The organism is Pseudomonas sp. 43(2021), assembly GCF_017490805.1.
Classification (GTDB): Bacteria; Pseudomonadota; Gammaproteobacteria; order Pseudomonadales; family Pseudomonadaceae; genus Aquipseudomonas.
On sequence record NZ_JAFGYJ010000008.1, the window covers coordinates 56,505 to 114,175 of the forward strand.

General features: G+C 63.0%; 50 protein-coding genes and 1 pseudogene (1 of these 51 only partly in view). 20 read left to right on the forward strand and 31 right to left on the reverse strand.

Annotated features, from left to right (window positions below; genetic code table 11):
- Positions 1-518, reverse strand: the 5' portion of a protein-coding gene (gene miaE, locus J5M71_RS09160) for a tRNA isopentenyl-2-thiomethyl-A-37 hydroxylase MiaE (protein WP_063913938.1). Its footprint begins 100 nt before the window's first position; 518 of the gene's 618 nt are visible here — the first part of the coding sequence; its start codon is at positions 516-518; its stop codon lies off the left edge, out of view.
- Positions 519-673: 155 nt separating this feature from the next.
- Here miaE and J5M71_RS09165 point away from each other — a divergent pair, with 155 nt between their 5' ends.
- The gene (locus J5M71_RS09165; RefSeq protein ID WP_207831644.1) at positions 674-1,537 is read left to right on the forward strand and encodes a universal stress protein; all 864 of its coding nucleotides are present in this window, start codon (positions 674-676) and stop codon (positions 1,535-1,537) included.
- Positions 1,538-1,667: 130 nt separating this feature from the next.
- Here J5M71_RS09165 and J5M71_RS09170 read toward each other — a convergent pair whose 3' ends face one another.
- The 9 genes from J5M71_RS09170 to J5M71_RS09210 all read right to left on the reverse strand — a co-directional run bounded on the left by J5M71_RS09170 (position 1,668) and on the right by J5M71_RS09210 (position 9,843).
- Positions 1,668-1,871, reverse strand: coding sequence for a formate dehydrogenase subunit delta (locus J5M71_RS09170; RefSeq protein WP_063913936.1), 204 nt, complete (start codon positions 1,869-1,871; stop codon positions 1,668-1,670).
- On the reverse strand, positions 1,868-4,750 hold the full coding sequence (gene fdhF, locus J5M71_RS09175) for a formate dehydrogenase subunit alpha (RefSeq protein WP_207831646.1): 2,883 nt from the start codon (positions 4,748-4,750) through the stop codon (positions 1,868-1,870). Before fdhF ends, J5M71_RS09170 begins: the two co-directional genes overlap by 4 nt.
- Positions 4,747-6,315, reverse strand: coding sequence for a formate dehydrogenase beta subunit (locus tag J5M71_RS09180; RefSeq protein WP_207831647.1), 1,569 nt, complete (start codon positions 6,313-6,315; stop codon positions 4,747-4,749). The genes fdhF and J5M71_RS09180 overlap by 4 nt, the downstream gene beginning before the upstream one ends.
- Complete coding sequence (locus tag J5M71_RS09185) at positions 6,309-6,791, reverse strand: formate dehydrogenase subunit gamma (protein ID WP_015269625.1); 483 nt, start codon at positions 6,789-6,791, stop codon at positions 6,309-6,311. Before J5M71_RS09185 ends, J5M71_RS09180 begins: the two co-directional genes overlap by 7 nt.
- 464 nt (positions 6,792-7,255) lie before the next feature.
- Positions 7,256-7,831, reverse strand: coding sequence for a hypothetical protein (locus J5M71_RS09190; RefSeq protein ID WP_207831649.1), 576 nt, complete (start codon positions 7,829-7,831; stop codon positions 7,256-7,258).
- Between the two features lie 117 nt (positions 7,832-7,948).
- Positions 7,949-8,236 carry a DUF3077 domain-containing protein gene (locus tag J5M71_RS09195; RefSeq protein ID WP_207831651.1) on the reverse strand — a complete coding sequence of 96 codons (288 nt, stop codon included), beginning with the start codon at positions 8,234-8,236 and terminating at the stop codon, positions 7,949-7,951.
- A 103-nt stretch (positions 8,237-8,339) separates the two neighbouring features.
- Positions 8,340-8,495 (reverse strand): hypothetical protein, encoded by a 156-nt coding sequence (locus J5M71_RS09200; protein ID WP_207831653.1) that lies wholly within the window; start codon positions 8,493-8,495, stop codon positions 8,340-8,342.
- A 413-nt stretch (positions 8,496-8,908) separates the two neighbouring features.
- The gene (locus tag J5M71_RS09205; protein ID WP_063914083.1) at positions 8,909-9,541 is read right to left on the reverse strand and encodes a hypothetical protein; all 633 of its coding nucleotides are present in this window, start codon (positions 9,539-9,541) and stop codon (positions 8,909-8,911) included.
- A gap of 11 nt (positions 9,542-9,552) precedes the next feature.
- Positions 9,553-9,843, reverse strand: a complete 291-nt coding sequence (locus J5M71_RS09210) for a hypothetical protein (protein ID WP_063913930.1) — start codon at positions 9,841-9,843, stop codon at positions 9,553-9,555.
- A 682-nt stretch (positions 9,844-10,525) separates the two neighbouring features.
- On the opposite strand from J5M71_RS09210, the gene J5M71_RS09215 reads away from it, so the two are divergent.
- Positions 10,526-11,119, forward strand: a complete 594-nt coding sequence (locus tag J5M71_RS09215) for a GNAT family N-acetyltransferase (RefSeq protein WP_233694860.1) — start codon at positions 10,526-10,528, stop codon at positions 11,117-11,119.
- Entirely contained in the window at positions 11,116-11,475 is a 360-nt protein-coding gene (locus J5M71_RS09220) for a cupin domain-containing protein (RefSeq protein WP_063913927.1), read from the forward strand. The genes J5M71_RS09215 and J5M71_RS09220 overlap by 4 nt, the downstream gene beginning before the upstream one ends.
- Before the next feature lie 832 nt (positions 11,476-12,307).
- On the opposite strand, the gene J5M71_RS09225 is transcribed toward J5M71_RS09220, so the two are convergent.
- Both J5M71_RS09225 and J5M71_RS09230 read right to left on the reverse strand, forming a co-directional pair.
- Positions 12,308-13,855, reverse strand: a complete 1,548-nt coding sequence (locus J5M71_RS09225; protein ID WP_207831657.1) for an FAD-dependent oxidoreductase — start codon at positions 13,853-13,855, stop codon at positions 12,308-12,310.
- A 335-nt stretch (positions 13,856-14,190) separates the two neighbouring features.
- Positions 14,191-15,228: a sterol desaturase family protein gene (locus J5M71_RS09230; protein ID WP_207831659.1), complete on the reverse strand. Its 1,038-nt coding sequence runs from the start codon at positions 15,226-15,228 to the stop codon at positions 14,191-14,193.
- A 95-nt stretch (positions 15,229-15,323) separates the two neighbouring features.
- On the opposite strand from J5M71_RS09230, the pseudogene J5M71_RS09235 reads away from it, so the two are divergent.
- From J5M71_RS09235 to J5M71_RS09255, 5 genes and pseudogenes are all read left to right on the forward strand, one after another.
- Positions 15,324-16,142 (forward strand): annotated as a pseudogene (locus J5M71_RS09235) (TonB-dependent receptor); the annotation flags it as partial.
- Positions 16,143-16,452: 310 nt separating this feature from the next.
- A complete protein-coding gene (locus tag J5M71_RS09240) occupies positions 16,453-17,322 on the forward strand; it encodes an AraC family transcriptional regulator (RefSeq protein ID WP_207831661.1) in 870 nt (289 codons plus the stop codon).
- A gap of 235 nt (positions 17,323-17,557) precedes the next feature.
- A complete protein-coding gene (gene dusA, locus J5M71_RS09245) occupies positions 17,558-18,535 on the forward strand; it encodes a tRNA dihydrouridine(20/20a) synthase DusA (protein WP_207831663.1) in 978 nt (325 codons plus the stop codon).
- 346 nt (positions 18,536-18,881) lie between these two features.
- Positions 18,882-19,808 carry a transaldolase gene (gene tal, locus J5M71_RS09250; RefSeq protein WP_207831665.1) on the forward strand — a complete coding sequence of 309 codons (927 nt, stop codon included), beginning with the start codon at positions 18,882-18,884 and terminating at the stop codon, positions 19,806-19,808.
- 206 nt (positions 19,809-20,014) lie between these two features.
- Positions 20,015-21,865: an alkaline phosphatase D family protein gene (locus tag J5M71_RS09255; protein ID WP_207831668.1), complete on the forward strand. Its 1,851-nt coding sequence runs from the start codon at positions 20,015-20,017 to the stop codon at positions 21,863-21,865.
- Positions 21,866-22,004: 139 nt separating this feature from the next.
- Here J5M71_RS09255 and rssC read toward each other — a convergent pair whose 3' ends face one another.
- Positions 22,005-22,487 carry an anti-sigma factor antagonist RssC gene (rssC, locus tag J5M71_RS09260; RefSeq protein ID WP_051098867.1) on the reverse strand — a complete coding sequence of 161 codons (483 nt, stop codon included), beginning with the start codon at positions 22,485-22,487 and terminating at the stop codon, positions 22,005-22,007.
- A complete protein-coding gene (gene rssB / locus J5M71_RS09265) occupies positions 22,484-23,668 on the reverse strand; it encodes a two-component system response regulator RssB (RefSeq protein WP_063914082.1) in 1,185 nt (394 codons plus the stop codon). Before rssB ends, rssC begins: the two co-directional genes overlap by 4 nt.
- Positions 23,669-23,949: 281 nt before the next feature.
- On the opposite strand from rssB, the gene J5M71_RS09270 reads away from it, so the two are divergent.
- Complete coding sequence (locus J5M71_RS09270) at positions 23,950-24,249, forward strand: PilZ domain-containing protein (protein WP_207831670.1); 300 nt, start codon at positions 23,950-23,952, stop codon at positions 24,247-24,249.
- A gap of 153 nt (positions 24,250-24,402) precedes the next feature.
- Here J5M71_RS09270 and J5M71_RS09275 read toward each other — a convergent pair whose 3' ends face one another.
- Positions 24,403-25,110: a VacJ family lipoprotein gene (locus tag J5M71_RS09275; protein ID WP_137163349.1), complete on the reverse strand. Its 708-nt coding sequence runs from the start codon at positions 25,108-25,110 to the stop codon at positions 24,403-24,405.
- Positions 25,111-25,311: 201 nt separating this feature from the next.
- Between J5M71_RS09275 and J5M71_RS09280 the strand changes: the two genes are divergently transcribed.
- Positions 25,312-25,878 (forward strand): phosphonoacetaldehyde phosphonohydrolase-related protein, encoded by a 567-nt coding sequence (locus J5M71_RS09280; RefSeq protein ID WP_207831672.1) that lies wholly within the window; start codon positions 25,312-25,314, stop codon positions 25,876-25,878.
- Positions 25,879-26,000: 122 nt separating this feature from the next.
- A complete protein-coding gene (locus J5M71_RS09285) occupies positions 26,001-26,264 on the forward strand; it encodes a DUF4404 family protein (protein ID WP_207831674.1) in 264 nt (87 codons plus the stop codon).
- A gap of 143 nt (positions 26,265-26,407) precedes the next feature.
- Here J5M71_RS09285 and queF read toward each other — a convergent pair whose 3' ends face one another.
- The gene (gene queF, locus J5M71_RS09290; protein ID WP_207831677.1) at positions 26,408-27,238 is read right to left on the reverse strand and encodes an NADPH-dependent 7-cyano-7-deazaguanine reductase QueF; all 831 of its coding nucleotides are present in this window, start codon (positions 27,236-27,238) and stop codon (positions 26,408-26,410) included.
- A 264-nt stretch (positions 27,239-27,502) separates the two neighbouring features.
- Here queF and cinR point away from each other — a divergent pair, with 264 nt between their 5' ends.
- Complete coding sequence (gene cinR, locus J5M71_RS09295; protein ID WP_015269546.1) at positions 27,503-28,183, forward strand: two-component system response regulator CinR; 681 nt, start codon at positions 27,503-27,505, stop codon at positions 28,181-28,183.
- Entirely contained in the window at positions 28,180-29,532 is a 1,353-nt protein-coding gene (locus tag J5M71_RS09300; RefSeq protein ID WP_207831679.1) for a heavy metal sensor histidine kinase, read from the forward strand. The genes cinR and J5M71_RS09300 overlap by 4 nt, the downstream gene beginning before the upstream one ends.
- Positions 29,533-29,666: 134 nt before the next feature.
- On the opposite strand, the gene J5M71_RS09305 is transcribed toward J5M71_RS09300, so the two are convergent.
- From J5M71_RS09305 to J5M71_RS09315, 3 genes are all read right to left on the reverse strand, one after another.
- Positions 29,667-30,908, reverse strand: a complete 1,242-nt coding sequence (locus J5M71_RS09305; RefSeq protein ID WP_207831681.1) for a lipoprotein-releasing ABC transporter permease subunit — start codon at positions 30,906-30,908, stop codon at positions 29,667-29,669.
- Between the two features lie 61 nt (positions 30,909-30,969).
- Positions 30,970-31,653, reverse strand: a complete 684-nt coding sequence (lolD, locus tag J5M71_RS09310) for a lipoprotein-releasing ABC transporter ATP-binding protein LolD (protein WP_169774647.1) — start codon at positions 31,651-31,653, stop codon at positions 30,970-30,972.
- A 7-nt stretch (positions 31,654-31,660) separates the two neighbouring features.
- On the reverse strand, positions 31,661-32,911 hold the full coding sequence (locus J5M71_RS09315) for a lipoprotein-releasing ABC transporter permease subunit (protein ID WP_015269543.1): 1,251 nt from the start codon (positions 32,909-32,911) through the stop codon (positions 31,661-31,663).
- A 93-nt stretch (positions 32,912-33,004) separates the two neighbouring features.
- Here J5M71_RS09315 and J5M71_RS09320 point away from each other — a divergent pair, with 93 nt between their 5' ends.
- The gene (locus J5M71_RS09320) at positions 33,005-33,589 is read left to right on the forward strand and encodes a PilZ domain-containing protein (protein WP_063913908.1); all 585 of its coding nucleotides are present in this window, start codon (positions 33,005-33,007) and stop codon (positions 33,587-33,589) included.
- A gap of 31 nt (positions 33,590-33,620) precedes the next feature.
- The gene (locus tag J5M71_RS09325; RefSeq protein WP_063913907.1) at positions 33,621-34,337 is read left to right on the forward strand and encodes a glycerophosphodiester phosphodiesterase; all 717 of its coding nucleotides are present in this window, start codon (positions 33,621-33,623) and stop codon (positions 34,335-34,337) included.
- A 48-nt stretch (positions 34,338-34,385) separates the two neighbouring features.
- Here the strand turns inward: J5M71_RS09325 and sthA are convergent, their stop codons facing one another.
- The 3 genes from sthA to J5M71_RS09340 form a co-directional block, all read right to left on the reverse strand.
- Positions 34,386-35,780 (reverse strand): Si-specific NAD(P)(+) transhydrogenase, encoded by a 1,395-nt coding sequence (gene sthA, locus J5M71_RS09330; protein WP_063913906.1) that lies wholly within the window; start codon positions 35,778-35,780, stop codon positions 34,386-34,388.
- A 202-nt stretch (positions 35,781-35,982) separates the two neighbouring features.
- Positions 35,983-36,981 carry an FAD:protein FMN transferase gene (locus J5M71_RS09335; RefSeq protein ID WP_207831683.1) on the reverse strand — a complete coding sequence of 333 codons (999 nt, stop codon included), beginning with the start codon at positions 36,979-36,981 and terminating at the stop codon, positions 35,983-35,985.
- 186 nt (positions 36,982-37,167) lie between these two features.
- Positions 37,168-38,631 carry a glyceraldehyde-3-phosphate dehydrogenase gene (locus tag J5M71_RS09340; RefSeq protein WP_207831686.1) on the reverse strand — a complete coding sequence of 488 codons (1,464 nt, stop codon included), beginning with the start codon at positions 38,629-38,631 and terminating at the stop codon, positions 37,168-37,170.
- A gap of 167 nt (positions 38,632-38,798) precedes the next feature.
- Here J5M71_RS09340 and mfd point away from each other — a divergent pair, with 167 nt between their 5' ends.
- From mfd to J5M71_RS09355, 3 genes are read left to right on the forward strand one after another with little or no spacing between them, the layout of a single operon-like run.
- Entirely contained in the window at positions 38,799-42,248 is a 3,450-nt protein-coding gene (mfd, locus tag J5M71_RS09345) for a transcription-repair coupling factor (protein ID WP_207831688.1), read from the forward strand.
- A 9-nt stretch (positions 42,249-42,257) separates the two neighbouring features.
- The gene (locus tag J5M71_RS09350; protein WP_207831690.1) at positions 42,258-42,830 is read left to right on the forward strand and encodes a CsiV family protein; all 573 of its coding nucleotides are present in this window, start codon (positions 42,258-42,260) and stop codon (positions 42,828-42,830) included.
- Between the two features lie 4 nt (positions 42,831-42,834).
- Positions 42,835-46,143, forward strand: a complete 3,309-nt coding sequence (locus tag J5M71_RS09355) for a DEAD/DEAH box helicase (protein ID WP_207831692.1) — start codon at positions 42,835-42,837, stop codon at positions 46,141-46,143.
- A 195-nt stretch (positions 46,144-46,338) separates the two neighbouring features.
- On the opposite strand, the gene nagZ is transcribed toward J5M71_RS09355, so the two are convergent.
- From nagZ to J5M71_RS09370, 3 genes are read right to left on the reverse strand one after another with little or no spacing between them, the layout of a single operon-like run.
- On the reverse strand, positions 46,339-47,337 hold the full coding sequence (gene nagZ / locus J5M71_RS09360; RefSeq protein WP_207831813.1) for a beta-N-acetylhexosaminidase: 999 nt from the start codon (positions 47,335-47,337) through the stop codon (positions 46,339-46,341).
- Positions 47,338-47,359: 22 nt separating this feature from the next.
- On the reverse strand, positions 47,360-47,884 hold the full coding sequence (locus J5M71_RS09365; RefSeq protein WP_207831694.1) for a L,D-transpeptidase: 525 nt from the start codon (positions 47,882-47,884) through the stop codon (positions 47,360-47,362).
- 40 nt (positions 47,885-47,924) lie between these two features.
- A complete protein-coding gene (locus J5M71_RS09370; RefSeq protein ID WP_207831696.1) occupies positions 47,925-48,638 on the reverse strand; it encodes a TetR/AcrR family transcriptional regulator in 714 nt (237 codons plus the stop codon).
- Between the two features lie 215 nt (positions 48,639-48,853).
- Here J5M71_RS09370 and lexA point away from each other — a divergent pair, with 215 nt between their 5' ends.
- Positions 48,854-49,462, forward strand: coding sequence for a transcriptional repressor LexA (gene lexA, locus J5M71_RS09375; RefSeq protein WP_004376420.1), 609 nt, complete (start codon positions 48,854-48,856; stop codon positions 49,460-49,462).
- A 13-nt stretch (positions 49,463-49,475) separates the two neighbouring features.
- Entirely contained in the window at positions 49,476-49,952 is a 477-nt protein-coding gene (gene sulA / locus J5M71_RS09380; protein WP_207831698.1) for an SOS-induced cell division inhibitor SulA, read from the forward strand.
- 50 nt (positions 49,953-50,002) lie between these two features.
- On the opposite strand, the gene J5M71_RS09385 is transcribed toward sulA, so the two are convergent.
- The 6 genes from J5M71_RS09385 to fadB all read right to left on the reverse strand — a co-directional run bounded on the left by J5M71_RS09385 (position 50,003) and on the right by fadB (position 57,384).
- Positions 50,003-50,236 carry a hypothetical protein gene (locus J5M71_RS09385; RefSeq protein WP_085625656.1) on the reverse strand — a complete coding sequence of 78 codons (234 nt, stop codon included), beginning with the start codon at positions 50,234-50,236 and terminating at the stop codon, positions 50,003-50,005.
- A 50-nt stretch (positions 50,237-50,286) separates the two neighbouring features.
- A complete protein-coding gene (locus J5M71_RS09390) occupies positions 50,287-50,802 on the reverse strand; it encodes a DUF6586 family protein (protein ID WP_063913897.1) in 516 nt (171 codons plus the stop codon).
- Positions 50,803-50,990: 188 nt separating this feature from the next.
- On the reverse strand, positions 50,991-53,600 hold the full coding sequence (gene topA, locus J5M71_RS09395) for a type I DNA topoisomerase (protein WP_063913896.1): 2,610 nt from the start codon (positions 53,598-53,600) through the stop codon (positions 50,991-50,993).
- 100 nt (positions 53,601-53,700) lie between these two features.
- Positions 53,701-53,952, reverse strand: a complete 252-nt coding sequence (locus J5M71_RS09400) for a DUF1653 domain-containing protein (RefSeq protein ID WP_023661154.1) — start codon at positions 53,950-53,952, stop codon at positions 53,701-53,703.
- A gap of 77 nt (positions 53,953-54,029) precedes the next feature.
- Positions 54,030-55,205: an acetyl-CoA C-acyltransferase FadA gene (fadA, locus tag J5M71_RS09405; protein ID WP_013971712.1), complete on the reverse strand. Its 1,176-nt coding sequence runs from the start codon at positions 55,203-55,205 to the stop codon at positions 54,030-54,032.
- Positions 55,206-55,236: 31 nt separating this feature from the next.
- A complete protein-coding gene (gene fadB, locus J5M71_RS09410) occupies positions 55,237-57,384 on the reverse strand; it encodes a fatty acid oxidation complex subunit alpha FadB (protein WP_207831700.1) in 2,148 nt (715 codons plus the stop codon).
- Between the last annotated feature and the right edge of the window lie 287 nt (positions 57,385-57,671).

Here is a 57,671-nt window from a genome sequence, read left to right on the forward strand (position 1 = left end):
CGGGCAATGTCTGCCTCATCGCCGTAGTTGTGCGCCAATTTCAGGTAACCCTGGTAATGGCGCGCTTCGCTCTTCAGCAGGCCGTGGTAGAAGCGGCCCAGTTCCTCATCCAGGTGCGGCACCAACGCGGCAAAGCGCTCGCAGCTGCGCGCCTCGATAAATGCCCCCACCACCAGCGTATCCACCAGCTTGACCGGCTCGTGGGCGCGCACCAGGCGCCGCAGCCCCGACGCATAACGCCCCGCCGACACCGGGCGCAGCGGCACGCCACGGCGCTTCATCAGGCGCAGCACCTGCTCGTGGTGCACCAGCTCCTCGCGGGCCAGGCGCGACATCATGTTGATCAGATCAAGGTGGGTGTTGTACTTGGCGATCAGGCTCAGGGCGGTGCTGGCAGCCTTGAATTCGCAGTTCTTGTGGTCGATCAGCAGGGTTTCCTGGTCGGCGAGCGCCGCTTCGATCCAGGCATCTGGCGTCGGGCAACCAAGAAAGGCGTCGATTTCGGGGATCAGGGACATGAGCGTGCAACCACATTGAACCAGGCAGGGCCGGCGATTATACCGGCGGCGGCGGGCGGCGCCAGTGACTATGCTTGATGTACATCAAGCGCCAGCGGGGGAAGCGCCGACTATAGTCAGGCATTGGTCGCCACCTTTGAAGGGAGCTAACGCCCATGCAAGCCGTCCGCAGCATCCTCGTCGTTCTCGACCCCGAGCACGCCCACAGCCGGGCACTGACCCGGGCCAAGCTGATCGCCGGCCTCACCGGCGCGCGCCTGCACCTGCTGATGTGCGACAGAAGGCATGACCACAGCGCGCTGCTGAGCCTGCTGAGCAGCCAGTTGCATGATGACGGGTACGACAACGTCACCCATGAAGAGGCCTGGCGCGACAACCTGCACGACACCATCATCTACGTGCAGCAGGCCGAGGGCTGCGAGCTGGTGATCAAGGAGCACCGCCCGGACAACCCGCTGAAAAAGGCCCTGCTCACCCCAAGCGACTGGAAGCTGCTGCGCCAGTGCCCGTGTGCCGTGCTGATGGTCAAGAGCGAGCGGCCGTGGACCGGCGGCAAGGTCCTGGCTGCGGTGGACGTAGGCAACCAGGACGAGGACCACCGCCGCCTGCATGCCAGCATCATCGACCATGGTTTCGAGATTGCCAAACTGGCCAAGGGCGAGCTGCACGTCATCAGCGCCCATCCCTCGCCGATGCTGTCGGCGTCGGACCCGGTGTACCAGTTGACCGAAACCATCGAGAAGCGTTACCGCGAGGCGTGCAAGGCATTCCAGGCCGAGTACGGCATCAGCGACGAGTGCCTGCATGTGGCCGAAGGGCCGGCTGATGTACTGATCCCGTATACCGAGCAGAAGCTCGATGCGGTGGTGACGGTGATCGGCACCGTGTGCCGCACGGGGATTTCCGGGGCGTTGATTGGCAATACCTCGGAAGTGGTGCTGGATTCGCTGGAAGGGGATGTGCTGGTGCTCAAGAGCGAGGAGGCAATTGCCCACCAGGCGGAATTGGCCCGCGGCTGAATTTGCGGACACAGGATTCCTTGAAATTGCAGGGCCTTGTGGGAGCGGGTTTACCCGCGAAGGCGGCGGTAAGTCCAACGACGCATTCGCGGGTAAACCCGCTCCCACAGGGATTTCTTACAAGAAACCTCTAGGCCAACGCCTCCCGCACCTTCGGGTCCAGGCCCTCCCCTGCATTGGCCTCGGCCCATTGCGCCAGCTGCTGGCGCATTGCCGGCGTCCAGAAACTCTGCAGATGCTGCCGTACCCCTTGCACCGCCAGCGCCCGGTCTGGCTCGCTGTCAAAGTAATGGGCAATCTGGTTGGCCATCTTGACCAGGTTCTCACTACTCATCGGCGCACCTCGGTTTTCTCCGCAATACGGCGTTCCTTCAGCAAGCGCCGCTGCTCGTCACTGAAGTCCTGGTAGCGCTTCTGCCACTGCGAAGGCTGGAACACCTTCACTACCTCCACCGCCGTCACCTTGTACTCAGGGCAGTTGGTGGCCCAGTCGGAGTTGTCGGTGGTAATCACGTTCGCCCCCGATTCAGGGAAGTGGAACGTGGTGTACACCACCCCCGGCGCCACCCGCGTGCTGACTTTGGCGCGCAGCACGGTCTGCCCGGCACGGCTGCCGATGCCGACCCAGTCGCCATCCTGGATGCCACGGCTTTCGGCGTCGGTCGGGTGAATTTCCAGGCGGTCGGCGTCATGCCAGGCGACATTGGCGGTGCGCCGGGTCTGGGCGCCGACGTTGTACTGGCTGAGGATGCGCCCGGTGGTCAGCAGCAGCGGGTAGCGGGTGTTGACCTTCTCGTCGGTGGGCACGTAGCCGGTGAGCATGAAGCGCCCCTTGCCGCGCACGAACTGGTCGATGTGCATGGTCGGCGTGCCATCGGGCGCGGCGTCGTTGCACGGCCACTGCAGGCTGCCGTGGCGGTCGATCTCGGCGTAGCTGACGCGGTGGAAGGTAGGCGTCAGGCGGGCGATCTCGTCCATGATCTCGGACGGGTGGCGGTAGTTCATCGGGTAGCCCAGGGCATTGGCCAGGGCCACGGTCGCCTCCCAGTCGGCCTTGCCGGCCAGCGGTTCCATGACCTTGCGCACCCGCGAAATGCGCCGCTCGGCATTGGTGAAAGTGCCGTCCTTCTCCAGGAACGAGCTGCCCGGCAGGAACACATGGGCGAACTTGGCCGTTTCGTTGAGGAAGATGTCCTGCACCACCACGCACTCCATGGCCAGCAGGGCCGCGGTGACGTGCTGGGTGTTGGGGTCGCTCTGGGCAATGTCCTCGCCTTGGCAGTACAAGGCCTTGAAGCTGCCGTCCAGCGCCGCCTCGAACATGTTGGGGATGCGCAAGCCGGGGTCGGGCTGCAGGGTCACGCCCCAGGCACGCTCGAACTCGGCGCGCACACCCTCGTTGGAAATGTGCCGGTAGCCGGGCAGTTCGTGGGGGAACGAGCCCATGTCGCACGAGCCCTGCACGTTGTTCTGCCCGCGCAGCGGGTTCACCCCTACCCCTTCACGGCCGATGTTGCCGGTAGCCATGGCCAGGTTGGCGATGCCCATCACCGCGGTACTGCCCTGGCTATGCTCGGTGACGCCCAGGCCGTAGTAGATGGCCGCGTTGCCGCCGGTTGCATACAGGCGGGCGGCGGCACGGATCTGCTCAGCAGGCACGCCGCAGACCGGGCCAAGCACTTCGGGGGCGTTTTCCGCCAGGCTGACGAAGTCGCGCCAGCGGGCGAAATCCTCGGTTTCGCAGCGGGCATCGATGAAACGCTGGGCCAGCAGGCCTTCAGTGACGATCACGTGGGCCAACGCATTGAGCATGGCCACGTTGGTGCCCGGGCGCAGTTGCAGGTGCAGCTCGGCGCGGGCATGCGGCGAATCGACCAGGTCGATGCGCCGGGGGTCGATCACGATCAGTCGCGCGCCCTGGCGCAGGCGGCGCTTGAGCTGCGAGCCGAATACCGGGTGGGCGTCAGTAGGGTTGGCGCCGATCACCAGCACCACGTCGGCCTGCATCACCGAGTCGAAGCTTTGCGTACCGGCCGACTCGCCCAGGGTCTGCTTCAGGCCATAGCCGGTAGGCGAATGGCATACCCGTGCGCAGGTGTCGACGTTGTTGTTACCGAACGCCGTGCGCACCAGTTTCTGCACCAGGTAGGCTTCTTCGTTGGTGCAGCGGCTGGAGGTGATGCCGCCGATGGAGTCGCGGCCGTACTTGAGCTGGATGCGGCGGAACTCGCTGGCGGCGTAGGTCACCGCCTCGTCCCAGCTGACTTCCTGCCACGGGTCTTCCAGGCGCTTGCGGATCATCGGCTTGGTGATGCGGTCCGGGTGGGTGGCGTAGCCCCAGGCAAAACGGCCCTTGACGCAGGCGTGGCCGTGGTTGGCACCGCCGTTCTTGTCCGGGACCATGCGCACCAGCTGGTCGCCCTTCATTTCGGCGCGGAACGAGCAGCCGACGCCGCAATAGGCGCAGGTAGTGATGACCGCACGCTCGGGTTGGCCCAGCTGCACCAGGCTCTTTTCCGTCAGGGTCGCGGTCGGGCAGGCCTGCACGCAGGCGCCACACGACACGCACTCGGAAGCGAGGAAGTTTTCCCCCCCCGCCGCTGCCACCCGCGATTCGAAGCCGCGCCCGGTGATGGTCAGGGCGAAGGTGCCCTGGATGTCCTCGCAGGCACGCACGCAGCGGCTGCAGACGATGCACTTGCTCGGCTCGTAGTCGAAATACGGGTTGGATACGTCCTTTTTCTCGGCCAGGTGGTTGGCGCCGTCGTAGCCGTAGCGCACCTCGCGCAGGCCCACCTGGCCGGCCACGGTCTGCAGCTCGCAGTTGCCGTTGGCCGAACAGGTCAGGCAGTCCAGCGGGTGGTCGGAGATGTACAGTTCCATCACGTTGCGGCGCAGGCCGGCCAGGCGCGGCGTTTCGGTGTGCACCACCATGCCTTCGCTGACCGGGGTGGTGCAGGAGGCCGGGTAGCCGCGCATGCCTTCGATTTCCACCATGCACATGCGGCACGAGCCGAAAGCTTCGAGGCTGTCGGTGGCGCACAGTTTGGGGATGCTGGTGCCGAGCATGGCCGCGGCACGCATCACCGAGGTACCGGCGGGCACAGTGATGGCACGGCCATCGATGCTCAGGCTGACCTGTACCTCGCTGTCACGGGCCGGGGTGCCGAGGTCGCTGCTTTTATCAGAAGCGGGGTCGAAGAAATTGATCACTGTGCGGCCTCCGTGTGGGTCAGCCCGAAATCGGCAGGGAAGTACTTGAGGGCGCTGGCCACCGGGTAAGCGGTCATGCCGCCCATGGCACACAGCGAGCCGTATTGCATGGTGTCGCACAGGTCACGCAGCAACAGGGCCTGGTCATGCCGCTCGGTCATGTCGCTGGTGGCGATCAGCCGGTCGACCACTTCCATGCCCCGGGTCGAGCCGATGCGGCACGGGGTGCACTTGCCACAGGACTCTTCGGCACAGAACTGCAAGGCGAAGCGCGCCATGCTGGCCATGTTCAGGGTGTCATCAGCCACCACCACACCACCATGGCCGAGCATCGCGCCCATGGCGGCGAAGGCCTCATAGTCCAGCGGCGTGTCGAAGTGGCTGGGCGGCACCCAGGCACCGAGCGGGCCACCGACCTGCGCGGCCTTCAACGGCCGGCCACTGGCCGTGCCGCCGCCATAGCCTTCCACCAGTTCGCGCAGGGTCAGGCCAAAGGCGCGTTCCACCAGGCCGCCCTGGCGGATGTTGCCGGCCAGCTGGAACGGCATGGTGCCCAGCGAGCGGCCCATGCCGAAGTCGCGATAGAACGCCGCGCCCTTGGCCATGATGATGGGGACCGAGGCCAGGGTAAGCACGTTGTGCACCAGCGTCGGCAGGCCGAACAGGCCCTGCAGCGCCGGTAGCGGAGGCTTGGCGCGGACGATGCCGCGCTTGCCTTCGATGGATTCGAGCAGTGCGGTTTCTTCGCCGCAGATATAGGCGCCGGCGCCGACCCGCACTTCCAGGTCGAAGGCCAGGCCGCTGCCGGCCACGTCGCTGCCGAGGTAGCCGGCGTCGCGGGCGATGGCGAAGGCCTGGTCGAGCGCGCGGATGGCGTCGGGGTATTCCGAGCGCACATAGATGTAGCCCTTGTCGGCCCCCACGGCGAGGCCGGCAATGATCATGCCCTCGATCAGCAGGAACGGGTCGCCTTCCATCAGCATGCGGTCGGCGAAGGTACCGGAGTCGCCCTCGTCGGCGTTGCACACCACGTACTTCTGCCCGGCCCCGGCGTCACGCACGGTGCGCCACTTGATGCCGGCCGGGAATGCGGCACCGCCGCGGCCGCGCAAGCCGGAATCGAGCACGGCGGCGACCACTTCGGCACCGTCCAGGGCCACGGCCGCTTCAAGGCCGGCAAAACCGCCATGGGCGCGGTAGTCGTCCAGCGACAATGGGCGGGTGATGCCGGCACGGGCGAACAGCAGGCGTTGCTGGGTCTTGAGGTAAGGGATGTCTTCGACCGGCCCCAGCGCCAGCGAGTGGCCTCCGGGTTCGCCGGGCTCACCGGTCAAGGCGTCGAGCAAGGACGGCACGTCTTCCGGGGTGAGCGGGCCGAAACCCAGGCGCCCTTGCGTGCTGTCGCACTCCAGCAACGGCTCCAGCCAGTACAGCCCGCGGGAGCTGGTGCGCTGGATGTCCAGCGGCAGCTGGCGGCGCTCGGCCTCGCGCTGCAAGGCATCGGCGACCTGATCGGCACCCACGGCACGGGCTACCGAATCGCAGGGGATATACAGCTTCAGCATGCTGCGTCCTCCCGGCAAGCGTTGACCAGTGCGCGCAGGCGCTCAGGGGTAAGGCGCGCATGCACCTGGCCGTCCAGTTCCAGCGCTGGCGAGCAGGCACAGGCGCCCAGGCAGTACACCGGGCGCAGACTGATGGCGCCGTCGGCGCTGGTGCCATGGTCGTCCAGCGCCAGCTGTTCGCGCAGCTGTGCGGCCAGTGCCTCGGCGCCCCGGCTCTGGCACGACTCGGCGCGGCACAGGCGCAAGGTGTGGCGCGCCGGTGGCGTGGTGCGGAAATCGTGGTAGAAGCTGATCACCCCGCGCACCTCGGCCAGGCTGAGGTTCAAGGCATGGGCAATTTCGGCGACAGCGGCATCGGGGATGTAGCCGATGTCGTGCTGGATGGCATGCAGGATCGGCAACAGGGCGCCGGGGGTATCCTTGTCACGGGCCAGAATGCGGTGGATCACAGGCAGGTGGAGCAATTCATCAGGCATACAGCGGACCTCGGCATCACGGACCCTGCCTGAATTGTTGTGAGGGCAGGTATCCGGCGTGTTCTGCTGCGGCGCGCCGGCCACGTCACGGTTGCGTGGTGCCAGCGGCCTCCTTGCCTACGACCGCACGTCTGCGCGCGCTGGTCCGAAGGCATCCTGCAAGCATGGCACTTGTGGCGTCGAGGGGTTGCGTGCGAACGACCAGGCGCATCCTGAAACCGACGCGGGCTGTTTCTGGCCTTATTCTGCTGCGCTGTCGCTTAGAGAACTGAATTCGCAAGCGGCCCGCGTAACCTGTGGGAGCGGCTTTAGCCGCGAAGAATCCAACGCGGTGCGTGGCACCGGCTGCGCCGGTGTTCGCGGCTAAAGCCGCTCCCACAGGGTCCCTGCCAAATCAATGAGTTATGTGCAGTCCCATGAATGCATGGTATGCGCAAGGCTTCAAGGCTGCACGGCTTTGTCGATCAGTGCTTGCCTTCCACTGCCTTGGCCGTCTCGATCAGCTTGTCGAACTTGCGGTTCAGTTGAGCAGAGCGCTTGTCACTCTCGGCTCGCGCCTTGATGTTCTTCTCCGAACTGGCCTTGTCGGCGATGGTCACCACCGTCCAGTCCCGGTCCTTGGATACCCAATACACCAGTTCGCCGTCCGCGGAAAACGCCTCGAGCCGGCCGCCGCTATTCGGCACAGGCTTGGCCTGCCTGGTCATCGGCAACAGTTGCTGGACCCGCGCCTCGTCGGTGCTGGCCAGCCGCACCTCCACCTGGCGAAGCTGGTCGGCCTCGTTGAACGATGCCTTCACTTGCGTGATGGCAATACCGCCCAGGTTGTAATTGCCCTTCGGGTCATTCCCCTGAAAGAACTCGGTAGGCACCTGGTAGTGATAGCCGGTGAAATGCTCAACCTCATCGAACTGCTGCTGCAGAATGGCAATGGCCTGGGGCTTGGGCATGCCCAGGGTGAACTGGCCGACTTCCAGCGCCGACCAGGCTTGCAGGGGGAAAAGCGCGCAGGCGAATGCCAGAGGTAGGGTCCGTTTCATCGGTCATCTTCCTTGAAATGAGCCTTGCAACCTAACCCCTGCATGCCAATCAGACAATACTGGCAGGGTGCCAAGCCCACCCTGCCAACACCAGGGGGCCAACATCGCCGCCCATGGCTATCGGTTCTTGCGCATACCCATGTGGGCGTCATCCATCAGCGCCTTGGCCATGTCGCAGAGAAAGTGCGAAGCCCAGACCAGCACCGGTTCGTTGTCCATCACCCCGATGAACGACGCTCGCCGAGAGCAGTCCATCAATACCGACGCTTGTTCGATGGCATGGTCGCAGCAGTTTCCCGGTTCTACGCGGAACAGTTTCTTGCCATCCAGCACACCATCCAGGAACGTGGCCGAACCTACGGTCAGGCCCAGTGTGCCGGTGTCGTCATCCATTTCCTTGTCCATCTGAAACCCTCTTGTGAATCTGCCGGCCAGTGCGATTTCCCGGTTGCAATCGCTGGTAGGAAAACCGCACCGCCCAGGCTCGCCAAATTTGAAAGTCAGCCCATCAATGCAATGTATGCACCGGCTGCCTGCCCCTGAGCTGCATCTGCGCAATCGCCGATTCCAGCAGCGTGCGCACAGCCTCCATTTCATGCACGACCGCCAGGGTCATGATCGATGGGTCGGTGGAGAAAGGTGGATCGGAAACGAGTTTCAGCATGACAGCCTCCCGACAATAACAAGTCGGACCGTCGCCAGATCACTTGCAGATGATAGGGTGGCGGCTACATGCGGGCCTGCAAGACCGGGCTTGGAGGTCGATTCCCGGCTGGCCCGAAGACCACCCGCACGCAGCCACCGTTGAACGAAGCCAACAGCAAACTGAGACCAAACCAAGCATCGGGCTTGCAGACCCGGTCGTTGAATTTGCAACGACAAGGCGAGACTAGGGGGCTCAGGTTTCCATCGCAATGGTGAAACGGCTTGAAAAGGATGATTCAGAAATGGACTACGAGGAAGGGGAAAAATCTGATTAGTTCTTGTAGGAACCGATATGAGTTTCTCTAAAAAGACTCAAGATCCGTGTGTGAAGCACAGCGCTTGGCGGTACGCTGTGCTTCTTTCAAATGCTCACTACAACGCCAACCGCGCCAGCCGCTGCAAAGCTCGAATCACCTCCTGATCCTGATTCTCCAGCACATCCGCCTGAATACGCGCGATCACAGCCTTCAGCAATTCGGTCTGGTTCATCGCTGTATGCTGCTGAAGCGCAAGCATGTCCTCCGCCATGTACGGATTGACCTTCATCGACAAGCGCCGAGTAGCATTGGAACGCGCAAGCCCGCGCTGCTCTCGCTGTTCATCCAGCGCCTGCAGGAACGTTTGATGCGCCGCATGCAACTGCCCACACTGCTGCGCCTGCACCAACTGTTGGAAATAGTGGGCAAGAAACAACTTGCGCAAATTTGCCCCCGCCTCATTACTGACCGCATGCATGGCCGCATCGAGCACATCCAGATAGACCGCCGGCAAACGCGCCTCGATCGACTTGAGCTGCTGCTTGCGCGCCTCGCGGATGGCCGGTGTGGATTGCGATGGAATGGCGACCACGCCATCACAACGGGCGCACACACCCACCAGAATGTCCTTGGCCACCCCTTGGCCATCGCTAAACGGCACATCCCGGCGAGCATAGTGCGTGGGCACCACTGCCTGGCAATGCTCGCAAAGCGCTTTTCCTCTGTCGCCTTCGAAAAAGATCTTCATGATCTGGGTACTCACTGGTGAACGCTGATGAACCAGGTGTCTGGCTCGATGAAAAAGAACTTTATGTACCAACCATCCCGCTTGAGCACATGCACCTCGATGGCTGCGACGGCATGGTGAGGGGTGCTGACGTGATGAATACCCCTGCATGAGCGAACGACTTCGGCAACCTCGCCAGCTGACACTTCCCCTGTAGCCAACAGGTTCTTTACGTCGATATCCCTGCGTGAAACGTGTTGATACTCCCCTGACTCAAGCGCCGCTATCACCGCTTGCTGAGCCTCCCTGAAGCCGAATTTCATAGCTCATCCCTGTCAATACGAAAATCATCGTACAAAACCCGAATCAAATCTACCGTTTGCCGAGCCTGGGCGACCAGTGGCACCCCGGCCAGCTCAAGACAGCGATCCGGAACACGCATGAACTATGGTCCCATCGAACACAGGGCGGCATAGAGCAATGTAACCAACGCTTTCATGGCCTTTTCCGAGTGCTCGTTCACTCCCACCTCGATTTCGTTGGCCTCAAGCCAGGTGCAGCACCTGTGGGAGCCTGGCTTGCCCGCGATAAGGCCAGAACAGCGATCCCCATACCCTGTGGGGCTTTAGCCGCGAGGAATCCAACGCGGTGCATGGCACCGGCTGCGCCGGTGTTCGCGGCTAAAGCCGCTCCCACAGCGTCCCTGCTAATTCAATGAGTTATGTGCAGTTCTAAGAGAGCTGACTAGCTCTGGTTCCAGCTATTGCGCCATGGAAGTAGACGTCGCGCCGCCTCTTGCCTCACCACCTACGGCAACTGAACGATCGATTCCCCAGACATGAGCCCTGGACGGCCACGTGCCTTTGAGCATGGAGCAGCGTCGCACGCCGTACTGACGGTGTTCGCCCAGAGCATGATGGGAACCGTTGAACCCACCTACCCTGCCACCCTGCCAAAGGCGTAATCCTTGAAAACCAACCACCCGATGCCATGGGAGCACTGTACATGCCTATCGACTTCAGACCCGCTCAAGCCTCGGACGCGCACGATATTGCGCGCTTCTTTCAACTGACATCGGAGGGCATGGCCGATTACATATGGAGCAAGCTTGCCGCACCTGGAGAAGCATTGCTGAGTGTCGGTGCGTCTCGCTATGCCAGGGAACAGGGCGACTTTTCCTACAAGAACTGCCTGATGGCCACTTTCGAAGGGCGCGTCATCGGCATGATGCATAGCTATGCCTTGCGCGAGACCCCTGACAGGCCTGTCGAGACAGACCCGGTCCTCGCGCCTTATTCCGACATGGAAATACCCGACACCTTGTACATATCCAGCCTGGCCCTGGATGAGGCCTGGCGCAGCCAGGGGCTGGGCGCCCAGTTTCTTCGCCACGCCCAGCAGCGCGCTGAGGACTCTGGCCTGGATGGGCTATGCCTGATCGATTATGCAGAAAACCACGGTGCACGCCGCTTCTACGAACGTCACGGTTTTCAGATTGTTAAAACCTGCCAGATCGTTCCACACCCGATGCTGGGCGTAACCGGTGAAGCCTATTTGATGTATCGCCCTACCCACAACGTGCTCGAGAAACAACCATGAACAAGAAACTGACCGTGTTCCGCGAACTGGATATCCAACCGGTGCGCGACCTTCCCTTTTTTGAAGAGGTCGTGGAAGGCAACCCTCATACGCTGACGTCCAAGTACTATCACGACGAACAGCAAGGTCGCATTTCCGGAGAATGGGAAGCCAGCACCGGAGCTTGGCGCATCGACTACAAAGTCTGGGAGTTCTGCCATGTCCTGAGTGGGTGCTGCGTCATCGAGCTTGAAGGTTGCGCCCCCATCACACTGGCCGCTGGCGACACGTTCATTATCGAACCGGGCGCCAAGGGCAAATGGACCGTGCTGGAAGACATGAAAAAGAACTTCGTGATCCTCTTGCCCGCGAACTAGGTACGGGGTCGCGCTTCATCGAGTGCAGCGCAAGGACAGTTTGCATGCTTGCCGGCTGGCGGCCTATACCTGTTCAGTGTCTGCTTCGGGGTCGAAAGCGGTCACTATCGAGTAATGGATTTGGCCATTTCCGACGCTCCAGTCCAACCGGTCTGCTCATAGACCGAGTTCGCGTAACCGGCGGAGACGATTCATGTGATAGGCCCTGAAGTGGCATTCACTGAATGCCACGTGGTTCGTACGGGTTGCCGAGCGTGACTGCAGCGGCAGTGCTGTACGTCTCGGCATTTGCCGTGGCTCGACCTGTCGCGAGGCGCCTGATGGCAAGGTGCTAACTCAGACTATCCGTGCTGCCTTGTTCTACCGCTTTAGAGCGACGCTTCTCGACTCGGATATCAAATTGGTCTTGTACCATTCTCAAGCCTTTGAATACACCTAGGCTGCCGAATTTATACATAGAATTTAGAATCCGGTAACCCAAATCGGAGGACGGTTTGAAAATGTCAAAAATTAAAAAAAGTATAAGTCCCAGGGCGAAAAAAAACATTCCGACGGTGAGTGACCAAATCAGCCGGATTAATGCGGTGATAATAAACAAGGTTTGACTTCCTATCGCGTATATGTGTATGCATCAGAATCTAGTGTTTGGTAAATCACCTTAGCCCGGCGTGCTGCCCAACCCATCATTTGGCATCGGGAGCATCTCGTGCCTGATTAGGTGGGATGCGAAACCTGCGGTGAGTTGCAAGGAGCTATTTTTAGACTCGGTGGCCATCCTTGAGGGGAACATGCGCTAGATTCTCCGCAGAGATTCATTAATGTCAATATGCCTTTATGGGCGATTTTCTGGCTTCGCAGGCAGCATAACGCCGCGCTCCTCGAAATATCGGTTCAACGTGGATGCTTCCCCCTCGGGATCAGCCAGCGCGACATAGGTATCCGGCCGCAACAGATAAGTAGCATTTCTGGCAATGCCGGCTTTCTCGTACGCATGCTCCCAAGCGAAAACATGCAGTGCAATGCCGTGCTTTGTGCACCATTGGGCCAGGTCTGCCTTGGCCTCACCGTAAACCTGAACCTGCCACTGAATGGCTGTCAGTGGATCGTAGTTGTCTGCAATGGCCCCTGGTAGCCAAGGCAAACGATCGCCCCCCTGGACCTCACCTGCCTTACCTTGACTCAGCGGACTGTGGCGGTAATCAAGGGACGTTTGCGAAACCACCCGGAACAGGAACTCACGCACGCTCCCGCTCTTGTACGCAACGCTGGCGAAGATCGGCGCGATGCGCGTGCGCACAAAGTCCGCGAACCCGCCCTGAGCGGTAACGAACGTGAACAGTTTGTCGGTTGTTTCCACCAGCTTGCGGGCAAATGCCTGGCGTTCGGTCTGGTAGCTGTCGAGTAACGTATCGGGCGCCTTGCCTTTGACCACCGCTGCCAACTTCCAGGCCAGGTTGTTCGCGTCCAGAATGCCGGTGTTCATGCCCTGCCCGCCTGCCGGGCTGTGGACATGCGCAGCATCGCCGAGCAAAAAAGCTCTGCCACGGCGGAAGTGATCCGTGACACGATGATGAACCCGGTAGGTGGAAAACCAGTTCACCTCGGTAATCTTGAGGTTCAAGCCGTTGATGGCATCGTGGGCAACGTCCGCGAACGTCAGGTGCTCAGGATGCTCGGCACGCTCGTCTCGCACGGTGCCGATCAGGCGGTATTGGTCCTTTTCGCCATAGCACAGCAGCAGCACAAAGTCGGACTTGTCAAAAGCGATGTGTGCCTCACCCGCAGGCTCGATGCCCGTTACCCTGACATCCGCGACATAGAACAGGTGTTTATAGGTGCCGCCCTCGAAACCGCTGCCGATCTGATGCCGAACGATCGACCGAGCGCCATCACATCCTGCCAGGTAAGCCGCAGTCAAGGCCTCTTCCCGCCCATCCGCCTGTTTCAGGAGGGCAGTGATGTGGCTTTCACCCTCTTCGAACGACAGCAGTTCAGTCTGCCATTCCACGTCCACGCCGAGTGAATGGAGCTGCTGCACCAGTAATCGCTCATGGCGGTCCTGGGGATAGATCAACACGAAGGGATATGCCGATATCTCTGCACCTGCATCCTTCAAGGGGATGCGCGCTCTGTGGCTGCCTCGGGCCCACATGTTCATGGCAGGTGTTTTATAGCCGGCATCTATCACTGCCTCGGCCATATCGAGCTGGCGATAGAGCTCCAGCGTGCGGGCTTGAACAGCCATGGCGCGAGAGGCTTCGCCTGGACCATGGCTCTTGTCGACGATCCTTACGGCGACGCCTTGCCTGTTGAGCCAAAGCGCCAGAGCCAGCCCGGTAGGGCCAGCTCCAACAATGAGAACGTCGGTTTGCGCCGCCATGATCTCACCTCAAAAACAAATGACTACAGAGCCATAAATGTTCTTGAGCGCATGCAAAGTCAACCAGTCATAGGTCGTTCGCAATCAGTGCCTGGGCTGGCCTCATCGCGGGCACGCCCGCTCCCACAGAACCGCACATAACTTATTGAATCAGCAGGCCCCCTGTGGGAGCGGCTTTAGCCGCGAACACCGGCGCAGCCGGTGCCATGCACCGCGCTGGATTCTTCGCGGCTAAAGCCGCTCCCACTGGCTACGCGGAGCGCTTGCGAAATAAGTTCTTTTGGAGAGCCGCTACGGGACTTCCTTGGCGAAGAATTTGCCAACAGCGGAATCAGCTAACCGCCCGCCCTGCCGGACGCGCCGAGCGCAGCCTTGCGCTGGCGTTTCGCCAGGACCTTACGCCCTGTGTCGACAAAGGGCGTGACGATCAGGCTATAGACCGTCAGGTAACGCTGGTGGTCTCGCTCGCCGGTGCCGAAGCGGATGCTTTCAGGCGTTGACGTGGTGACATAGAGCGTGCCGAACATCCAGTCCCAGAGGGACAGGTTGGTACCGAAGTTCCGGTTGAAATGGCGCGGGGCGTCACTGTGATGGATCTGGTGCTGGGCCGGGCTGTTCAACACATGTTCCAGCTGCGGGCCGAACGACAACCAGACATGGCTATGCCGCAGGTTGGCCGCCAGGCTGTTGAAGATGAACACCAGGTAGGTCACGCCGAACAGGGTGTAGCGGCTGACTTCACCGCCGCAAACGTACCAGAAACAGCCGGCGTAAAGGCCGATGCCAATGCCGGTGCTCAGCTTCTCGACGATCTTTTCCACGAAATGCACCCGGCTCGCCGTCGCCGGCACCAGCACGGGCGCCGAATGGTGGACCTTGTGAAAGGCCCAGAGCCAGCGGGAGTGAAAGGCCCGGTGCGCCCAGTAATGGATGAAGTCCTTGATCAGGAACACCCCTAACCCGTAGAGCAGGGACAGTGCCAGGTTCTCGCCCAAGTGCGGGCGCGCGCCCCAGAGGTTGCTGAAAAAGGCCAGGTAATCGCCGGAGCGCAGGATGTAGGGGTCAACCAGATGGACGATGGGCAGCACCAGCGCGACCTTGAGAATGGCGCGCACGAAGTAGTAGCGGTAATCCAGTAGCGCCGAGGCATGCAGGTGTACCCGGGCGCCGCCGATGAATTGCCAGAACGAATGGGCGTCGCTCAGGCCGCGTTGCTTCCTGAAGCGGAACAGGCCATAGGCGACGCCATAGGAAATGCAAAGGAACAAGACCCCGAAACGGCCGTTCAGATTGAAAATGCCGAGGAACTGGTCGGTAACAGGCGTGATCACCCACTCGGTCAGGTGCTCATAGACAAGCGACAGGGCATCCACGAAACGACAGCCTCGGCAAAAGGGACGCAATTGTAAATCAGATTTATTTACTCAAGTGATTTTATCCATGCCCTGTCGCTTCAAGCACGTGGCACCTGTCGCTGATTACCGGCGCACGGGTGATCGACTGGCAACGTGACGAAACCCACGAGAAGCTGGCGAGCGGTAAAACCGAACGCACCTCGCAAAAAGAAACAGGGGTCGTCACCCCTTACGTCGGGCTGGTTTACGACATCGACGACAACTGGTCGGCCTATGCCAGCTACACCACCATCTTCAACCCGCAAGACAAACAGACAGCAACGGGCAGCTACCTCGACCCGTTGGAGGGCGTTAACTATGAGCTGGGCCTGAAGAGCGAGTTCTGGGACAAGCGCCTGACTGCTGCGCTCAGCGTGTTCGAAGTGCACCAGGACAACCTGCCCGTGCAGGACGGCGACAACAAGGCGCCGAACGGCAACCAGGCCTACCGTGCCGAGTCCAACACCAAGACCCGCGGTTTCGAGATGGAAGTGGCGGGCGAGATCCTGCCTGACTGGCAAATGTCGGCCAGCTACACCTATGCCGTAAGCAAGAATGCGGATGGCGACCGCCTGCTCACCGAAGTGCCGCGCGACACCCTCAAACTGTTCACCAGCTACCGCCTGCAGTCACTGCCACAGGTGAAAGTGGGCGGTGGTGTGCGCTGGCAGGGCGCGGAGTACAAAAAATACGCAGGCCCCCACCGCGAGACCTTCACCCAGGACGCCTACAGCATGGTCAACCTCATGGCGCAATATGCCTTCACGCCACAAACCAGCGTCTCACTGAACCTCGACAACGTGTTTGACAAGACCTACTACACGGCAATTGGCTCGCGTGGCTGGTATGGCAGCCCGCGTAGCGCCACGGCCACGTTGGTGTACGCGTTCTGACCCAGGCGGCCTTCAGCGATTCTGACGAAAGCATTGCGGTGGCCAGCGCGCATCATTGATCGGGGTGAACCACCCGCTGCGCCCAGTCGACTGATCATGCGAGGGCAGTTACGCTGGCGCTTTCCACCTGCACGGAAGCGCCAGTGATCGTACTGTACTCACCCTCCTGCCCTCCCCTGCGAACACCGGTAACGCCGGTGCCATCCACAGCATGGTCAAGACAATCCCCGATAGAGCAATCACGGCTAGGCACCTCCACGCCTGAACAACGGATGCTAGCGCTCACCGCACCTTCCGGAGATTCCGTTCGTTGACTGACTCACAGCACAACCCAACCTACGCAAAACGGTTCGAAGCCGTGCTTGCCTACATCGACAGCCACCTCGAAGGCGACCTGTCGGTAAATGCCCTGAGCCGCATCGCCAATTTCTCGGCCTTTCACTTTCATCGGCAGTTCACGGCATACATCGGCATTCCGGTATCACGGTATGTGCAACTGATGAGGCTGCGACGCGCGGCGCATCAACTGGTCGCCTCGCCGGCCATCTCCGTACTGGAAGCAGCTTTCGGCGCCGGCTTCGAAAGCCCCGAAGCCTTTTCCAGGGCTTTCAAGCGTGCGTTTGGCATGGCGCCGAGCGTATTCGCCAAGGCCCCGAACTGGCAGGCCTGGAGTGCGGTTTTCGTTGTTCCTCATCTTTCAAGGAGTATCACCATGCAGATCCGTATCGTGGATTTCGCCGAAACCCATGTGGCCGCGCTCGAACACCAAGGGGCGCCCGGCCTGGTCAGTGAAAGCGTCGCGCGTTTTCGCCAATGGCGCATTAAAAGCGGCCAGTCACCGGTGGCCAGCAGCCGAACCTTCGGCATTCCCTACGACAACCCCGACACCACCCCGGCGCACGCCTTTCGCTTCGCCGTGTGTGGCGAGATAGACGAAGCCGTGCAGCCCAATGATTTCGGCGTACACGAACGCGTCATCCCGGCAGGCCGCTGCGCCGTGATCCGGCATACCGGGTCGCCTGACTACATTGGCGAAACCATCTATCCGCTTTATCGGGACTGGTTGCCTTCGAGCAACGAGGAACTGCGGGATCATCCGTTGTTCTTTCACTACTTGAGCGTGTATCCGGAAACGCCGCTGGAGCAATGGCAAACGGACATCTACGTGCCGCTCAAGTAGGTTGGCTGGTGGCTAATCTGGGTAGAAGGCTGAAGGGCTGCGCATAGATCGAGTCCAGACGGATACCCGGCTCTCTTGGTAAACTAGCCGCCTGCCTTGGCAATCACCGATCTCCCGCCGCCGACTTTTGCTACGTCGCGCCCTCGGTTTGCTGCAAACACCCTCGAAACTGCTGAATTTGGTACAAGACACGTTGAACGATATGACCACAAACCCAGGCTCTAACCCAGCAACCATGCGCTCTGAGCCTTCCCGTCGCTTCAGCGTTGCACCGATGATGGACTGGACAGACCGCCACTGCCGGTTCTTCCTGCGTCTGCTTTCCAAAAACACCCTGCTCTACACCGAAATGGTCACCACCGGTGCCCTGCTGCACAACGACGCCCACCGTTTCCTGCGCCACGACGTCTCCGAGCACCCGCTGGCGCTGCAACTGGGCGGCAGCGTGCCGGCCGACCTGGCCGCCTGTGCCCGTCTGGCCGAGGAGGCCGGCTACGACGAGGTCAACCTCAACGTCGGCTGCCCGAGTGACCGGGTGCAGAACAACATGATCGGTGCCTGCCTGATGGCCCACCCGGCGCTGGTGGCCGATTGCGTGAAAGCCATGCGTGATGCGGTATCGACCCCGGTGACGGTGAAGCACCGCATCGGTATCAATGGCCGCGACAGCTACGCCGAGCTGTGCGACTTCGTCGGCCAGGTACGCGAGGCAGGCTGCCGGAGTTTTACCGTGCACGCGCGCATCGCGATCCTGGAAGGGCTGTCGCCGAAGGAGAACCGTGAGATTCCGCCCTTGCGCTATGACGTGGCGGCGCAGTTGAAGGCGGACTTCCCGGATCTGGAGATCGTGCTCAACGGCGGGATCAAGACCCTGGCCGAGTGCCAGGCACACCTTGAAACCTTCGATGGGGTGATGCTGGGGCGTGAGGCGTACCACAACCCCTACCTGCTGGCCGAGGTGGACCAGCAGCTGTTCGGCAGCGAGGCGGCGGTGGTCAGCCGCAGCGAGGCGCTGGCGCAGTTGCGGCCTTATATTGTCGCGCACATGGAAAGTGGTGGCGCGATGCACCACGTTACCCGGCATATTCTGGGGCTGGCCCAAGGGTTCAAGGGGGCGCGGCGCTTCCGTCAGTTGCTGTCGGCGGACATCCACAAGGCGGCGGAGCCGTTGGCGGTGTTCGACCAGGCGGTGGAGTTGTTACAGGGGCGGTGATTCAGCAGGCGGGCGTACTCGCCGGCAAGCCAGCCCTCCCGCAGAATGCTGCCGGAGTTCAGACATATGCAGATTCTGTGGGAGCGGGTTTACCCGCGAAGAAGGCAACGCGGTGCATGGCACCGGCTTCGCCGGTGTTCGCGGGTAAACCCGCTCCCACCGGGATCGCGCAAACTTCCGGATTTGTGTAAGCCGGTAGTATCCACAGTGGCCCTTGCAATCAGATACGGAACCTCAGGGCCGCTTGCGACTCGAAGGTTCACCTTTCGCACCGCGCTTCGCGGGCCCTTGAGTGGCCGCCGGGGCTCGGGTAATGTCGAGTCATTGCACAGGACAGAGCACGCCCATGACCTCCAAGCTGGAACAACTCAAGCAGTTCACCACCGTGGTCGCCGACACCGGGGACCTGGACGCCATCACCCGCCTGAAACCGGTCGATGCCACCACCAACCCGTCACTGCTGCTCAAGGCTGCGGCCATCCCGGGCTATGCCGAGCTGCTCAAGCAGGTCAAGGCCGATGCCAAGGGTAATGTCGACCTGGCTTGCGACAAGTTCGCGGTGGCCGTGGGCTCGGGCATTCTCAAGGTCATTCCGGGGCGTATCTCCACCGAGGTGGATGCCCGCCTGTCGTTCGATGAACCCGCCCTGCTGGCCAAGGCGCGCAAGCTGATCGAGTTGTACGAAGCCGCCGGTGTTGGCCGCGACCGCGTGCTGATCAAGCTGGCCTCCACCTGGGAAGGCATCCGCGCCGCCGAAAAGCTGGAGAAGGAAGGCATCCAGACCAACCTCACCCTGCTGTTTTCCTTCGCCCAGGCCCAGGCCTGCGCCGATGCCGGGGTGTTCCTGATTTCGCCGTTCGTGGGCCGTATCTACGACTGGTACAAGAAGAGCACCGGCAAGGAATACGTAGGCGCAGAAGACCCGGGCGTGCAGTCGGTCACTCGCATCTACAACTACTACAAGGCCAACGGCTACAACACTGTGGTCATGGGCGCCAGCTTCCGCAATATCGGCCAGATCGAGCAGCTGGCCGGCTGCGACCGCCTGACCATCAGCCCAGAGCTGCTGCAGCAGCTCAGCGATGACCAGGGCGACCTGCCACAGGTGCTGAAGCCGGGCAATGCCGGCGAGCCCAAGCAGCAGCTGAACGAAAGCCAGTTCCGCTGGGCCATGAACGAAGATGCCATGGGTACCGAGAAACTGGCCGAGGGTATTCGCCAGTTCGCGCGGGACCAGGAGAAGCTGGAGAAGTTGATGGCTGACAAGGCCTGATACATTTCGGGTTTGCCTGACGGGCGGGAGGTGTTCAGCATTTTCCGCCCGCTTTGTTTTACCTGGCCTTAGATGTGTATTGAATTCCAGGGCCTCTTCGCGGGTAAACCCGCTCCCACAGGGATCCCCACACGCCAGAAGTTGGCGCTGTACCTGTGGGAGCGGGTTTACCCGCGAAGAGGCCCGAGAAGCCACCCGAGCTGTCGATGACCTCCCCTACCCCCTTGCCCCTCGTACTCGCCGGCCCGGTACTGCGCCGCCTGGAACCCCAGCGCCTGGCCATCTGGCTGGTCGCCACGCAACCGCTGCAACCCGAATTCATCTTTCCGGCAAGCGAGGCCCAGGTCGATTGCCAGGTGGTCGCGGTGGGCCAGCACGCCTTCATCCACCTGCTGGACATCCACTTCACCCACCCCCTGCCCTGCAACCAGTTGCTCGATTATGACCTGCTCATCAACGGCCAGGGCATCGCCGGCTGGGCGCCGCACCTGCTCTACACCGGCGCCGATCGCCCAAGCCTGGTGCTGCGCGATCGGCTCGACCACCTGCTGCACGGCTCCTGCCGCAAGCCGCATTACCCGGCCGCCGACGGCCTGCTGTGCGCCGACCGCCTGCTGCAGGCCTGCAAAAAACCCGCAGACCGCCCCGCCGTGCTGCTGATGACCGGCGACCAGGTCTATGCCGACGACGTCGCCGGCCCGATGCTGCGCGCCATCCACAGCCTGATTGCACGCCTGGGCCTGTTCGACGAGCAACTGGAGGGCGCGGTGGTGCCCGACAGCCAGGCGCTGTACCAGCACCCGGCCTGCTATTACCACCGCGCCGACCTGCTGCCGGCGCAGGAACGCAACGAAACCCTGCGCGAGCGTTTTTTTGCCGGCAAGCGCAAGCCGATCTTCTCGTCCAGCAACGCCGACAACCACCTGGTGACCTTCGCCGAGGTCATGGCCATGTACCTGCTGGTGTGGTCACCAGTGCCCTGGCAACTGGTGAACCTGGACATGCCCAACGGGCTCACCACCCCGCGCCAGGCCCGCTACCGGCGGGAGCTGCCGCTGATCCAGGCGTTTGCCGACGGCCTCGGCCAGGTAGCGCGGGTGATGGCCCACCTGCCGTGCCTGATGATCTTCGACGACCACGACATCACCGACGACTGGAACCTCTCGGCGCAGTGGGAAGAAACCGCCTACGGTCACCCCTTCTCGCGGCGGATCATCGGCAATGCCCTGCTCGGCTACCTGCTGTGCCAGGCCTGGGGTAACGACCCGCAGGGCTGCAAGCCCCTGGTCGGGCAATGCCAGACATTGAACAGTCAGACCCAGGATGAGTTGATCGGCGCGCTGCTGCGCTTCCAGGGCTGGCAGTTCAGCCTGCCCACCAACCCGCCCTTGCTGGTGCTGGACACCCGCACCCGCCGCTGGCGCAGCGAAAGCAGCCTGGCCAAGCCCTCCGGCCTGCTCGACTGGGAGGCGCTGAGCGAGTTGCAGCAAGCATTGCTGGACCACCCGTCGGCAATCATCGTGTCGCCTGCGCCGATTTTTGGCGTGAAGCTGATCGAGACGGTGCAGAAGCTGTTCAGCTGGCTGGGCTACCCGCTGCTGGTGGATGCCGAGAACTGGATGGCCCACCGCGGTGCAGCGCAGGTCATCCTCAACATCTTCCGCCACTCGCGCACGCCGGGGCACTACGTGGTGCTGTCCGGCGATGTGCATTACTCGTTCGTCTATGAAGTGCTGATTCGCCACCGACAGCGCAGCCCGCACTTGTGGCAGGTAACCAGCAGCGGGATCAAGAACGAATTCCCGCGGCGCTTGCTGGATGTGCTCGACCGGCTCAACCGCTGGCTGTATGCGCCGCGCTCGCCGCTCAACTGGTTTACCAAGCGGCGGGAAATGCAGGTGGTGCCCCGTACGCCCAGCCATAGCAAGGCTGGCGAGCGGTTGTGGAATGGCGCGGGGTTGGGGCAGGTGTTTTTCGATGAACAGGGGCGACCGGCGCGGGTGTATCAACTGGATGCGGGTGGGGGTGAGGCGACCGAGTTTACGCGGCGGGAGTGATCAGGCAGGTAATGCTTGGCTAGCCTTGCCGGCCTATTCGCGGGCACGCCCGCTCCCACAGGTTATGCACCAACCTTGAGTCATGCACTGTACCTGTGGGAGCGGGCGTGCCCGCGAATAGGCCGGTACAGGCTGAAGATCAGGTCCGCTCCAGCGCACTGACCAGGTCATGGAAAGCTTCGCGGTTGGAGTCGTTCAGGCCCATGAGAATCTTGTGCGCCTCCAGCACCTTGGAACGCACCACGTCTTCGTTCTGGTCCTGGGACGGCAGGTCGGTCAGGCATTCCGGGCACGGAATCGGGCGATCGACGATGTTGAACACCTGATCGAAGCCCATCGACTGCAGCAACCGGGAAATGTCCGGGTTGGTGGTGACCACGGTCGGCAGCAGGCCCACCTTCTGGCGCGACAGGATCGACAGCTTGGCCAGCAGGCCCAGGGTGGTGCTGTCGATACTCTCGGTTTCGGTCAGGTCGATGACAATCGCCGAGAAGTTCAACGCGGTGAAAATCTTCTCGATCGTCGCATCCAGCGCCGAACACAGGGTCAGGCGCACTTCACCGACAAATTTCAGGACGAAGGTACCACTCTGCTCGGCGAACTGGATTCTACCGGTACTCATTGAAGGTTCCTGCTCAACACCAATAGGGCGATATCATCCGGCATCTCCCCAAGCGTAGCCAATCCAAATCGTTGACGCAGCCCATCCAGGCTGCCACCTGCGGCCCTGACGATTTCCGGCAGGGCGGCTTCTTTATCTTTGAGCGTGTCACCCGGCAAAAGGTCCAGAATGCCATCGGACATCAGGCTGAGGCTGAACTGCGGCGGCAGCTCCACCACCAGGTCCTGGTAGGTAGCCTCGTCGAACAGCCCCACCGGCAGGCCACGGCCTTCCAGGTAGCGGGTGTGCTCGGGGGTGTGCAGCACCGGCAGCGGCAGATGGCCGCCAACGGCGTAGGTCAGCAGGCCGGTGTCTTCGTCGATCACCCCGCCAACCATGGTCACGTGCTTGCCCAGCTTGCAGTTGATCAGCCCGCGGTTGATGTGGCTGAGCACCTGCGAGGGTTTGAACTCGCGCATTTTGCTGCCGCGCTTGAATTCGAACAACAGCCGTGTGGTCATGAACTTCAGCAGCACGGTGACGAACGCTGACGACGCGCCATGCCCGGAGACATCGGCAAGATAGAAAGCGATGCGCCGTTCGTCCACACGGAAGTAATCGGCAAAATCACCCGACAGGTACAGCGACGGGATGATCTGGTGCTCGAAGGCGAACTCGCCGGCCACCCAAGGGCTTTCCGGCAGCATGTTCATCTGCACCTGGCGACCGGCGGTCTGGTCCTCCTGCAGCAGGTGCAGGCTGGCCTCCAGTTCGCGGTTGGCGGCTTCGAGCTTGTCGCGATAACGCTGGTTTTCCAGCACCAGGCGCGAGCGGTCGAGGGCTCGGCGCACCGAATGCTCGAGCACGGCCAGGTCTTCCAGCGGCTTGATCAGGTAGTCGGCGGCGCCCAGGCGCAACGCTTCCACCGCATCACTCATGACGCCGGCACCGGACACCACGATCACCGGCAACTGCGGGGCGCGCTCGCTGACCTGACGGATCAGTTCGAGGCCGCCCATCTGCGGCATGCGCAGATCGCAGATCACGAGGTCGGGCTGGTGTTCTTCGAAGACCTGAAGCCCCTGCTGGCCATTGCCGGCCTGGAGGACGCTGAAGCCACTGTCTTCAAGATAGGCGGCGAGGCTTGCACGGACCACGTCGTCGTCATCGATGATCAGCAGCGTTGCACTGGTTTTCTGCATGTGGGCGAACGGCGCCGATTTGGGTTGGTGCAGCGGTGTCGGCAAGGCAGACGGCCAGCTACGGGAATTCTTTATGGTCACACTCTACTTGAGTTGTAGGACAAGAACACCTGCCCGGCAACTGTCCGGCAACTGTGAGAGCTACCTTGTAAGGCGCAGACGGTACTCCCATCCGCCAAGCGTTTCAAGCATGCAAGGGTCGACCTCGCCGCACTTTACAGGGCAAATCACCGGGAGTTATAAGAAAGTCGACCAGTGCAACCCGATGAGAAGGATGCAGCATGCCCCACACGCCCTCCAGCCATGGCGAGAAACGCGATTTCATCCGCATGCGCATCGACACCGAAGTCAGCCTTTTGCACGAAGGCCAGGTGATCGCGGCCGTGTGCCTGGACCTGTCCAGCAGCGGCATGCAGGTGCAGGCACCGCAGCGCTTCCGGGTAGGGGACCCTATCGAGGTGCGGATCGAATCCGAACACCCGGCGCTGAAGGGGCTGCATGCCAGCACCGAAGTGGTGTGGATTGCCGACCAGCCGGGCGGGCAGCAGAAGTTCGGGTTGCGGATCCTGGCGATGCATTGATCGGCCCTGTGGGAGCAACTGTCTTGCTCAAAATTTAAAAGCACATGCGCTCACTGTGGGAACGGGCTTGCCCGCGAACACGGGCGAAGCCCGTGCCATCCACTGCGTCGCTTGCTTCGCGGGCAAGCCCGCTCCCACACGGACCGCGCAGGATCAGAAGTCGTCTTCGACTTCGCCATCCTTGACCTTGAACTCGCGGTTCTGCAGGTAGGCATTGCGAATGAAGATGTACTTGTCACCCTGGATCAGCTTCTCGGCCGACAGCAGGTCGGCGCGGGTGTCGATGATGTCCAGGGCGAAGATCGAGTTGCGCGTCGGCACATGGTCGATGTAGCGGTAGGGTTCGGTGTAGGTGTCCGGGTACTTGGCCACGCCGTCACGCACGGTGCTCGGCCCCAGCAGCGGGATGACCACGTACGGGCCGCTCGGCACGCCCCAGTAGCCGAGGGTCTGGCCGAAGTCCTCGTCGTTGCGCTGCAGGCCCATCTTGGTGCCCACGTCGAAGAAGCCGCCCAGGCCGAAGGTGGTGTTGACGATCAGCCGCGCCGTGTCCACGCCCGCCGCATGGGGCTTGAACTGCAGCAGGTCGTTGGCCAGGTTGGTCACGTCACCCAGGTTGCGGAAGATGTTGTGGATGCCATCTTCGAGGAACTGCGGGGTGACCGCCTGGTAGCCCTTGGCCAATGGCTTGAGGGCATAGGTGTCGAGGGTATCGTTGAACCGGAAGATCGGGCGGTTGACCGCTTCCCAGGGATCTTCCTCGGTGGCGGCCTGGGTGGCTGCCACGGGCGCCAGCAGCATGCTGGCGCAGACACAGGCCTGGGTGACTCGTTCGATCACACTGGCACCGATCCTACGCATAGGTGTTTCTCCATCGAATTTCTCGGCCGCAAGCGCAAACGGGTCGCGCTGCTGTACGGCGGCAGTATAGAGGCTTGCGGGCTGATAAACAGCTTTACACATCTCTGCTCAATATTTTGTGAACAACTGTTGCACGGCGCCCGCTGTCACAGGGTGGTAACAATCGCCGAATAGCCTGCGGACTATTTGAGGGAAGTTGCCATGGACGCTGCACCCGCCTTCACCGCTGTGCTGTTCGGCTTGCGCGGCTGCCTTGTGCAAGCCGCCAATGGTGGCGCCCCCTCCCCCGCACCCGGCGCCCTGGCCACCCTCGCCAGCCTGCGCCAGCGCCAGGTGCCGTGCATCTGGCTGGATGACCTCGACGCCAGCCAAAGCAGGCGCCTGGCCCACGTTTTGCCTGCCTGGCTGCCGGGGCATTCGGTGAACGGCGTGCGCTGGCCGGCGCCGCACGCCTGCTGGCAGGCCCTGATGACGCTGGACAGCGAACGCCTGGACGGCTGTGTGCTGGTCAGCGGCGACCCACGCCTGCTGCAATCTGGCCTCAATGCGGGGTTGTGGACGGTAGGGCTGGCCGCCTGCAGCCCGTTCTGCGACCGCAGCTCGCGGCAATGGCAAGCCATGACCCCGCAGGAACAGGACCTGGCCCGTGGCAAGGCGACGCTGGAACTGTTCAGCCTGGGCGTGCACTCGGTGATCGACCACCTCGAAGCGCTGGACACCTGTCTGCAGGACATCGCCCAGCGCCGGCGCAAGGGTGAAAAACCCTGATACAGCACCTTTGACACGGATCATGCAAAGCAACGGCAGGTGGATTACGCTGAAGACAGGCCAGAACCTTTGCCGCTTCGCTGAGGTCCATGGCTTGCCAAGCCATTGATGGAGAACTGCCAATGCCTGCCCGCGAATTGCAAGAGCGCCTGAACAGCTTGCGCGAGCAACTGGAACGCAACGTGCCGCTTTCGGACGAGGAGATGGCCGCGCTGCACGAAGAAGCGCGCCAGATCGAGGCGCAACTGAAGCTTGAGGAAGCCACGCCAGACCATAACCTGGTGGACGGCGTTAACCTGGCGATCGAACGCTTCGAGGCCGACCACCCCGACCTCACCGCCACCCTGCGCAGCATTGCCAACTCGCTGCACAGCATGGGGATCTAGAAGTACCGGGGCCGCTTTGCGGCCCTATCGCGACACAAGGCCGCTCCCACAGGTACAGCGCAAGCCTCGGATCTTGCGCTGTACCTGTGGGAGCGGCCTTGTGTCGCGATAGGGGCGCGAAGCGCCCCCAGCGTACTTGAACCTTACTGGCGAACCAGGCGCTGGTTATCCGGGCTGATCGCCCCAGTGCTGCGATACGGGTTGATATCCAGCCCACCCCGGCGCACATAGCGCGCATACACTGTCAAATGCTCCGGCTGCAGCAGGTTCTTCAGGTCCAGGTAGATCCGCTCCACACACTGCTCATGGAAGTCGGCATGCTGGCGGAAGCTGATCAGGTAGGTCAGCAGGCTGGCATGGTCCAGCGCCCTGCCCTTGTACTCGACCACCACGCTACCCCAGTCCGGCTGGCCGGTGACCGGGCAGTTGGACTTCAGCAGGTGGCTGTGCAGGGTTTCTTCCACCTGCCGCTGCGGGTTGCAGTGCAGCAGCTCTGGCTGCGGCTGTTCGTAGTTGCTGATGGCAACGTCCAGCACATCGATGCACTGCCCTGGCAAGGCCACCACGCCTTGGGCCTCGACCTCACCCAGGGTGCGCACCTTCACGCCAACCGGCTTGCCAGCGGCGGCGGACAGGTCTTTTTCCAGGCACGCCTGCAGCTCGCCAGGCGAGGCGAACACCGTCTGGTTCAGCGAGTTCAGGTACAGCTTGAACGACTTGGACTCGATGATGTTCGGCGAATCGGCGGGGATGGCGAACTCGCCGATCGCCACCACCGGCTTGCCCGATGGCAACAACCAGCTCAGCTCGAAGCAGTTCCAGTAATCCACACCCTGCCAGGGCAAGGTCTGGGCGGTAACGCCCAGCTCGGCCCACTTGGCGGCACGCGGAATAGGGAACAGCAGCTCCGGGGAGTAAGTGGCAATGTATTCGCTGGACTTGCCCAGCGGGGAATGTTCGGCAGCGGGATGCATGGAAACTGACCTGAAGGTTCGAAATTGCCCCTAGTCTACCGGTTTTGCCCCCTGCCTTGCAGCGCAAGTCAGCGGGATTACAACTTCGTCAGTTTGGGGCGAGCAGGTGCATCGTCACGTATCATCTCAGCATCACCCGGTCCCTGTGGGAGCGGGTTCACCCGCGAACACCGGCAAAGCCGGTGCCATGCACCGTGTTGAATTCTTCGCGGGTAAACCCGCTCCCACAGGGCTTTGCGCCGCTTGCTGGAGTCAATTCACCCAATGAAACTGCTGATCGTCGAAGACCAGGCCCGTACCGGCCAGTACCTGAGCCAGGGCCTGAACGAGGCCGGCTTCGCCACCGAACTGGCCACAGATGGCGAGACCGGCCAGTTCCTCGCCCTGACCGGCGACCACGACCTGCTGATTCTCGATGTGATGCTGCCCGGCCGTGACGGCTGGCAGATCCTCCAGGCCGTGCGCCAGGCCGGCCTGGACACCCCGGTGCTGTTCCTCACCGCCCGCGATGCCGTGGAAGACCGGGTACACGGCCTGGAGCTGGGCGCCGATGATTACCTGGTCAAGCCGTTCGCCTTCTCCGAACTGCTGGCCCGGGTGCGCAGCCTGCTGCGCCGGGGCACCAGCCCCAGCCAGGACACCACCCTGGGCCTGGCCGACCTGCGCCTGGACCTGATCCGCCGCCGCGCCGAGCGCGCCGGCCAGCGCATCGACCTGACCGCCAAGGAGTTCGCCCTGCTTGAACTGCTGCTGCGCCGCCAGGGCGAGGTACTGCCCAAATCGCTGATCGCCTCGCAGGTGTGGGACATGAATTTCGACAGCGACACCAATGTGATCGAAGTGGCAATCCGCCGCCTGCGTCTGAAGATCGACGACCCGCACCCCAACAAGCTGATCCACACCGTACGCGGCATGGGCTACGTACTCGAAGAGCGCGCGGAGTGATGCGCCGGGTCTCCCTCGGCAACCGCCTGGCCCTGCTGTTCGCCGCCTGCACCGCCGCTGTCTCGCTCGGCGCCGGCCTGATATTCAGCCGGGCCAGCGAGCAGCACTTCGTCGAACTGGACCAGCAACTGCTGGACTCGCGCCTGTCGCTGTTCCGCACCCAGCTGGCCGGTATCACCACCCCGGCCGAACTGCAGGCGCGCCTGCCTGAACTGCGCGATGAACTGGGCCACCAGGCCGACCTGGCCCTGCGCATCAACGGCAGCGACGGCGCCACCTGGTTCGAAAGCCGCACAGGCCTGCCCCTGGCACCGCTGCCCGACGGACTGGCAACCCTGCACGCGCAAGGCACCGACTACCGCAGCCTGGCCGTGCACCTGGCGCAAGGCGCCCCGCAGTCGCCACAGCTGACCCTGTACCTCGACATCACCCACCACCAGCATTTCCTGCAGGGCATGCAACGGTTGATCTGGCTGACGGTAGGGCTGTCGGCGCTGGCCACCGCGCTGCTCGGTGCCTGGGCTGCACGCCGCGGGCTGCGCCCGTTGCGGCAGATGGGCCAGGTGGCCGCCAGCGTATCGGCGCGCTCGCTCACCACCCGCCTGCCGGTGGCACAGATGCCCGAAGAGCTGGCCGAGCTGGCCGGCAGCATGAACGCGATGCTGCAGCGCCTGGACGATGCCTTCCAGCGCCTCTCGGCATTCTCCGCCGACATCGCCCACGAACTGCGCACGCCGCTGTCCAACCTGCTGACCCACACCCAGGTCACCCTCACCCGCCCGCGCAGCCTCGAAGAGTACCGCGAGGCCCTGCACGGCAACCTCGAGGAGTTGCAATGGATGGCGCAGATGATCAACGACATGCTGTTCCTGGCCAAGGCCGACCACGGCCTGCTGGTGCCGGGGCAAACACCGCTGGTGCTGCATGACGAGGTGGATGCGCTGATGGAGTACTACGCACCGCTGGCAGAGGACAGCGGTGTGCAGATGCTGCGCGAGGGTCAGGCGCTGCTGCAGGGCGACCGGCATATGCTGCGCCGGGCGCTGTCCAACTTGCTGGACAATGCCTTGCGCTTTACCCCGGCGGGAGGGCAGATACGAGTGACCTTGGGACCAGGGCTGAGGATTAGCGTGGCCAATACCGGAGCGGCTATCGAACCGGCTGCGTTACCGCGGTTGTTCGACCGCTTCTACCGGGTGGACCCGGCACGGCGGGAAGGCAGTAGCGAGCATGCCGGGTTGGGGTTGGCGATTACCCGGTCGATCGTGCAGGCCCATGGCGGACACATCAGGGCGGAGTGTGCGGACGGATGGACGCGATTCGTGATCGACTTCACTGAAGATCGGTGACATCAGGGCTGGCACGCCACCCTGTGGGAGCGGGTTTACCCGCGAACACCGGCGCAGCCGGTGCCATGCACCGTGCTGGAATCTTCACGGGTAAACCCGCTCCCACAGAGCCGCTCGATAAGCTGAAGTAGACATTAAACCGCCAGGCCAATCGCCGGCTGCACCTGCGATGCCCGATAAGCCGGGTAAATGGTCGCCAGGAAGCTCATCACCAACCCGGCCGTGCAGATGATCGCCACATCGCCCCACTGCAACTGCGACGGCAAGCTGCTGACGAAGTACACATCCGAAGTAAAGATGTGCTGCCCGCTCACCCGCTCCAGCCAACCGACGATCTGGCTGACGTTGAACGCCGCGATCACCCCCAGCACGCCACCGATCAGCGTACCGACAATGCCGATCAGGCTGCCCTGGACCATGAACGTGCCCATGATCTGCGCCGGCGTGGCGCCCAGGGTGCGCAGGATGGCGATGTCCGGCCCCTTGTCGTTCACCACCATCACCAGGGTGGCGATGATGTTGAACGCGGCCACCGCAATGATCATCATCAGCAGCAGGCCGATCATGGTCTTTTCCATCTTCATGGCGCTGAACAGGCTACCCTGGGTATGCGACCAGTCATCGGCGCGGTAGGCGTCGCCGAGCCCGGCAGCGATGGCCTTGGACACCTGTGGCGCGGCATACAGGTCGTGCAGTTTCAGGCGCACGCCCTGCACCTGGCCCGGCGCCCAGCGCTGCATGGCGCCAGCATCGGCCACGTGAATGTAAGCCTGCGAGCCATCCAGCTCGGCACCGACCTTGAAGATGCCGACTACGGTCAGGCGCTGCATGCGCGGGGTGATGCCGCCCGGCTCCTTGCTGATTTCCGGCACGATCAGGGTCAGTTTGTCGCCGGTGTTCAGGCGGAAGCGCCGCGCAGTCAACTCACCGATGACCACGCCGAACTCACCCGGCTGCAAATCCTGCAAGCGGCCCTGGACGATGTGCTGGCCGACGATCGAGACCTTGCCCTCTTCGGCCGGGTCGATACCGCCGACCTGGATCGGCTGCATCGCGCCCTTGTACGACAGCATGCCTTCCATTTCGGTAATCGGCGCCGCCGCCATCACCGCCGGGTCGCGCATGGCCGCGTCGGCCACCTTGTGCCAGTCGTCCAGCGGCTGCGCGCCGAGGATGGCAGCATGCGGCACCAGGCCGAGGATGCGCGAGCTCATTTCGCGCTGGAAGCCGTTCATCACCGACAGCACCACGATCATCGCCAGCACGCCCAGCGACAGGCCGATCATCGAGGTCATCGAGATGAACGAGATGAAGTGGTTGCGGCGCTTGGCTCGGGTGTAGCGCGCGCCGATGAAGATGGGCAAGGGTCTGAACATGTACGAAAACACCCAATGAAAACAGGAAAACGGGGCGACACCGGCCACCCCGTGCAGTCGATCAGATCGCCACCAGGTGGCCGTCGTCGAGCTTCAATACACGGTCCATCTGGCGCGCCAGGTTGAGGTCGTGGGTAACCACCAGGAACGCCGTGCGCGACGCGCTGGACAGTTCCTGCATCAACTCCTGGATGCCCTGGGCCGTGTGGTGGTCGAGGTTGCCGGTCGGCTCGTCGAGCATGACCAGGCCAGGGCGGTTGACCAGTGCCCGGGCAATCGCCACCCGCTGGCGCTCACCACCGGATAGCTCGGCCGGCTTGTGGTTGAAGCGGTGCGCCAGGCCCACGCGCTTGAGCAGCGCCTCGGCACGCTCACGGGCCTCGGGGATGGGCGTGCGACCGATCAGCAACGGCATGCACACGTTCTCGATGGCCGTGAATTCCGGCAGCAGGTGGTGGAACTGGTAGACAAAGCCCAGCTCGCGGTTGCGCAGCAGGCCACGGGCACGCTCGCCCAGTGCCGACAGCTCCTCGCCGGCCAGCCAGACGCTGCCCTGGGTCGGCCGGTCGAGGCCACCCAGCAGGTTGAGCAAGGTACTCTTGCCCGAGCCGGAGCTACCCACGATAGCCACCCGCTCACCGGCGTGCAGTTCGAGGTTGAGCCCGGACAGCACCTGCACCGACTCCGGGCCCTCGTCGTAGGACTTGCCCAGGTTGCGGCAACTCAGAACGGCTTTATCACTCATGCGCGACTCACTCATAACGTAGCGCCTCCGCCGGCTGGGTGCGGGCCGCACGCCAGGCCGGGTACAGGGTGGCGAAGAAACTCAGGACCAGCGCCGCACCACAGACCATGTACACGTCCTGGGCCTGGATCTGCGACGGCAGGTAATCGATGAAGTACACATCGGCGTTGAGGAACTTGTGCCCGATCAGTTTCTCGATGCCGGCGATCACCGCGCTTACATTCAGCGCGGCGACGATCCCGACCACGGCGCCGATCAGGGTACCGATCACCCCGATCACCGTGCCCTGGACCATGAAGATGAGCATGATCTGCCCGGGCGTGGCGCCCAGGGTACGCAGGATGGCGATGTCGCCACGCTTGTCGTTGACCACCATCACCAGGGTGGAAATGATGTTGAACGCCGCCACCGCCACGATCAGCAGCAACAGCAGGCCGATCATGGCCTTCTCCATGCGGATTGCCTGGTACAGGTTGCCGTGGGTACGGGTCCAGTCACGGCTGTAGAACTCCTGGTCGCCCAGGCGCTGGGCGATGTCCCAGGCCACCCGCGGCGCCTGGAACAGGTCGTCGAACTTCAGGCGCAGGCCCTGGACCTGGTCGGGCTTCCAGCGGTGCAGGCGGGACAGGTCGCTGATGTTGGTCAGGCCCAGGTAGCCGTCGATCTCGCCCGCACCTACGTGGAAGGTGCCGACCACGGTGAAGCGCTTCATGCGCGGGAACATGCCGGCCGGGGTCACACTGACCTCGGGAGCGACGAAAGTGAGCTTGTCGCCGATGCCCACGCCCAGCTTGGCCGCGGCCTTGTCGCCGATCATGATGCCCCACTCGCCCGGCGCCAGCTGGTCGAGGCGGCCTTGCAGGACGAACTTGTCGATGATCGACACCTCGCGCTCGCGGGCCGGGTCGATGCCGTTGAGCAGCACCTTCTGCACCTTGCCTTCATGGGTCAGCAGGCCCTGCATCTGGGTGAAGGGCGCAACCGCCACCACCTGCGGATTCTGCTTTACTTGTTGGGCAAGGGCCGGCCAGTCGGCAATGGGCTGGCCGCTCTCCAGCGTGGCATGGGGGATCATGCCCAACACGCGGGTACGCATCTCGTGGTCGAAACCGTTCATGACCGACAGCACCACGATCATCACCACCACGCCCAGGGCGAGGCCGATCATCGAGGTCAGGGAAATGAACGAGACGAAGTGATTGCGACGTTTGGCACGGGTATAACGCGTGCCGATGAATGCGAAAAGAGGTCTGAACATGTCGGGGCTTGTTCGGATGAAAGGGAACGTCCTTGTGGCGAGGCGCCTACGGCGGCTTTACACTCGGACCACCGCCGCTACCTTGGGTTCGCCATGACGACATTAGACGAAGAAGATCGCCGCGAATACTACCGCATCGAAGATCGGATCGCACTTCAAATCAGCCCCCTTAGCGCGGCCGAAGCCCTTGACCCAGATGTGTTGCAAGATGATTCACCACTATTCAACCTGCTCAGCGAACTGCACCTGTCCGACTTCGAGTCGCAGCACCTGCTACGCCAGCTGAGCGAAAAGGACCGCACCCTCGCCGCCTTCCTGCGCGCGCAGAACAAACGCCTCGACCTGCTTAGCGCGGTGGTTGCCCAGACCCTGATCGGCGAAGTTGGCCAGCCCCAGCCGGTGATCATCTCCGAGGGCGGCATCGAATTCGCGCAAGCTACAGCGGTTGCCCCCGGCACCCGGGTGAAGGTGAAGATGGTGCTGATGCCGCGCGCCCATGGCCTGCTGCTGCGCGGCAAGGTCACCCACTGCGACCCGCACCCGGAGGGCGGCTTCGAAGTCGGCACCGAATTCATCGACATGACCGACGCCCAACGGCAACTGCTGGCCCGCTACATCCTGCAGCGCCAGCAGCAGCAACGTCGCCAGCAGCTGGAACAGAACGCCCCTGCCTCCTGAGCCCATTTTTCTCTGATTTGAAGGAACGAACGTGACCCTGATCTACGGCCATCGTGGCGCCAAGGGCGAAGCGCCCGAGAATACCCTGAAGAGCTTCCAGCAATGCCTCGCCCATGGCGTGACCCGCTGCGAGCTGGACCTGCACCTGTCGGCCGACAACGAGCTGATGGTGATCCACGACCCCACCCTCAAGCGCACCACCGGCAAACGCGGCAAGGTGGTCGAGCACCCGGCCGCCGACCTGGTCAAGATCGATGCCCGCAAAGGCGGCCCGGGCCACGTACAGCCCTGCCCGATCCCGAAACTGGAAGAACTGTTCCAGAAGTGCCCGTTCGAGCACTGGCAGCTGGAAGTGAAAAGCGCCTCGCGCACCCGTGCCGCAACCACCGTGCTGGCGATCCGCGAACTGGCCCAGCAATACGGCCTGCTGGACAAGGTGACCATCACCTCCAGCTCACGCGAAGTGCTGGGCGCTGCCCTGGAACTGGTACCGGATGTCAAACGCGGGCTGGTGGCCGAATACGCCTGGCTCGACCCGTTGAAGGTAGCTCAGAACTACGGCTGCGAGCTGCTGGCATTGAACTGGACACTGTGCACCCCCGAGCGCCTGCTGAAAGCTCAGGCCCAGGGTTTGCACGTGTCGGTGTGGACGGTCAACGAACCGGCACTGATGCGCCGGCTCGCTGACTTTGGCGTGGACAGCCTGATTACAGACTTTCCCGGTTTGGCCAAGACCACCCTCGGGTAGGGTTGAAATCGGTCTCTCCGACCGGCTCAGGCCACCGGTCGGAGCCGCTCAAAAAAGCCGGTTCAGGCCGTCGTAGGCAGCTACCCGATAGGCTTCGGCCATGGTCGGGTAGTTGAATGTGGTGTTGACGAAGTACTTCAGGTTGTTCAGCTCGCCCGGCTGGTTCATCACCGCCTGGCCGATGTGGACAATTTCCGAAGCCTGGTAGCCGAAGCAGTGTACGCCCAGTACTTCCAACGTTTCGCGGTGGAACAGGATCTTCAGCATGCCTTGCGGCTCGCCGGCGATCTGCGCACGGGCCATGCTCTTGAAGAAGGCTTTGCCCACTTCGTACGGCACCTTGGCCTGGGTCAGTTCCTGCTCGTTCTTGCCGATCGAGCTGATCTCCGGAATGGTGTAGATGCCGGTCGGCACGTCGTTGACGAAGCGCCAGCTGCCATTATCCACGATGCTGCCAGCGGCAGAGCGGCCCTGGTCATGGGCGGCACTGGCCAGGCTCGGCCAGCCGATCACATCGCCGGCACCGTAGATGTTCGGCACGCTGGTGCGGTAGGCCTCGTCGACCTCGATCTGGCCACGGCTGTTGACCTTGATACCGATGTTTTCCAGGCCCAGCTTGTCGGTGTTGCCGGTACGGCCGTTGCACCACAGCAAGGCATCGGCCTTGATCTTCTTGCCCGACTTCAGGTGCAGGATCACCCCGTTATCCAGGCCTTCGACGCGCTCATACTCTTCGTTGTGGCGCACGGTGATGTTGTTGTTGCTGAAGTGGTAGCTCAGCGCCTGGGAAATTTCCGAGTCGAGGAAGCTCAGCAACTGGCCACGGTTGTCTACCAGCTCTACCAATACACCCAGGCCGCTGAAGATCGAGGCGTATTCGCAACCGATCACGCCGGCACCGTACACGATCAGCTTGCGCGGGGTGTGGCTGAGGCTGAGGATGGTGTCGCTGTCGTAGACACGCGGGTGGTGGAAGTCGATGTCGGCCGGGCGATACGGGCGCGAGCCGGTGGCAATGATGATGTGCTTGGCGTTGAGCTTTTCCACCACACCGTTCGGGCAGACCACTTCGACGGTTTGCTCGTCGGCGAAGCTGCCGGTGCCGACGAATACGTCGACGCGGTTACGGGCGTAGTAGCCGGTGCGCGATGCTACCTGCTTGGCGATGACTTTCTCGGCGCTTTTCAGCACGTCCGGGAACGAGAACCAGCGCGGCTCACCGATGGCACGGAACATCGGGTTGGTGTTGAACTGCATGATCTGCCGCACCGAGTGACGCAGTGCCTTGGACGGGATGGTGCCCAGGTGGGTGCAGTTGCCCCCGACCTGACGACGGCTATCGACCATCGCCACCTTGCGCCCTGCTTTGGCGGCGTTCATTGCCGCACCTTCTCCGGCCGGGCCGGAACCCAGCACCACTACGTCGTAGTTGTAGACAGCCATGCGTACTCCTTCAGAACTGGCCCGCAAGCCACGGTCGCTCGCGGGGCGCGATCATGCCGCCAGGGCGTCATGAGAAAATTCGGGTGCAGTCTAATCAAGCGTGAACGCCGCGCACATTAACCCTTGGTCGCGTCGTAGGCCAATTTTGCCCGCACTACATGTATGAACCATTCCCTGGCGGCGATCCTCCCTGCTTGTGCTTTCACTCGCCTTTCACTGCCCGTTCGAATGCGGGCGTAGCTCGGGAGACGAAGCCACCCTCGGCCCGAGTCACCAATACTGCGGCCAGGCCATGCGCCACGGCAAAATCCCAGCCACGTTCCGGGCCGAGGATCAACAGCAGCGTCGAATAGCCGTCGGCCTGCAGCGCCGAGGCATCGAGCACGGTGACCGCGGCCAGGTCGTGCTGTACCGGGCGCCCGAGGCGGGCATCGAAGGCGTGCGAATAGCGCCGGCCATTCTCCTCGAAATAGTGCCGATAGTCACCCGAGGTTGATACTGAAAGGCCATTGACCGGGATGATATGGCGAGCGATCTGGCGGTCTTCGCGGGGCAGCTCCAGGGCGATGCGCCAAGGGCTGCCATCGGGCTTGCGGCCGACGGCCTTGAGCTCGCCGGTGGCTTCAGCGACAAAGCTGGACACGCCCATGGCCTGCAGGCGCGCGGCAACCAGGTCGACGGCGTGGCCGGCGGCGAGGCTGTTGAAGTCGAGTTGTACCGGGGCGTCCTTGCACAGGGCCTGGCCGTCGATGTGCAAGTGTCGGTAACCCACGCGTTGACGCACCTGGGCCAGGGCCAACGGGTCGGGTACCTGCTCGTGGCGGGCCTGGGGGCCGAAGCCCCACAGGTCGAGCAAGGGCTCGACGGTGAGGTCGAAGACGCCATCACTCTGCTCGGCCAACTGCTGACCAAGGCTGACCAGTTCGAGCATGTCGGGCGGCAGGGCCAGGCACTGGTTGGCGGGCAACTGGTTGAAACTGCTGACGGTGGAGTCGCCGCGGTAGGTCGAGTAGTGCTGGTCGATGTCATGCAGGATGGTTTCGACCGCAGCCTGCACCTGGGCCGGCGCCGGGCCACCGGGCTCGCGCACGTACTGGATGCTGTAGCTGCTGCCCATGGTCGGGCCGCCCAGGCGCTCCAGGGTGGGGCCCTGGTCGCAGGCGGTGAGCAGCATGAGGATGAACAGCAAGGCTGTGCGCAAGGTTCGGGCTCTCGGTTGCCTGTGACGCCCTCTTCGCGGGTAAACCCGCTCCCACAGGTATACCACTGCCCTCACGGACGTGTGGGAGCGGGTTCACCCGCGAAGAGGCCGGCACAGGCAACACAAATTCTGGATAAAAAAACGGGAACCCGAAGGTTCCCGTTTTTTCATTGCCTTACAAGCGGATCAGCGCGGAAACGCTGGCGGGTTCACACCGGCCATCTCTTCCATCACACGAACCACCTGGCAGCTGTAACCGAATTCGTTGTCGTACCACACGTACAGAACAACGCGGTTGTCGTTGCAGATGGTCGCTTCGGCGTCAACCACACCGGCGTGGCGGGAACCTACGAAGTCGGTCGAAACCACTTCCTGCGAGCTGACGTAATCGATCTGCTTGTGCAGTTCCGAGTGCATGGCGGTCTGGCGCAGGTACTCGTTGATCTCGTCGCGGCTGGTGGCCTTCTCGAGGTTCAGGTTGAGGATGGCCATCGAAACGTTCGGCGTCGGTACGCGAATGGCGTTGCCGGTCAGCTTGCCCTTCAGCACTGGCAGTGCCTTGGCGGCAGCAGTGGCGGCGCCGGTTTCGGTGATGACCATGTTCAGCGGCGCGGCACGGCCACGGCGGCTGCCCTTGTGGAAGTTGTCGATCAGGTTCTGGTCGTTGGTGAACGAGTGAACGGTTTCAACGTGGCCGTTGACGATGCCGTACTGGTCGTTGATGGCCTTGAGCACCGGCACGATGGCGTTGGTGGTGCAGGAAGCGGCCGAGATGATCTTGTCATCGGCAGCGATGTCACCGTGGTTGATGCCGTGCACGATGTTCTTCAGCGCGCCCTTGCCAGGTGCGGTAAGGATCACGCGGGCAGCGCCCGGGCAGGCCAGGTGCTGGCCCAGGCCGTCGGCATCACGCCATACGCCGGTGTTGTCGACGATCAGCGCGTTTTCGATGCCGTACTGGGTGTAGTCGACTTCGCTCGGGCTCTTGGCGTAGATAACCTGGATCAGGTTGCCGTTGGCGGTGATGGTGTTGTTGGCTTCGTCGATGGTGATGGTGCCATCGAACGGGCCGTGCACCGAGTCACGGCGCAGCAGGCTGGCACGCTTGACCAGGTCGTTCTCGGCGCCTTTGCGCACGACGATGGCGCGCAGGCGCAGGCCGTCGCCACCACCGGTCTTCTCGATCAGGATGCGCGCCAGCAGGCGGCCGATGCGGCCGAAGCCGTACAGGACAACGTCGGTGCCTTTGCGCGCCGAAGCGTTCTGCTGGCCAACCACCTCGGCCAGTTCTTCACGGACGAACTGCTCGGCAGTACGGCCATTGCCTTCCTGCTTGAACTTGTTGGCCAGCTTGCCCAGGTCGACCGAAGCGGCGCCCAGTTTCAACTCGCTCATGGCCTTGAGCAGGGGGAATGTCTCGTGGACGGACAGTTCGGTTTCGTCGGCTTGACGATGACGCGCAAAGCGGTGCGCCTTGAGGATCGAGATAACCGAACGGTTGATCAGGCTACGGCCATAAATCGAGCTCACCACATTGTTGTTGCGGTAGAGCTGACCGATAAGCGGGATCATCGCTTCAGCCAGGGCTTCACGATCGATCCACTCACCAAGACACTGGTCGGGCTTCTGAGTCACGGGAACCTTCCACATGTAGGGACAGAAAAAAGGGGCTACATTATGACGCCCCAACGCGTTGCGGGCAATGAGCGCCTGTCGCGACCACGCAAGCCAGCGTTCATGCCCTTTCGAGCCTGACAGCCGGCATCGTCACCGGTACAATCGATCTCTTTGCCGCAACGCTTGGAGTGCGATCTCCCGTGTCAGTTCTGCGCCTACCGCAAATGTCGGCCACGGCCGGCAAACAAACCTGGGGCAATCTACCCGGTGCCGCCCTCAGCCTGGCCATCGCCGAGGCCGCCAGCAGCGCGGGCCGCTTCACTCTGCTGCTGACTGCCGACAGCCAGGCTGCCGATCGTCTGGAACAGGAACTTCGCTTCTTTGCCCCGGACCTGCCGGTGCTGCCGTTCCCCGATTGGGAAACCCTGCCCTACGACCTGTTCTCGCCGCACCAGGACATCATTTCCCAGCGCATCGCCAGCCTCTACCGCCTGCCGGAGCTGAGCCACGGCATCCTCGTGGTGCCGGTCACCACCGCCCTTCACCGCCTGGCGCCGACCCGTTTCCTGCTGGGCAGCAGCCTGGTGCTGGACGTGGGCCAGACCATCGACGTGGAACAGATGCGCCTGCGCCTGGAGGCCAGCGGCTACCGCTGCGTCGACACGGTCTACGAGCATGGCGAGTTCGCCGTACGTGGCGCATTGATCGACCTGTTCCCGATGGGCAGCAAGCTGCCCTACCGCATCGACCTGTTCGATGACGAAATCGAGACGCTGCGCACCTTCGACCCCGAGACCCAGCGCTCGATCGACAAGGTGGATTCGGTACGCCTGCTGCCGGCGCGCGAGTTCCCGATGCAGAAAGAAGAAGTGACCCGCTTCAAGGCGCGCTTCCGTGAACGCTTCGACGTCGACTTCCGCCGCAGCGCGATCTTCCAGGACCTGGCCAGCGGCATCATCCCCGCTGGCATCGAGTACTACCTGCCGCTGTTCTTCGAAGAAACCTCGACCCTGTTCGACTACCTGCCGGCCGACACCCAGGTGTTTTCGCTGCCTGGCGTGGAACAGGCCGCCGAACACTTCTGGAACGACGTGCGCGGGCGTTATGAAGACCGCCGTGGCGACCTGAGCCGGCCGCTGCTGCCGCCGGCCGAGCTGTTCCTGCCGGTGGAAGACTGTTTCGCCCGGCTCAAGCAATGGCCACGGGTAGTGGTCAGCACTGAAGACCTCGACCCGGGCGCGGGCCGCGAGCGCTTCCCGGCCCGCGCGCTGCCCAACCTGGCAATCGAGGCCAAGGCCAACCAGCCCTTGGCCGAACTGGCCAATTTCCTCGACCAGTTCCCCGGCCGCGTGCTGTTCACCGCCGAATCGGCCGGCCGCCGCGAAGTGCTGCTGGAGCTGCTCGAACGGCTGAAACTGCGCCCACACAGCGTCGACGGCTGGGCCGACTTCATCACCGGCAGCGAGCGCCTGGCGATCACCATCGCCCCGCTGGACGACGGCCTGCTGCTGGACGACCCAGGCCTGGCCCTGGTCGCCGAAAGCCCGCTGTTCGGCCAGCGGGTGATGCAGCGCCGCCGCCGCGACAAGCGCGGCGAAACTGCCAACGACGCGGTGATCAAGAACCTTACCGAGCTGCGCGAAGGCGCACCGGTGGTGCACATCGACCATGGCGTGGGCCGCTACCTGGGCCTGGCCACCCTGGAAATCGACGGCCAGGCCGCCGAATTCCTCACCCTGGAATACGCCGAGGGCGCCAAGCTGTACGTGCCGGTGGCCAACCTGCACCTGATCGCCCGCTACACCGGCAGCGACGATGCCCTGGCACCGCTGCACCGGCTGGGCTCGGAGGCCTGGCAGAAGGCCAAGCGCAAGGCCGCTGAACAGGTGCGCGACGTGGCTGCCGAACTGCTCGACATCTATGCCCGCCGCGCCGCGCGCAAGGGCTATGCGTTTGCCGACCCGTCCGCCGACTACGCCACCTTCAGCGCCGGCTTCCCGTTCGAGGAAACCCCGGACCAGCAAGCTGCCATCGAAGCCGTGCGCGCCGACATGCTGGCGCCCAAGCCGATGGACCGCCTGGTGTGCGGCGACGTCGGCTTCGGCAAGACCGAAGTGGCCATGCGCGCGGCGTTCATCGCCGTGCACAGCGGCCGCCAGGTGGCCGTGCTGGTACCCACCACCCTGCTCGCCCAACAGCACTACAACAGCTTCCGCGACCGCTTCGCCGACTGGCCTGTGACCGTGGAAGTGATGAGCCGCTTCAAGTCGGCCAAGGAAGTGGCCAACGCCGCCGCCGACCTGGCCGAAGGCAAGATCGACATCCTCATCGGCACCCACAAGCTGCTGCAGGACGATGTGCGCTTCAAGGACCTGGGCCTGGCCATCATCGACGAAGAACACCGCTTTGGCGTGCGCCAGAAGGAACAGCTCAAGGCCCTGCGCAGCGAGGTGGACATCCTCACCCTCACCGCCACGCCGATCCCGCGCACGCTGAACATGGCGGTGGCGGGCATGCGCGACCTGTCGATCATCGCCACGCCGCCGGCGCGCCGCCTGTCGGTACGCACCTTCGTCATGGAACAGAACAAGAGCACGGTCAAGGAGGCGCTGCTGCGTGAGCTGCTGCGCGGTGGCCAGGTGTACTACCTGCACAACGATGTGAAAACCATCGAGAAATGCGCCGCCGACCTTGCCGAACTGGTGCCCGAGGCGCGCATCGGCATCGGCCACGGGCAAATGCGCGAGCGCGAGCTGGAACAGGTGATGAGCGACTTCTACCACAAGCGCTTCAACGTGCTGGTGGCCTCGACCATCATCGAAACCGGCATCGACGTGCCCAGCGCCAACACCATCGTCATCGAGCGCGCCGACAAGTTCGGCCTGGCCCAGCTACACCAGCTGCGCGGCCGGGTGGGCCGCAGCCACCACCAGGCCTACGCCTACCTGCTGACGCCAACCCGGCAGAAGGTCAGTGCCGACGCCGAAAAACGCCTGGAGGCGATTGCCAACACCCAGGACCTGGGCGCCGGCTTCGTGCTGGCCACCAACGACCTGGAAATTCGCGGCGCCGGCGAGCTGCTGGGCGAAGGCCAGAGCGGGCAGATCCAGGCGGTGGGCTTTACCCTGTACATGGAAATGCTCGAACGCGCGGTCAAGGCGATCCGCAAGGGCACCCAGCCAAACCTTGAGCAGCCGCTGGGCGGCGGCCCGGAAATCAACCTGCGCCTGCCGGCACTGATCCCCGAGGACTACCTGCCCGACGTGCATGCGCGGCTGATCCTGTACAAGCGCATTGCCTCGGCCGCCGACGAAGAAGGCCTCAAGGACCTGCAAGTGGAAATGATCGACCGCTTCGGCCTGCTGCCCGAGCCGACCAAGAACCTGATGCGTCTGACCTCGCTCAAGCTGCACGCGGAAAAGCTCGGCATCAAGAAAGTCGACGCCGGCCCCAACGGCGGCAAGCTCGAGTTCGAGGCCGAGACCCCGGTCGACCCGCTGACCCTGATCAAGCTGATCCAGGGCCAGCCCAAACGCTACAAGTTCGAAGGCGCCACCCAGTTCCGCTTCCTGGTGCCGATGGAACGCCCCGACGAACGCTTCAATACCCTGGAGGCGCTGTTCGAGCGCCTGACCCCACAGCCTGCTTAAGGAAGACCCATGCGTGCCATCCGTTGCCTGACCCTGCTGCTGGCGTTGTTCGCCCCGGCCGCCTTCGCCGAAGGCCTGTATCAGGTAGAAATGATCCTGGTGCGGCAGAACAGCGTGCCCGCCTTCACCAGCCCGTTCGCCCCCGAAGACTGGAGCGCCGGCGCTCCACGCCTGGAGAAGGACGCCGAGCGCCGCCTGGCGCTGGAAGACGAAGCCACCCGCCTGGAAGCCACCGCCGACTACACCGTGCTGCTGCACAAGGCCTGGCAGCAGCACGTGGGCAGCGAGCCCAGCCGCATCGCCCTGGGCGAAGGCGCCGAGCAGTTCGGCCACTTCCCTATCGAAGGCAACCTGAGCATCGCCGAGGGCCGCTTCATCGCGGTCGAGGCCAACTTCTGGGTCAACCAGCTGGACGGCAACGGCAGCGTGCTGCAAAGCGAACAGTTCAAGCAGAGCAACAGCAACGTCAAGGGCGGCCAGCTGACCTTCCTCGACGGCGGGCACCTGGCGGTGCTGCTGAAGGTGACGCCACCGGGTACGCCGAAAATGCCGGTGATGGACCCGGAGATGATGGAGCAGTGATGCAATGAGTCGTGACGCTCTCCAGTTGCTGCGCGAGTACCCGAACTGGACCCAGTCGTTCACCGACCCGGTTCTGCAGCGCGGTGAGCGTTACGCCCGGGAAGACCGGGTAAAAATCGAAAAATGCAGTGGCCCGCTCATCGAAGCCACCTGCTGCGGAAGCGAAGGCAGCCCGTATCGCCAGAAGATCACGCTCAGCGCCATGGCTGGCCGCTGCCACGTACGCGGCCAGTGCAGCTGCCCCGTAGGACACAATTGCAAGCATTGCGCCGCTGCCTTGTTCGTTTTGAGCGAGCCGCAGGCCGCGTGGGACAATGGCGGTGAGACACTGCCGGCCAACCTCCAACGCTGGCTCAAGGGCCTGGAACAGCCATCTCAGCAACCCGCCGAAGCGCAAGACAAACGCGGCCGCATGGTCTGCTATCAGCTCAGGCTGACCGACGAGCCTGGCTGCGCCTTGCGAGTGCGCAAAGGCATCCGCGAAGAAAACGGCATACGCTACAGCCGCGTGCAGTCACTGTATGAATTTCTGTACGAGCCCCCTCGCTTCGTCAGGGAAGAGGATATCCGCATCCTGCGCCTGCTTTCGGCCCTGAATCAGGTCGGCAGCCAGGACCGTGGTTACCAGCTCAAGGGCCGTGAAGGCGGCGAATTGTTCCAGCGCGCCCTGGATACCGGCCGCATGCTTTACGACGAATACAAGCCAATGCTGCGCGAGGGTGCGACGCTTGCGGCGGAATTCCGCTGGGTACGCCTGGACAACGGCCACTATCGCGGCATCTGGTATCACGGCGAAACGCCCCTGAACTGCGTGATTCCGCTACTGCCCCTTTATTATTTCAATTTCGCCACCAGTGAAGTGGGCAAGATCGAACACTCACTCGATTCACACATTGCCCTGCAACTGACAATCGCCCCCGATGTCCCGGAACACCTCGTAGTCCCCCTCAGCCACAAGCTCAACGCCTTGAACCACCAACTCCCGACGCCGACAACGCTGAACGAACAACTCATCGACGATCTACCACCCAGGCCGCACCTGACCCTCGGCAGCCTCGAATTCAGCGCCTACATGCCCAAGACCGGGCGGATGCAACGGCAGATGCAACACCGTGCAGCGCTGGCATTCGACTACGACGGGCTGCGCGCCAGCGGCAGCGACGACAAACCGCTGACCCGCCTGGTCGGCGACACCAGCCAGCGCATCCGCCGCCAGCCCCAGGCTGAGCAGGCACTGCGCAAGGTGCTACGCGACCTCGGATTCAAGGCCGCGACCCGTCAGAGCAAGGCCCTGCCTGACAGCGCCGGCGAGATGCTCCAGCTGCCCGATGACGAAGCCTGGCTGCGCTTTGCCCGCGAAGGCCTGCCGCACCTGCGCGAAGCCGGTTGGGACATCGATATCCACCGCGACTTCGCCTTCAACCTGCAGGAGGTGGACGACTGGTACGCGACCATCGACGAAGCGCCCGGCCATGAATGGTTCGACCTGGAGCTGGGCATCGTGGTCGATGGCCAGCGTCACAGCCTGCTGCCGATCGTGCTGCAACTGCTGCGCAGCAACCCGGAACTGCTGCGCCCCAGCGAACTGGCCCGGCGCAGTGACGACGAGCACCTGCTGATCGACCTCAACCGCGGCCGCCTCGATGCCCCGGCCCTGCGCGTTGCCTTGCCCTATGGCCGTATCAAGGCAGTGATGGGCACCCTGGGCGAGCTGTACCTGCACGAAGACGCCGCAGGCCCGTCCCTGCGCCTGGACCGTGCCGATGCCGCACGCCTGAACGACATCGAAGGCCTGCCCCTGCACTGGGAGGGTGGCGAGCATGTGCGCGACCTGGGCCGCCGCCTGCGCGATGCCCGAGACCTGCAGGTAGAACCGCCGACGGGGCTACAGGCCAGCCTGCGCCCGTACCAGCAACAAGGCCTGAACTGGCTGCAAGCGCTGCGCGAGATGGGTACTGGCGGCATCCTTGGCGACGACATGGGCCTGGGCAAGACCCTGCAGGCCTTGGCACACCTGCTGCTGGAGAAACAGGCCGGGCGCCTGAACGCACCGGCCCTGGCGGTAATGCCGACCAGCCTGGTGCCCAACTGGCTGGACGAAGCCCAGCGCTTCGCCCCCGAGCTGCGCGTGCTGGCCCTGCAAGGCCCGGGGCGCAGCAAGCATTTCACCAAGCTGCACGAATACGACCTGGTCCTGACCACCTACGCCCTGGTGCCGCGCGACCTCGAGCACCTGCGCGCCCAGGCCTGGCATGTGCTGGTGCTGGACGAGGCGCAGAACATCAAGAGCAGCACCAGCAAGGCCGCCCTCGCCGTCTGCGAGCTGCAGGCCAATCAGCGCGTCTGCCTGACCGGCACGCCAATGGAAAACAACCTGGGCGAGCTGTGGTCGATTTTCCACTTCCTCATGCCTGGCTGGCTGGGTGACCTGAAGCGCTTCAACCAGGACTACCGCACACCGATCGAGCGCCACGGCGACAGCGAGCGCATGGCCCACCTGGCCAGCCGCATCCGCCCGTTCCTGCTGCGCCGCACCAAGGAACAGGTGGCCACCGAGCTGCCGGCCAAGACCGAGATGGTGCACTGGGTCGAGCTCAGCGATGCCCAGCGTGACACCTACGAGGCCGTGCGGGTGGCCATGGACAAGAAAGTCCGCGATGAAATCGCCCGCAATGGCGCCGCGCGCAGCCAGATCATCATCCTCGACGCCCTGCTCAAGCTGCGCCAGGTCTGCTGCGACTTGCGCCTGGTCAAGGGAGTGGAAAGCAAAGGCAACCAGGCCGACAAGGGCAAACTGGGCGCGCTGCTGGAAATGCTCGAAGAGCTGCTCAGCGAAGGGCGCCGGGTGCTTTTGTTCTCGCAGTTCACCTCGATGCTGGCGTTGATCGAGCAAGAGCTGGAGAAACGCAAGATCCGCTACAGCCTGCTGACCGGCGACACCCGCGACCGGCGTACACCGGTGCAACAGTTCCAGCAGGGGGATAGCGAAGTGTTCCTGATCAGCCTCAAGGCGGGCGGCGTGGGCTTGAACCTGACGGCCGCAGACACGGTGATCCACTTCGACCCTTGGTGGAACCCGGCCAGCGAGAACCAGGCTACCGACCGCGCCTACCGCATAGGCCAGGACAAGCCGGTGTTCGTGTTCAAGCTGATCACCCGGGGCACGGTGGAAGAAAAGATCCAGCTGTTGCAGCAGGAGAAGGCAGCGCTGGCAGCGAGCCTGCTCGATGGCGGGCAGGCCGGGCAATGGCGGCTGGGGGATGAAGAGATCGAAGCGCTGTTTGCGCCGCTGCCCGGGAAGCGCGGGCGGTAGGCCAGAATCGTCTGCTGCCGGTACCGGCCTCTTCGCGGGCGTGCCCGCTCCCACAGGGATATCAGTGCCCTCAAGGGCGGTGCCGTACCTGTGGGAGCGGGTTCACCCGCGAAGAGGCCAGCACAGGTACAACACCAATATCAAACCAGCGCCGCACCTGTGGGAGCGGGCGCGCCCGCGAAGAGGCCGGCGCGGTCAATCGACCAACTGCGCCTCCCGCAACGCCCCCAACGCCTCCAGCCACCGTGGCTGCTGGCGATAATCCGTCCGCGCAAACCCTTGCCCGCGCATCCGGGCAATCCGTGGCGACGGCTTGACCTTCATCCGCTGCGCCGCACTCAACGCCAGCTCCGCCGCCGCCCGGTCATTGCACACCAGGCCCATGTCACAGCCAGCGCTCAACGCCGCCTCGATGCGGCTGGCCGCGTCCCCGACCACATGCGCGCCGGCCATCGACAAATCGTCACTGAAAATAACCCCGTCGAAACCCAGCTCGCCACGCAGGATGTCCTGCAACCAGCGCCGCGAGAAGCCAGCCGGCTGGTTATCGACCTGCGGGTAGATGACATGCGCCGGCATCACCGCCGCCAGCTGCCCGCTCAGGCGGCTGAACGGCACCAGGTCGGCCTGGCGCAGCTGCTCGAGGCTGCGCTCATCGGTGGGGATGGCCACATGCGAGTCCGCTTCGGCCCAGCCATGCCCCGGGAAGTGCTTGCCACAGGCCGCCATGCCCGCCGCATTCATGCCACGGATGAACGCGCCAGCCAGTTGCGTGGCGCGCAACGGGTCACCCTCGAAGGCACGGCTGCCAACCACGGCGCTGCGCTGGTGGTCCAGGTCGAGTACCGGGGCAAAGCTGAGGTCCAGGCCAACTGCCAGCACCTCGGTCGCCATCAACCAACCACACTGCTCGGCCAGGTACTCGGCGTTGTCATTGTCGGCCAGCGCACGCATGGCCGGCAGGCGCACAAAGCCCTGGCGCAAGCGCTGCACGCGGCCGCCCTCCTGGTCCACCGCCAGGATCAGGTCGGGGCGGATGGCGCGGATCGATGCGCACAGCTCACGCACCTGGCGCGGGCTGTCGATGTTGCGGGCAAAGATGATCAGGCCGGCCACTTCAGGCTGGCGCAGCAGGTGACGGTCTTCGGCGGTCAGCCATTTACCGGCGATATCCACCATCAGGGAGCCTTGCAGGCTGACAGTCATGGGTAATCCTTCATTGAAGACTGAGAGAAGCCCACTGGGGGCAGGCGGCCTGCTCGATGCGTACCGGGCAATGTGCCGGCACCTGCTCGAACAGGCTTAGCAAATCGGTGTTGCGCAGGCGTATGCAACCATGGGACAGCGCTACGCCCATGGGTTCCGTATCCGGAGTGCCGTGCAAGTAGATATAACGGCGAAAGGTGTCAACAGCGCCCAGGCGGTTGATACCCGGCTCACAGCCACTGAGCCAGAGGATGCGGGTAAGGATCCAGTCCCGGCCGGGATATTGCGCATGCAAGGCTGGCGACCACACCTCGCCGGTCCAGCGCCGCCCGGCCAATACCGCATTCAGCGGCAGGCCCGCACCGACCTTCGCCCGCACCTGGTGCAAGCCACACGGCGTGCAACCCGAGCCGTTGCGCTCGCCGGCACCGTTGCGCGCCGTGGAAACCGGCAGGCGCACGCGCAGCTGGCCATGGGCAAAGCCATAAAGGCGCTGGTCGGCGAGGGAAATGTGCAGGAAGTCGAGGTCAGGCATGAGCGCTAGCTTAGCCGAAGCGCCCCGCCCCGCCCAGCCTTCAGGCCTTGGCGGTGGTGGCGCTTGCGCTGGTCTTGATGCGCGGGCGCAGCTGCGCGGTGGCCATGGCGTCGTCGGTAACACCGCTATCGGCTCGCATGCCTGCAGCCAGGAACGGCACCATCAGGCGCATCACCTGCTCGATCGAGGTGTTGATGCCGAAATCGGTCTCGGCAATTGCCCGCAGGGCCTTGATGCCAGACATGCTGAAGGCGGCAGCACCGAGCATGAAGTGCACGCGCCAGAACAGTTCCAGCGGCGGGATGCGCGGCGCGGCCTCGTTGACCAGCAGCATGTAGCGGCGGAACACCTTGCCATACATGTCTTCCAGGTAACGCCGCAGGTGGCCCTGGCTCTGGCTGAAGGCCAGGCCCAGCAGGCGCATGAAGATCGACAGGTCGTTGTTGCTGCGCGGCTGCACAGCCAACGCCTGCTCTACCAGCATTTCCAGCAGCTCTTCGAGGCTGGGCTTTTGCTCCGGCTTGGCCTGGCGCCGCTCCAGCTCACGTTCGAGGCTGGCGCAGAACGGCCCGAGGAAGCGCGAGAACACCGCCTGGATCAGGGCCTTCTTGGAGCCGAAGTGATAGTTGACCGCCGCCAGGTTGACCCCGGCCTTGCTGGTAATCAGCCGCAACGAGGTTTCTGCGAACCCCCTTTCCGCGAACAGCTGCTCGGCAGCATCGAGAATGCGTTCAACGGTTTCCGATTGGGCCATGACTACTCCGACTACTCCGCCAGACAAACAGGTGTTTGAAACATACGTTTCAGCCCTGCTTCTGTCAAGGCTCGGTGACCGGTCGGTCGCCATTTAAAAGCGCCAGGCGGGCTGCTGCAAGCGCCATTCCTGCTGTTTATTGCAGGTTTTGGCTTGCAGCGCATCCAGTACTGTATATAATTCCAGTCACTGTACAAAAAGACAGAGCGCTCATCATGTTGAAACTGACGCCACGCCAAGCCGAAATTCTCGCGTTCATCAAGCGCTGCCTGGAAGACAACGGCTTTCCGCCGACGCGCGCCGAGATCGCTCAGGAGCTGGGCTTCAAGTCGCCCAACGCCGCCGAGGAACACCTCAAGGCCCTCGCCCGCAAGGGGGCGATCGAGATGACCCCGGGCGCCTCCCGTGGCATTCGCATCCCCGGCCTGGAAGCCAAGGCCGAAGAAAGCGGCCTGCCCATCATCGGCCGGGTTGCCGCCGGTGCACCGATCCTTGCCGAACAGCACATCGAGCAATCCTGCAACATCAACCCCGACTTCTTCCACCCCCAGGCCGACTACCTGCTGCGCGTACACGGCATGAGCATGAAGGACGTCGGCATCTTCGATGGCGACCTGCTGGCAGTACATACCTGTCGCGAAGCCCGCAACGGCCAGATCGTCGTGGCCCGTATCGGCGATGAAGTCACCGTCAAGCGCTTCAAACGCGAAGGCAGCAAAGTCTGGCTGCTTGCCGAGAACCCCGAATTCGCCCCTATCGAAGTTGACCTGAAAGAACAGGAGCTGGTGATCGAGGGCTTGAGCGTCGGCGTCATTCGCCGCTGATCCAGGAGGCGTCATGCAGCAGTTCATTCACGCACCCGAGCAAGCCCAGTTGCCATTGTTCGAAGCATTCCTCGCCCAGCCCGTACTGCCTGGCCTGAAAGTCAGCGAAGTGGCGCGCAAGAGCAACCAGCCCGAGCTGTTCAGCGAACTGTCGCTACGCGGAGCCCCCGGGCACTGCCAAAGCCTGCTGGCACCGGTGCTGCGCGAACTGAGCGAAGAGGACGAGACCCGCTGGCTGACCCTGATCGCCCCGCCGTCGAGCCTGACCCAGGCCTGGCTGCGCGATGCCGGGCTCAACCGTGAACGTATCCTGCTGCTGCAACCTCGCGGCAATCAAAGCCCGCTTCAACTGGCCTGCGAAGCCTTGCGCCTGGGCCTCAGCCACACCGTGGTCAGCTGGCTGGGCAACGTCAACGCCACTGCACGCCAGCAATTGCTGCGCGCTGCCAGTGCCGGAAACGCACAAAGCCTGAACATCCGCCTCGGCTGATGTTCAGGCTTCGCCTGTCACTGCATAAAGCCTGATGCCCCTGCTGCACCTCAGTGCAGCACGCGTGGCCCTTCGTCATGCTCAAGCTCGCCATCCATCAGGCGACCGGCCATCTGTACACCCACACTGAGCATGGCCTTGGCCACCTCCACATGCTGGCCCTGCAGGAACGCCTTGGCGTCTTCCGAGAAATCCAGGGTTACCAGAGAGCCCTCATCCTCGGCGCGACGCAGTTCGATGCGGCCATCAGGCAACTCGACAATTTCCAGAAACGACGTAGACATAAATGGCAGTTCTCCGCGAAAGGCCGGCATTGTACCAGCCGTAGCTGCTATCAGCACTCACTCAACGCGTCACGGAAACGTCTCACCAGGCCCTTGAGGTTGTTGCGCCAGCTTTCCAGTTCGGCACGCGACAACGCCGGATGCTCGGGCTCATCGAGATTGACGGCCTGGATCAGTGGCTGGGTGACGTCGGTTTTCGGCGCTTTTTTCGCGACCGGTGGTCGGAACAAATCGGCATAAGCACCGAGCATTTGCGCCAACCAGGTTTCGCGCTGGCGGGCCAGCTCCAGCAGTTCGGCCACTTCCGGAATAGCGATGCCGTTCAGGGCGTCGTCAGCCAGTGCTTGCTCAACCGTTGCAACCACAGGCAGGCGGTAGAAGCCACCAATTTCATGACACAGGCCCAGCAGTGCGCCGTACAGGTGGAACAGCGCCGACTCGCGTTCGGCCTGGACCAGGCCTTGGGCATTCATGGCCTGGCTTTGTTCGGCCTTGGCCATGGATTCCAGGGCGAGGCCGGCAAAGAACAGTTTCTGGTTGGTGCGGGTGTAAAGTTCCTGGGCCATTTCTGTGCCCTCCCATGAGGCTGCAAGGCGGATAGCTGCATCATAAATGATTGGGGCCGCTTTGCGCCCCTTCGCGGGCTTGCCCGCTCCCACAGGAATTGCATCAAGCCCAAGGCCTGCGCTGTACCTGTAGGAGCGGGCAAGCCCGCGAAGGGGCGCGAAGCGGCCCCAATTACAGCACTGACAGATCAACGCTTGTCTTCAACCTTCCACGCATTGCCGTCGTAGAACGCCTTCCAGCCGGTCGGCTTGCCATCAACCTCGGACTGCACGTACTGCTCCTTGGTCTTGCGGCTGTAACGGATCACCGCCGGGCGGCCATCCGGGTCTTTCTGCGGCGCATCGCACAGGAAGTGGTACTTCGGGTCGATCTCATGCTTGTGCGGCACGATCTCCAGCACCAGCGGCGCACGGGTTTCGCGGTTCTTGGGGAACTGGCTGGCGGCCAGGAACAACCCCGAAGCGCCATCACGCAGCACGTAGGTATCGTCGACCTTCTCGCACTTGAGCTCCGGCATGTCCACCTTGTCCATCTTCGGTGGCGCCGCCTCGCCGCTCTTGAGCAGCTTGCGGGTGTTCTTGCACGCCGGGTTGGTGCAACCGAAGAACTTGCCGAAGCGGCCAGTCTTCAACTGCATCTCGCTGCCGCACTTGTCGCACTCCAGGCTCGGCCCTTCGTAGCCCTTGATGCGGTAGTTGCCTTCCTCGATCTCGTAGCCGGTGCAATCCGGGTTGTTACCGCAGATGTGCAGCTTGTGCTTCTCGTCCAGCAGGTAGGCATCCATCGCCGTGGCGCAGATAGGGCAGCGGTGCTTGCCCAGCAGCACGCGGGATTCCGATTCACCCTCGTCGTCGGCGGCAATCTCGTCGCCCGGCACCAGGTTGACGGTGGCCTTGCAGCGCTCTTTTGGCGGCAGGCTATAGCCCGAGCAGCCGAGGAACACGCCGGTAGAGGCGGTGCGGATCATCATCGGCCGGCCACATTCCTTGCACGGAATGTTGGTCATGGTCGGTTGGTTGGCGCGCATGCCGTCTTCGCTGGACTCGGCGGTCTGCAGCTTTTTGCTGAAGTCGCCGTAGAATTCGTCGAGCACGTTCTTCCAGTCACGCTCGCCCTGGGCCACGTCGTCGAGGTTCTCTTCCATGTCGGCGGTAAAGCCGTAGTCCATCAGGTTGGAGAAGCTCTCGGACAGGCGCTCGGTGACGATATCGCCCATCTTCTCGGAATAGAAGCGGCGGTTGTGCAGGGTCACATAGCCTCTGTCCTGAATGGTCGAGATGATCGCCGCATAGGTCGACGGGCGGCCGATGCCGCGCTTTTCCATTTCCTTGACCAGGCTGGCTTCGGTGAAGCGCGCCGGTGGCTTGGTGAAGTGCTGGCTCGGGTCGATCTGGATCAGCTTCAGCGCTTCGCCCTGGACCATTTCCGGCAACACGTCGTCTTCGCCCGGCTTGCTCTGCTGCGGCAGCACACGGGTGTAACCGTCGAACTTGAGGATGCGGCCCTTGGCACGCAGCTCGAAATCGCCCGCAGCCACGGTGACGCTGGTGGACAGGTACTGCGCTGGCGGCATCTGGCAGGCCAGGAACTGGCGCCAGATCAGCTCGTACAGGCGCTCGGCGTCGCGCTCCATGCCACTGAGCTTGGTCGGGTGGGTATTCACGTCAGAAGGACGAATCGCTTCGTGCGCCTCCTGGGCGCCCTCCTTGCTGCCGTACACCAGCGGTGCCTCGGGAAGGTACTGCTTGCCGAACTCACGCTCGATGTAGCTGCGTGCCATGTCCAGGGCGTCGGCCGACAGGTTGGTCGAGTCGGTACGCATGTAGGTGATGTAACCCGCTTCGTACAAACGCTGAGCCATCATCATGGTTTTCTTCACACCGAAGCCCAGGCGGTTGCTGGCCGCCTGCTGCAGGGTGGAGGTAATGAACGGTGCCGACGGCTTGCTGCTGGTCGGGCGATCTTCGCGCTTGACCACGCTATAGCTGGAAGCCTTGAGCTTCTCCAGCGCTGCCATGGCCTGCGCTTCGTTCAACGGCTTGAAGGCCTCACCCTTTTCGCGCGCCACTTCGAACCGCACCTTGGCGTTCTTGGCGGTGCCGAGGTCGGCGTGGATTTCCCAGTACTCTTCCGGGATGAATGCACGGATTTCACGTTCGCGCTCCACTACCAGCTTCACCGCTACCGACTGTACACGGCCGGCGGACAGGCCACGGGCAATCTTGGCCCACAGCAGCGGCGAAACCATGTAGCCGACCACGCGGTCGAGGAAGCGTCGTGCCTGCTGGGCGTTGACCCGGTCGATATCCAGCTCGCCTGGCTGCGAGAAGGCATCCTGGATGGCCTTCTTGGTAATTTCGTTGAACACCACGCGCTTGTAGCGGGTGTCGTCGCCGCCGATGGCCTCGCGCAGGTGCCAGGCAATGGCCTCCCCTTCGCGGTCCAAGTCGGTTGCGAGATAGATGGTGTCGGCATCCTTGGCCAGGCGGCGCAGTTCTTCGATCACCTTTTCCTTGCCAGGCAGGATCTCGTACTTGGCCTTCCAGCCATGATCGGGGTCGACGCCCATGCGTGCCACCAGCTGGCGGCGGGCCTTTTCCTTCGGCGACAGGGCCGGAGCCTCACCCGCGGCCTTGCCACGCTTGGCGGCCGGCTCTTTGCTGGCGCTGGCCGAACCGCTGGTGGGGAGGTCTCGGATATGGCCGATACTCGACTTCACCACGTACTGGTTGCCCAGGTACTTGTTGATGGTCTTGGCCTTGGCCGGGGATTCCACAATGACCAGCGATTTGCCCATGGATCGGAGTATTCCTGAATCTGAAGATAAAAAACGCGTCAGGTGCCAGACGCGGCACCGCTATATATAGTGGCAAAAGTGTGAGGTCAAGTTCGGACTATCACTCGTGCGACTTGCCCAGCAACCCGGGCAGCCCCTCTTCGGCCTTGACCAAAGCAAAGCGTGGCACCTGCTCGCCGTCAACCTCGACGGACTCCTGGAACATGGAAAGTGGCCGTACCCAGAAGCTGTAATCACCATACAGGCATTGGTAGAACACCATCCACTCTTCGCTCTCGGAATGCCGTGCAACACTGAAGACACGGTACTCAGGCCCTTTGTAATGCCGGTATACGCCTGGTTGTATCTGCATGTTGCCCACCCTCTTGAATAAAACCTGTAAAAAACAAAACCGGGGCGCAAGGCCCCGGTCGCTGTCCCGCTACGCGATCAGACGCGTTCGAAGACAGTGGTGATACCTTGGCCGAGGCCGACGCACATGGTCGCCACCCCCAGGGTGCCGCCATTCTGCTTCATGACGTTGAGCAGGGTGCCGGAAATCCGGGCCCCGGAGCAACCGAACGGGTGGCCCAAGGCAATAGCGCCGCCGTGCAGGTTAACCTTCTCATCCATCTTGTCGAGCACTTTCAAGTCCTTCAGCACTGGCAAGGCCTGTGCGGCAAAGGCTTCGTTGAGCTCGATGAAGTCGATGTCGGCCATGGTCAGGCCGGCACGCTTGAGGGCTTTCTGGGTCGACGGCACCGGGCCATAGCCCATGATCGCCGGGTCGACACCGGCCACCGCCATGGAGCGGATGACCGCCAATGGCTGGATCCCCAGGTCCATGGCGCGCTGGCCGGACATGACGATCATGCACGACGCACCGTCGGTGATCTGCGACGAAGTACCGGCAGTGACGGTACCGCCTTTCGGGTTGAACGCCGGCTTCAGCGACGCCAGGCCTTCGAGGGTGGTTTCCGGGCGAATGGTTTCGTCGAAATCGAACACTTTCAGGAAACCGTTCTCGTCATAGCCCTGCATCGGGATGATTTCGTCCTTGAACTTGCCTTCGACCGTGGCCTTGTGGGCCAGCTGGTGCGAACGCAGGCCGAACAGGTCCTGCTGCTCACGGGTGATGCCGTGCATCTTGCCGAGCATTTCCGCGGTCAGGCCCATCATCCCGGAAGCCTTGGCGGCATGCAAGGACAGGTGCGGGTTGGGGTCGACGCCATGCATCATGCTGACGTGGCCCATGTGCTCCACGCCGCCGACCACGAACACATCACCGTTGCCGGTCATGATCGCCTGAGCGGCGGTGTGCAGCGCGCTCATCGACGAGCCGCACAGGCGGCTGACGGTCTGCGCTGCGGAGGTATGCGGGATCTGGGTCATCAACGAGGCCATGCGGGCGATGTTCCAGCCCTGCTCGAGGGTCTGGTTGACGCAGCCCCAGATCACATCCTCGACCTCTTTCGGGTCGACCTTGTCGTTGCGCTCCAGCAGCTTGCTGATCAGGTGCGCCGACATGTCTTCGGCGCGGGTATTGCGGTGCATGCCACCCTTGGAGCGGCCCATCGGCGTGCGACCGAAGTCGACAATCACCACGTCTCTTGGATTCAGGCTCATATCAAATCTCTCGCTCTAGCTCGTTGACCGCTCAGTTGAAGAAGCGCTGGCCGTTCTTGGCCATTTCACGCAGCTTGGCGGTCGGGTGGTACAGCGGCCCCAGGTCGGCGTACTGATCGGCCAGGGCAACGAATTCAGCCACACCGATCGAGTCGATGTAGCGCAGCGCACCACCGCGGAAGGGAGGGAAACCAATGCCGTAGACCAGGCCCATGTCGGCTTCGGCGGCAGTTTCGACAATGCCGTCTTCCAGGCAGCGCACGGTCTCCAGGCACAGCGGGACCATCATCCAGTTGATGATGTCTTCGTCGGTGACTTCACGCTGTTCGAAGACGATCGGCTTGAGCACGTCGAGCACGCTGGCGTCGGCGACCTTCTTCGGCTTGCCGCGCTTGTCGGTTTCGTAGGCGTAGAAGCCCTTGCCGTTCTTCTGGCCCAGGCGGTTGGCCTCGTACAGTGCGTCAACGGCCGAGCGGCGCTCGTCCTTCATGCGGTCCGGGAAGCCTTCGGCCATCACATCGCGGCCGTGGTGGCCGGTGTCGATGCCGACCACGTCCATCAGGTACGCCGGGCCCATCGGCCAGCCGAACTTTTCCATGACCTTGTCGATACGCACGAAGTCGACACCGGCGCTGACCAGCTTGGCAAAGCCGCCGAAGTACGGGAACAGCACGCGGTTGACCAAAAAGCCCGGGCAGTCGTTGACCACGATCGGGTTCTTGCCCATTTTCTTGGCGTAGGCCACGGTGGTGGCGACCGCCACTTCACTGGACTTCTCGCCACGGATGACTTCCACCAGCGGCATCATGTGCACCGGGTTGAAGAAGTGCATGCCGACGAAGTTTTCCGGGCGCTTGAGCGCCTTGGCCAGCAGGTTGATGGAGATGGTCGAGGTGTTGGAAGCGAGGATCGCATCGTCCTTCACCTGGCCTTCCACTTCGGCCAGCACGGCCTGCTTGACTTTCGGGTTCTCGACCACGGCCTCGACGACGATGTCGACATTGGCGAAATCGCCATAGGACAGGGTCGGGCGAATGGCGTTGAGTGCCTCGGCCATCTTGGCCGGGGTCAGGCGGCCCTTCTCGACGCGGTTGCCGAGCAGCTTGGAGGCCTCGTTCAGGCCCAGCTGGATGGCTTCCTCGCGGATGTCCTTCATCAGGATCGGGGTGCCCTTGACCGCCGACTGGTAGGCGATGCCGCCACCCATGATGCCGGCGCCAAGCACGGCGGCCTGCTTCACGTCGTGGGCGATTTCGTCATGCGCCTTGGCCTTGCGCTTGAGTTCCTGATCGTTGAGGAACAGGCCGATCAGGCTTTCGGCAACCGAAGTCCTGGCCAGCTTGGCGAAGCCTGCGGCCTCGACTTCCAGGGCCTTGTCACGGCCGAAGTTGGCGGCCTTCTGAATGGTCTTGATGGCTTCGACCGGGGCCGGGTAGTTCGGGCCGGCCTGGCCGGCGACGAAGCCCTTGGCGGTCTCGAAGGCCATCATCTGCTCGATGGCGTTGAGCTTGAGCTTTTCCAGCTTGGGCTGGCGCTTGGCCTTGTAGTCCAGCTCGCCACTGATGGCGCGCTTGACCAGGTCAAGGGCACCGGCCATCAGCAGTTCCGGCGCGACCACGGCATCGACGGCACCCACCTTCAGGGCGTCTTCGGCACGGTTTTCCTTGCCGGCGGCAATCCACTCGATGGCATTGTCCGAACCGATCAGGCGCGGCAGGCGCACGGTACCGCCGAAGCCCGGGTAGATACCCAGCTTGACTTCCGGCAGGCCGATCTTGGCGCTGCTGGACATGACCCGGTAGTCGGCGGCCAGGCACATTTCCAGGCCGCCGCCCAGGGCGATGCCGTTGATGGCGGCGACGGTCGGCACTTCGAGGTCTTCGAAGGCGTTGAAGATGCGGTTGGCTTCCAGGTTGCCGGCGACCAGTTCGGCCTCGGGCAGCTTGAAGTTGTCGACGAACTCGGTGATGTCGGCGCCGACGATGAACACGTCCTTGCCACTGCTGACGATCACGCCCTTGACCGAGGCGTCGGCCTGGATGGCATCGACGGCCTGGCGCAGCTCGTTCAGGGTCAGGCGGTTGAACTTGTTGACGGACTCACCCTTGAGGTCGAACTTGAGCTCGACGATGCCACTTTCAAGAGCCTTAACCGTGATGGCTTTACCTTCGTAAATCATCAACTGATCTCCACGATATGGAAGCTGAACTGTACACGCCGATCGCTGCAGCAAAAGCAGGTTTAGCTGCCCTGCCCCAGGCACACCCGTCAGCGCGCTAGTCGGAAGTATGGCTTGGCGTCATGACATACAAACGCTCAATTCATACGCCCGTTTGATTTGGGTGTGCACACATTCTCCGAAAAGATCGGCGTTGTCAAATGCTCGCAAGCAAGGTGAAAACACGACTTTCCGGTCATTTTGTAGCGTCCAGGTACTAAACATGCTGACGGTGATTGCTGACTATT

Coding starts and splice junctions, on each gene's coding strand:
- J5M71_RS09165 (WP_207831644.1), top strand. CDS start 674: ATGCAAGCCGTCCGCAGCATCCTCGTCGTTCTCGACCCCGAGCACGCC.
- J5M71_RS09170 (WP_063913936.1), bottom strand. CDS start 1,871: ATGAGTAGTGAGAACCTGGTCAAGATGGCCAACCAGATTGCCCATTAC.
- J5M71_RS09180 (WP_207831647.1), bottom strand. CDS start 6,315: ATGCTGAAGCTGTATATCCCCTGCGATTCGGTAGCCCGTGCCGTGGGT.
- J5M71_RS09185 (WP_015269625.1), bottom strand. CDS start 6,791: ATGCCTGATGAATTGCTCCACCTGCCTGTGATCCACCGCATTCTGGCC.
- J5M71_RS09190 (WP_207831649.1), bottom strand. CDS start 7,831: ATGAAACGGACCCTACCTCTGGCATTCGCCTGCGCGCTTTTCCCCCTG.
- J5M71_RS09195 (WP_207831651.1), bottom strand. CDS start 8,236: ATGGACAAGGAAATGGATGACGACACCGGCACACTGGGCCTGACCGTA.
- J5M71_RS09200 (WP_207831653.1), bottom strand. CDS start 8,495: ATGCTGAAACTCGTTTCCGATCCACCTTTCTCCACCGACCCATCGATC.
- J5M71_RS09205 (WP_063914083.1), bottom strand. CDS start 9,541: ATGAAGATCTTTTTCGAAGGCGACAGAGGAAAAGCGCTTTGCGAGCAT.
- J5M71_RS09210 (WP_063913930.1), bottom strand. CDS start 9,843: ATGAAATTCGGCTTCAGGGAGGCTCAGCAAGCGGTGATAGCGGCGCTT.
- J5M71_RS09215 (WP_233694860.1), top strand. CDS start 10,526: ATGCCTATCGACTTCAGACCCGCTCAAGCCTCGGACGCGCACGATATT.
- J5M71_RS09220 (WP_063913927.1), top strand. CDS start 11,116: ATGAACAAGAAACTGACCGTGTTCCGCGAACTGGATATCCAACCGGTG.
- J5M71_RS09225 (WP_207831657.1), bottom strand. CDS start 13,855: ATGGCGGCGCAAACCGACGTTCTCATTGTTGGAGCTGGCCCTACCGGG.
- dusA (WP_207831663.1), top strand. CDS start 17,558: ATGCGCTCTGAGCCTTCCCGTCGCTTCAGCGTTGCACCGATGATGGAC.
- tal (WP_207831665.1), top strand. CDS start 18,882: ATGACCTCCAAGCTGGAACAACTCAAGCAGTTCACCACCGTGGTCGCC.
- J5M71_RS09255 (WP_207831668.1), top strand. CDS start 20,015: ATGACCTCCCCTACCCCCTTGCCCCTCGTACTCGCCGGCCCGGTACTG.
- rssC (WP_051098867.1), bottom strand. CDS start 22,487: ATGAGTACCGGTAGAATCCAGTTCGCCGAGCAGAGTGGTACCTTCGTC.
- rssB (WP_063914082.1), bottom strand. CDS start 23,668: ATGCAGAAAACCAGTGCAACGCTGCTGATCATCGATGACGACGACGTG.
- J5M71_RS09270 (WP_207831670.1), top strand. CDS start 23,950: ATGCCCCACACGCCCTCCAGCCATGGCGAGAAACGCGATTTCATCCGC.
- J5M71_RS09275 (WP_137163349.1), bottom strand. CDS start 25,110: ATGCGTAGGATCGGTGCCAGTGTGATCGAACGAGTCACCCAGGCCTGT.
- J5M71_RS09280 (WP_207831672.1), top strand. CDS start 25,312: ATGGACGCTGCACCCGCCTTCACCGCTGTGCTGTTCGGCTTGCGCGGC.
- J5M71_RS09285 (WP_207831674.1), top strand. CDS start 26,001: ATGCCTGCCCGCGAATTGCAAGAGCGCCTGAACAGCTTGCGCGAGCAA.
- queF (WP_207831677.1), bottom strand. CDS start 27,238: ATGCATCCCGCTGCCGAACATTCCCCGCTGGGCAAGTCCAGCGAATAC.
- cinR (WP_015269546.1), top strand. CDS start 27,503: ATGAAACTGCTGATCGTCGAAGACCAGGCCCGTACCGGCCAGTACCTG.
- J5M71_RS09305 (WP_207831681.1), bottom strand. CDS start 30,908: ATGTTCAGACCCTTGCCCATCTTCATCGGCGCGCGCTACACCCGAGCC.
- lolD (WP_169774647.1), bottom strand. CDS start 31,653: ATGAGTGATAAAGCCGTTCTGAGTTGCCGCAACCTGGGCAAGTCCTAC.
- J5M71_RS09315 (WP_015269543.1), bottom strand. CDS start 32,911: ATGTTCAGACCTCTTTTCGCATTCATCGGCACGCGTTATACCCGTGCC.
- J5M71_RS09320 (WP_063913908.1), top strand. CDS start 33,005: ATGACGACATTAGACGAAGAAGATCGCCGCGAATACTACCGCATCGAA.
- sthA (WP_063913906.1), bottom strand. CDS start 35,780: ATGGCTGTCTACAACTACGACGTAGTGGTGCTGGGTTCCGGCCCGGCC.
- J5M71_RS09340 (WP_207831686.1), bottom strand. CDS start 38,631: ATGTGGAAGGTTCCCGTGACTCAGAAGCCCGACCAGTGTCTTGGTGAG.
- J5M71_RS09350 (WP_207831690.1), top strand. CDS start 42,258: ATGCGTGCCATCCGTTGCCTGACCCTGCTGCTGGCGTTGTTCGCCCCG.
- J5M71_RS09355 (WP_207831692.1), top strand. CDS start 42,835: ATGAGTCGTGACGCTCTCCAGTTGCTGCGCGAGTACCCGAACTGGACC.
- J5M71_RS09365 (WP_207831694.1), bottom strand. CDS start 47,884: ATGCCTGACCTCGACTTCCTGCACATTTCCCTCGCCGACCAGCGCCTT.
- J5M71_RS09370 (WP_207831696.1), bottom strand. CDS start 48,638: ATGGCCCAATCGGAAACCGTTGAACGCATTCTCGATGCTGCCGAGCAG.
- lexA (WP_004376420.1), top strand. CDS start 48,854: ATGTTGAAACTGACGCCACGCCAAGCCGAAATTCTCGCGTTCATCAAG.
- sulA (WP_207831698.1), top strand. CDS start 49,476: ATGCAGCAGTTCATTCACGCACCCGAGCAAGCCCAGTTGCCATTGTTC.
- J5M71_RS09385 (WP_085625656.1), bottom strand. CDS start 50,236: ATGTCTACGTCGTTTCTGGAAATTGTCGAGTTGCCTGATGGCCGCATC.
- J5M71_RS09390 (WP_063913897.1), bottom strand. CDS start 50,802: ATGGCCCAGGAACTTTACACCCGCACCAACCAGAAACTGTTCTTTGCC.
- topA (WP_063913896.1), bottom strand. CDS start 53,600: ATGGGCAAATCGCTGGTCATTGTGGAATCCCCGGCCAAGGCCAAGACC.
- J5M71_RS09400 (WP_023661154.1), bottom strand. CDS start 53,952: ATGCAGATACAACCAGGCGTATACCGGCATTACAAAGGGCCTGAGTAC.
- fadA (WP_013971712.1), bottom strand. CDS start 55,205: ATGAGCCTGAATCCAAGAGACGTGGTGATTGTCGACTTCGGTCGCACG.
- fadB (WP_207831700.1), bottom strand. CDS start 57,384: ATGATTTACGAAGGTAAAGCCATCACGGTTAAGGCTCTTGAAAGTGGC.